39 protein-coding genes (2 of these 39 running past the window's edge) are annotated in these 57,671 nt (G+C 72.1%); 29 read left to right on the top strand and 10 right to left on the bottom strand.

What is annotated here, in order from left to right:
* From WME75_RS38995 to WME75_RS38985, 3 genes are all read left to right on the top strand, one after another.
* A protein-coding gene (locus tag WME75_RS38995) for a 3-hydroxyacyl-CoA dehydrogenase/enoyl-CoA hydratase family protein (RefSeq protein WP_437481676.1) crosses the window boundary here: on the top strand, positions 1–2,094 show its 3' portion. The gene continues 279 nt to the left of window position 1, outside the view; the window shows 2,094 of its 2,373 coding nt (coding positions 280–2,373); its start codon lies off the left edge, out of view; it ends in the stop codon at positions 2,092–2,094.
* Positions 2,095–2,103: 9 nt separating this feature from the next.
* Complete coding sequence (locus WME75_RS38990; protein WP_437481675.1) at positions 2,104–3,285, top strand: thiolase family protein; 1,182 nt, start codon at positions 2,104–2,106, stop codon at positions 3,283–3,285.
* Positions 3,286–3,406: 121 nt separating this feature from the next.
* On the top strand, positions 3,407–3,664 hold the full coding sequence (locus WME75_RS38985) for a BolA/IbaG family iron-sulfur metabolism protein (protein ID WP_437481674.1): 258 nt from the start codon (positions 3,407–3,409) through the stop codon (positions 3,662–3,664).
* 167 nt (positions 3,665–3,831) lie between these two features.
* Here WME75_RS38985 and WME75_RS38980 read toward each other — a convergent pair whose 3' ends face one another.
* The gene (locus WME75_RS38980; RefSeq protein ID WP_437481673.1) at positions 3,832–4,629 is read right to left on the bottom strand and encodes a DUF4215 domain-containing protein; all 798 of its coding nucleotides are present in this window, start codon (positions 4,627–4,629) and stop codon (positions 3,832–3,834) included.
* A gap of 406 nt (positions 4,630–5,035) precedes the next feature.
* Between WME75_RS38980 and WME75_RS38975 the strand changes: the two genes are divergently transcribed.
* From WME75_RS38975 to WME75_RS38955, 5 genes are all read left to right on the top strand, one after another.
* Positions 5,036–7,105: an OmpA family protein gene (locus tag WME75_RS38975; RefSeq protein WP_437481672.1), complete on the top strand. Its 2,070-nt coding sequence runs from the start codon at positions 5,036–5,038 to the stop codon at positions 7,103–7,105.
* A gap of 90 nt (positions 7,106–7,195) precedes the next feature.
* A complete protein-coding gene (locus tag WME75_RS38970) occupies positions 7,196–7,702 on the top strand; it encodes a hypothetical protein (RefSeq protein ID WP_437481671.1) in 507 nt (168 codons plus the stop codon).
* A gap of 78 nt (positions 7,703–7,780) precedes the next feature.
* Positions 7,781–9,616, top strand: a complete 1,836-nt coding sequence (locus WME75_RS38965; RefSeq protein WP_437481670.1) for an acyl-CoA mutase large subunit family protein — start codon at positions 7,781–7,783, stop codon at positions 9,614–9,616.
* Between the two features lie 287 nt (positions 9,617–9,903).
* A complete protein-coding gene (locus WME75_RS38960) occupies positions 9,904–11,622 on the top strand; it encodes an ABC transporter substrate-binding protein (RefSeq protein ID WP_437481669.1) in 1,719 nt (572 codons plus the stop codon).
* A 120-nt stretch (positions 11,623–11,742) separates the two neighbouring features.
* Positions 11,743–12,393, top strand: a complete 651-nt coding sequence (locus tag WME75_RS38955) for a hypothetical protein (RefSeq protein ID WP_437481668.1) — start codon at positions 11,743–11,745, stop codon at positions 12,391–12,393.
* A gap of 15 nt (positions 12,394–12,408) precedes the next feature.
* On the opposite strand, the gene WME75_RS38950 is transcribed toward WME75_RS38955, so the two are convergent.
* The 3 genes from WME75_RS38950 to WME75_RS38940 form a co-directional block, all read right to left on the bottom strand.
* Positions 12,409–13,059, bottom strand: a complete 651-nt coding sequence (locus WME75_RS38950; protein WP_437481667.1) for a PE-PGRS family protein — start codon at positions 13,057–13,059, stop codon at positions 12,409–12,411.
* 179 nt (positions 13,060–13,238) lie between these two features.
* Positions 13,239–14,468 carry an AAA family ATPase gene (locus tag WME75_RS38945; protein ID WP_437481666.1) on the bottom strand — a complete coding sequence of 410 codons (1,230 nt, stop codon included), beginning with the start codon at positions 14,466–14,468 and terminating at the stop codon, positions 13,239–13,241.
* 66 nt (positions 14,469–14,534) lie between these two features.
* Entirely contained in the window at positions 14,535–15,455 is a 921-nt protein-coding gene (locus WME75_RS38940; protein ID WP_437481665.1) for an FKBP-type peptidyl-prolyl cis-trans isomerase, read from the bottom strand.
* A gap of 157 nt (positions 15,456–15,612) precedes the next feature.
* Here WME75_RS38940 and ppdK point away from each other — a divergent pair, with 157 nt between their 5' ends.
* From ppdK to WME75_RS38920, 4 genes are all read left to right on the top strand, one after another.
* On the top strand, positions 15,613–18,378 hold the full coding sequence (ppdK, locus tag WME75_RS38935; protein ID WP_437481664.1) for a pyruvate, phosphate dikinase: 2,766 nt from the start codon (positions 15,613–15,615) through the stop codon (positions 18,376–18,378).
* Positions 18,379–18,575: 197 nt separating this feature from the next.
* A complete protein-coding gene (locus WME75_RS38930; protein ID WP_437481663.1) occupies positions 18,576–20,114 on the top strand; it encodes a hypothetical protein in 1,539 nt (512 codons plus the stop codon).
* A 112-nt stretch (positions 20,115–20,226) separates the two neighbouring features.
* Complete coding sequence (locus WME75_RS38925; RefSeq protein ID WP_437481662.1) at positions 20,227–20,976, top strand: PspA/IM30 family protein; 750 nt, start codon at positions 20,227–20,229, stop codon at positions 20,974–20,976.
* 177 nt (positions 20,977–21,153) lie between these two features.
* Complete coding sequence (locus tag WME75_RS38920; RefSeq protein ID WP_437481661.1) at positions 21,154–21,867, top strand: hypothetical protein; 714 nt, start codon at positions 21,154–21,156, stop codon at positions 21,865–21,867.
* Between the two features lie 115 nt (positions 21,868–21,982).
* Here the strand turns inward: WME75_RS38920 and WME75_RS38915 are convergent, their stop codons facing one another.
* The 3 genes from WME75_RS38915 to WME75_RS38905 all read right to left on the bottom strand — a co-directional run bounded on the left by WME75_RS38915 (position 21,983) and on the right by WME75_RS38905 (position 26,149).
* Positions 21,983–22,480 carry a hypothetical protein gene (locus tag WME75_RS38915; protein ID WP_437481660.1) on the bottom strand — a complete coding sequence of 166 codons (498 nt, stop codon included), beginning with the start codon at positions 22,478–22,480 and terminating at the stop codon, positions 21,983–21,985.
* 160 nt (positions 22,481–22,640) lie between these two features.
* A complete protein-coding gene (locus tag WME75_RS38910; protein WP_437481659.1) occupies positions 22,641–24,680 on the bottom strand; it encodes a membrane dipeptidase in 2,040 nt (679 codons plus the stop codon).
* Positions 24,681–24,820: 140 nt separating this feature from the next.
* Complete coding sequence (locus WME75_RS38905) at positions 24,821–26,149, bottom strand: ATP-binding protein (protein WP_437481658.1); 1,329 nt, start codon at positions 26,147–26,149, stop codon at positions 24,821–24,823.
* Positions 26,150–26,173: 24 nt separating this feature from the next.
* Here WME75_RS38905 and WME75_RS38900 point away from each other — a divergent pair, with 24 nt between their 5' ends.
* The 7 genes from WME75_RS38900 (at position 26,174) to WME75_RS38870 (ending at position 32,917) form a co-directional block, all read left to right on the top strand.
* Positions 26,174–26,719: a response regulator gene (locus tag WME75_RS38900; RefSeq protein WP_437481657.1), complete on the top strand. Its 546-nt coding sequence runs from the start codon at positions 26,174–26,176 to the stop codon at positions 26,717–26,719.
* 207 nt (positions 26,720–26,926) lie between these two features.
* A complete protein-coding gene (locus tag WME75_RS38895) occupies positions 26,927–28,093 on the top strand; it encodes an MFS transporter (protein ID WP_437481656.1) in 1,167 nt (388 codons plus the stop codon).
* Complete coding sequence (locus WME75_RS38890; RefSeq protein WP_437481655.1) at positions 28,090–30,405, top strand: molybdopterin oxidoreductase family protein; 2,316 nt, start codon at positions 28,090–28,092, stop codon at positions 30,403–30,405. The genes WME75_RS38895 and WME75_RS38890 overlap by 4 nt, the downstream gene beginning before the upstream one ends.
* Positions 30,406–30,423: 18 nt before the next feature.
* Entirely contained in the window at positions 30,424–31,059 is a 636-nt protein-coding gene (locus WME75_RS38885) for a 4Fe-4S dicluster domain-containing protein (protein WP_437481654.1), read from the top strand.
* 8 nt (positions 31,060–31,067) lie between these two features.
* A complete protein-coding gene (locus WME75_RS38880; protein WP_437481653.1) occupies positions 31,068–31,622 on the top strand; it encodes a Rieske 2Fe-2S domain-containing protein in 555 nt (184 codons plus the stop codon).
* Positions 31,619–31,843: a DUF6755 family protein gene (locus tag WME75_RS38875; protein ID WP_437481652.1), complete on the top strand. Its 225-nt coding sequence runs from the start codon at positions 31,619–31,621 to the stop codon at positions 31,841–31,843. The genes WME75_RS38880 and WME75_RS38875 overlap by 4 nt, the downstream gene beginning before the upstream one ends.
* Positions 31,844–32,917: a tellurite resistance/C4-dicarboxylate transporter family protein gene (locus tag WME75_RS38870; protein WP_437481651.1), complete on the top strand. Its 1,074-nt coding sequence runs from the start codon at positions 31,844–31,846 to the stop codon at positions 32,915–32,917. It abuts the gene before it with no gap.
* 42 nt (positions 32,918–32,959) lie between these two features.
* On the opposite strand, the gene WME75_RS38865 is transcribed toward WME75_RS38870, so the two are convergent.
* On the bottom strand, positions 32,960–35,392 hold the full coding sequence (locus WME75_RS38865) for a hypothetical protein (protein WP_437481650.1): 2,433 nt from the start codon (positions 35,390–35,392) through the stop codon (positions 32,960–32,962).
* 489 nt (positions 35,393–35,881) lie between these two features.
* On the opposite strand from WME75_RS38865, the gene WME75_RS38860 reads away from it, so the two are divergent.
* The 7 genes from WME75_RS38860 to WME75_RS38830 all read left to right on the top strand — a co-directional run bounded on the left by WME75_RS38860 (position 35,882) and on the right by WME75_RS38830 (position 47,076).
* The gene (locus WME75_RS38860; protein ID WP_437481649.1) at positions 35,882–37,693 is read left to right on the top strand and encodes a S53 family peptidase; all 1,812 of its coding nucleotides are present in this window, start codon (positions 35,882–35,884) and stop codon (positions 37,691–37,693) included.
* Between the two features lie 79 nt (positions 37,694–37,772).
* A complete protein-coding gene (locus WME75_RS38855; RefSeq protein WP_437481648.1) occupies positions 37,773–41,141 on the top strand; it encodes a poly-gamma-glutamate biosynthesis protein PgsC/CapC in 3,369 nt (1,122 codons plus the stop codon).
* The gene (locus WME75_RS38850) at positions 41,138–43,933 is read left to right on the top strand and encodes a hypothetical protein (RefSeq protein WP_437481647.1); all 2,796 of its coding nucleotides are present in this window, start codon (positions 41,138–41,140) and stop codon (positions 43,931–43,933) included. The genes WME75_RS38855 and WME75_RS38850 overlap by 4 nt, the downstream gene beginning before the upstream one ends.
* A gap of 107 nt (positions 43,934–44,040) precedes the next feature.
* Positions 44,041–44,343 carry a hypothetical protein gene (locus tag WME75_RS38845; RefSeq protein WP_437481646.1) on the top strand — a complete coding sequence of 101 codons (303 nt, stop codon included), beginning with the start codon at positions 44,041–44,043 and terminating at the stop codon, positions 44,341–44,343.
* Positions 44,327–44,737 (top strand): PIN domain-containing protein, encoded by a 411-nt coding sequence (locus tag WME75_RS38840; protein ID WP_437481645.1) that lies wholly within the window; start codon positions 44,327–44,329, stop codon positions 44,735–44,737. Before WME75_RS38845 ends, WME75_RS38840 begins: the two co-directional genes overlap by 17 nt.
* Before the next feature lie 297 nt (positions 44,738–45,034).
* Positions 45,035–46,129, top strand: a complete 1,095-nt coding sequence (locus tag WME75_RS38835) for a PEGA domain-containing protein (protein ID WP_437481644.1) — start codon at positions 45,035–45,037, stop codon at positions 46,127–46,129.
* Positions 46,130–46,152: 23 nt separating this feature from the next.
* A complete protein-coding gene (locus tag WME75_RS38830) occupies positions 46,153–47,076 on the top strand; it encodes a formylglycine-generating enzyme family protein (protein WP_437481643.1) in 924 nt (307 codons plus the stop codon).
* A gap of 1,131 nt (positions 47,077–48,207) precedes the next feature.
* Here the strand turns inward: WME75_RS38830 and WME75_RS38825 are convergent.
* Together WME75_RS38825 and WME75_RS38820 are read right to left on the bottom strand one after the other, a co-directional pair.
* On the bottom strand, positions 48,208–49,221 hold the full coding sequence (locus tag WME75_RS38825) for a formylglycine-generating enzyme family protein (RefSeq protein ID WP_437481642.1): 1,014 nt from the start codon (positions 49,219–49,221) through the stop codon (positions 48,208–48,210).
* Between the two features lie 129 nt (positions 49,222–49,350).
* Entirely contained in the window at positions 49,351–49,878 is a 528-nt protein-coding gene (locus WME75_RS38820) for a hypothetical protein (protein WP_437481641.1), read from the bottom strand.
* 796 nt (positions 49,879–50,674) lie between these two features.
* On the opposite strand from WME75_RS38820, the gene WME75_RS38815 reads away from it, so the two are divergent.
* The 3 genes from WME75_RS38815 to WME75_RS38805 form a co-directional block, all read left to right on the top strand.
* Positions 50,675–51,586: a hypothetical protein gene (locus WME75_RS38815; protein WP_437481640.1), complete on the top strand. Its 912-nt coding sequence runs from the start codon at positions 50,675–50,677 to the stop codon at positions 51,584–51,586.
* 164 nt (positions 51,587–51,750) lie between these two features.
* Entirely contained in the window at positions 51,751–57,216 is a 5,466-nt protein-coding gene (locus WME75_RS38810) for a hypothetical protein (protein WP_437481639.1), read from the top strand.
* 256 nt (positions 57,217–57,472) lie between these two features.
* A protein-coding gene (locus WME75_RS38805) for a hypothetical protein (protein ID WP_437481638.1) crosses the window boundary here: on the top strand, positions 57,473–57,671 show its beginning. 713 nt of this gene lie beyond the right edge of the window; 199 of the gene's 912 nt are visible here — the first part of the coding sequence; it begins with the start codon at positions 57,473–57,475; its stop codon lies off the right edge, out of view.

Genomic DNA, 57,671 nt, shown 5'->3' with positions numbered 1-57,671 from the left:
CAATGCGACCTCGTTATCGAGGCGATCATCGAGAAGATGGAGCCGAAGCGCGCCCTCTTCGCCCGCCTGGAACAGGTCATGCGGCCGGACGCGATCGCGGCGTCCAACACCTCCGGGCTGCGCATCGAGGAGATGATGCAGGGGCGCTCCGCGGACTTCCGCAAGCGATTCCTCGTCATGCACTTCTTCAACCCGGTCCGGTACATGAAGCTCCTCGAGCTCGTCACCGGACCCGACACCGACCCGGCCGTCGTCGCCCGCGTGCGGAAGCTCGGCGAGGACGTGCTCGGCAAGGGCATCGTCTTCGGCAAGGACACCCCGAACTTCGTCGGCAATCGCATCGGCACCCACGCGATGCTCACCGCCATCCACCTCATGATCGAGGAGGGCCTCGCGCCCGAAGACGTCGACGCCATCACCGGCGTCGCCATGGCGCACCCGAAGAGCGCGAGCTTCAGGACAGGCGATATCGTCGGGCTCGACACCTTCGCCCACGTCGCCGAGAACTGTTACACGGCGCTCGAGCGCGACGAGGACCGCGAGGTCTTCAAGGTGCCCGCCTACATCCGCAGCATGATCGAGGCGAAGCTCCTCGGCGACAAGACCAAGGGCGGCTTCTACCGCAAGACAAAGGAAGGGCTCGAGACGCTCGACCCGGCGAAGCTCCAGTACCGCCCCCACGGCGGCGACGAGGCGATCAAGAAGGCCACGCGGTCGTGCGAGAAGATCGAGGACCCCGCCGCGCGCGTGAAGAAGCTCGCCAGCGACCCGGGCAAGGCAGGGCAGTTCGCGTGGAAGGTGCTCTCCCGCTCGCTCGCGTACACGGCGCGGCGCGTGGGCGAGATCGCCGACAGCATCGTGTCCATCGATGACGCCATGCGCTGGGGGTACAACTGGGAGCTCGGGCCGTTCCAGACCTGGGACGCGCTCGGCTTCGCCGAGACCGTCGAGCGCATGCAGAAGGACGGCATCCAGCTGCCCGAGTCGATCCTCCGCATGAAGCAGAGCGGCGCGACCTCGTTCTACCGCGCCGACGGGGCGGTGTTCGATCTGCTCAAGGGAGAGTACGTCGCCCGCCCGATCGATCCGCGGAACGTCACGCTCGCCGGCGCGCGCCGCGGCGTGAAGGCCGTGCTCGCCAACGACGGCGCCGAGGCGTGGGACCTCGGCGATGGGGTGCTCGGCGTCACCTTCAAGACCAAGGCGAACAGCCTCGATCCGGACTCGATCGGGATGCTCTCGCTCGCCGCCGAGAAGGCCGAGCAGGACTTCCGCGCGCTCGTCGTCTTCAACCAGGGCGAGCACTTCTGCGTCGGCGCCAACCTGTTCCTCGTGGCGATGGCCGCGGGCAACAAGGACTGGGACGCGATCCGCAGGATGGTGAAGGCGTACCAGGACGCGACGCAGCGGCTGAAGTACGCGAGCGTCCCGGTCGTGGCCGCGCCCTACGGGATGACCCTGGGCGGCGGGCTCGAGCTCTGCTTCGCCTGCGACGCGGTGCAGGCCGCGGCCGAGACGTACGCGGGGCTCGTGGAGGTCGGCGTCGGGCTGATCCCGGGCGGCGCAGGGACGCTCAACATGCTCTGGCGCGCGTTCGAGGGGATCCCGGAGGGCGTGCCGGTGAACTCGTACGACCTCGTGACCCAGGTCTTCAAGAACATCGCCCTCGCCAGGGTCGCGACGAGCGCGGACGAGGCGAAGGCGCTCGGCTTCTTCCGCAAGACGGACGGCGTCTCGTTCGACCGGGCGCGCCAGCTCCACGAGGTGAAGGCGCGCGCCGTCGGGATCGCCGAGGCCGGGTACCACATGCCCGTGCCGCGCGCCTACAAGCTCCCGGGCGAGAGCGGGATCGCGACGCTGCAGATGATGATCGACACGCTCGTCGCCGGCGGCCACGCCAGCGAGCACGACGCGAAGATCGCGCGCAAGCTCGCCGAGGTGCTCTGCGGCGGCGCGGGCGGCGCGGCGCGCGAGGTGACCGAGGACGAGATCCTCGAGCTCGAGCGCGAAGCGTTCGTCAGCCTGTGCGGTGAGCCGAAGAGCGCTGAGCGGATGCAGTACATGCTGATGAACAACAAGCCCCTCCGGAACTAGGTGAACGCCATGGTCGACGTCGTAATTGCAGAGGCCGTCCGCTCGGCCGTTGGCCGGGCCCACAAAGGGTCGCTCGCGCAGAAGCGCCCCGACGAGCTCGCCGGCGAGGTCGTCGCCGCGCTGCTGAAGCGCGTCCCCCAGGTGAAGCCGGAGGACATCGAGGACCTCGTCCTCGGCTGCGCGATGCCGGAAGGCGAGCAGGGGCTCAACGTCGCGCGCGTCGTGTCGCTCCTCGGCGGGATGTCGCAGGACGCCTCCGCGATCACCATCAATCGCTTCTGCTCGAGCGGGCTCCAGGCGATCGCGAACGCGGCGGGCAGCATCGCGATGGGGTCGCTCGACATCGCCGTCGCCGGCGGCGTCGAGTCGATGACGATGGTGCCGATGACCGGCAACAAGCTGAGCGCGTCGCCGGAGGCGATGGAGCGCTGTCCGACGGTGTACACGCCGATGGGCATCACCGCGGAGAACGTGGCGAACAAGTTCCAGGTGAGCCGCGCCGACCAGGACGCGTTCGCGCTGAAGAGCCACCAAAAGGCGGCGGCGGCGCGCGCGGCCGGGCGCTTCGAGGACGAGATCGTCACCGTGAAGGGCGTGCGCTACGAGAGCGGCCAGCGCGTGACGTTCGACTTCCGCACCGACGAGCTGATCCGCAAGGAGACCACGGTGGAGGCGCTCGCGGGGCTGAAGCCGGCCTTCGCGGCGAAGGGGAGCGTCACCCCGGGCAACAGCTCGCCGCTGTCGGACGGCGCCGCCGCGGCGCTCGTGATGAGCAAGGCGAAGGCGGACGCGCTCGGCGTGAAGCCGCTCGGGTACTTCCGGGCGTTCGTGACCGTGGGCGTCGACCCCGCCATCATGGGGATCGGCCCGGTGCCCGCGGTGCGGAAGCTGCTCGCGAGGACCGGGCTGAAGATGGCCGACATCGACCTGTTCGAGGTCAACGAGGCGTTCGCGTCGCAGGCCGTCTACGTGCAGCGGACGCTCGAGATCCCCGAGGAGAAGCTCAACGTGAACGGCGGCGCGATCGCGCTCGGCCACCCGCTCGGGTGCACCGGCGCGAAGCTCACCGCGACCGCCCTCCACGAGCTCCGCCGGCGCGGCGGCCGCTACGCCATCGTCACGATGTGCATCGGCGGCGGCATGGGCGCGGCCGGCCTGATCGAGCTGGCCAGGGCGACCGCGAGCGCCTGATCCCGGCGCGCTGACCCCGCCCCGCTCCCTCCCGTCCACGGCCCGCCCCGCGCGTCCCCTCCACGACCCGAGCGCCGCGCTCCGGCTTTCCCGCGGCGGGGCGATGGCCTATACATCGCCCATGCCGAGCCACCTGACGACCTTTGAAGGGTCGATCCCCGAAGCCCTGAAGCGAGCCATCGAAGCGAAGATCGAGGGCTCCACCGCCGAGGTGACCGGCGGCGGAGGGCACTTCAACCTCGTCGTGACCGCCCCGGTGTTCGCCGGCAAGAGCATGCTGGAGAGCCAGCGGCTGGTCTACGGCGCGATCTCCCACCTCATGGCCGGCGACATGGCGCCGGTCCACGCGATCGACAGCCTGAAGACCCGTACTCCCTAGAGCACCGATCCGCTTGAAACGCCCGAGAATGAAGAGATTTGAACCACAGAGGCACAGAGGACACAGAGGAACAACAAAAAAACTCTGTGCCCTCTGTGCCTCTGTGGTTCATTTTCTCGGGGCTTCAACCTGTCCGGTGTCCTGGAGCCCCGCTCGGCCGGCGTAGATCAGCGGCGGCGCGCTGACGCGGCCGTCCACGAGCGCTCCACCTCGCAGGTGCTGCTGCAGCCGTCGCCGTCGGCGAGGTTGCCGTCGTCGCACTCCTCCCGCACCGTCTGGATGGAGTCGCCGCACACGGAGACGCAGGCGCTGGGCTCGCCGCTGCAGAGGTAACCGTACGTGACCTCGCAATCCGGGCTGCAGCCGTCCGCCGCGGCCGTGTTGCCGTCGTCGCACCCCTCGTTGCCGATGAGCAGGCCGTCGCCGCAGGCCGGGCCGCAAGCGCTCGGCTCGCCGGCACATTCGTAGCCCGCCTCGATCACGCAGACCGGGCTGCAGCCGTCCTCGCTCGTGACGTCGCCGTCGTCGCAGATCTCGGCGCCGCGCAGGAGGCCGTCGCCGCACATCGTCGAACAGATGCTCGGAGCGCCGGAGCAGGTGTAACCGGGCTCGAGGGCGCAGTCCTCGTCGCAGCCGTCCTCCGCCGCGGAGTTGCCGTCGTCGCAGCCCTCGGCGCCGGCCACCGCGCCGTCGCCGCACACGCCGCCGTCACCACCGCCGCCACCGCCACCGCCGTCACCACCGCCACCGCCGCCGCCACCGCCTGCGCTCGCGGTCCCGCCGGTGCCCGCCGTCGCCGTGCTCGACACGGAGCCCGACCCGCCGGCGCCCGACCCGGCTCCGCCGGCGCCCGACCCGGCCCCGCCGGCCCCACCGCTGATGTCGTTCGGGGCTTCCTCCCCGCATGAAAGGAGCGCCACGGCCGCGAGCGCCGCGACCGACCCAGTCCACCTCGTTAGCAGCATCTGTCCCTCCAGCAGCGAGGTCCGCGAGCGACGGTGGCCTCCCCCCGACTCCGCACCGAGCACCCGTCGCCGCAACCCCTCACCGAATACCCGTCTGCGATCGCCAGGACAATTCTAGCGCTACTGACGCGCTCGGCTCGCGCCGCGCAGGGTTCGCGCGGGCGAGGGCGGGCGTTCCCCGGCAAATCGCAGGCGCTCCGGCGACGGGGGCGACGCTCGGCGCCCGTCGCCGGGGCGCCGAGGGCGGGGGCGCCCCCGCGCCGGAGGGGCCCCGCGCCCGCCAGCGGCCGATGCCCGGGATCGCCGTCTGTTTGACACCGGAATTCGCGCGGTGGTACGTGGCGCGGAGCGCCAAGCTCCAGGTGCGCTTGCCCCACCGCGACCTCACCAGCCCGAGGACCCTGCCATGACGCCTCGCTCTCCGTTGCTCCCCGCCGAACCGCGCCCGGGCGCCCCCGACACGCCCGACGATCGGCGCGCGCTGCCCGCCCGCGGTCGGCCCGACCGGGACCGCCGCCCGGGCGCCGCGCTGCTCTCGCTCGCCCTCGGCGCCGCGATGACCGCCGCCGGCGCGGGCGACGCCGCGGCCCAGACGCGCGCGGGCGGCACCAACGGCGACGGCATGGACCTGCACCTGTTCCGGCCGGCGGTCGACTCCAAAGGGCTCTTCTCGGTCAACGGGGCGGACGTCCTCGGCGCCAACGATATCAGCCTGGGGCTCGTGCTCGATTACGGGCACAACATCCTGCCGATCACCGACAACGGCACAGAAACGAAGGTGATGCTCAATCACGCGTTTCAGGGCACGTTCCAGTTCAATTACGGTATCGGCAACTTGCTTGTCGTCGGGCTCTCCGCCCCGGTGGTGCTCAACGCGGCCGACCCGATCGACGACATCGGCCCGGGCCCCGGCCAGAACTACGACGACGACTCGCTCGACGCCCAGTCGCTCGGCAACCTGGCGGTCCACGCGAAGGTGCGCCTGCTCCGCCCCGATCAGGACGTGATCGGGCTCGCGCTGATCGGTCAGATCGGCGTCGGCGTCGGCGGGACAGAGGACTTCGCCTCGGATCCGGGGTTCTTCTTCTGGCCGCAGCTCGTGCTGGAGAAGCGGTTCGGCATCACCAACCCGTTCCGGATCGCGGCGAACGTCGGCTACCGCGGCCATACGGGGGAGAACCCCGCGTTCGGCCTGCGCTCGGACGGCACGACCTTCCAGCTGAAGCACGGGGACCTCGAGTACTCGGACCTGCTCACCGGCGGGTTCGGGATGAGCTACCGCGTCCTCACGCCGCTCGACCTCGTGGCCGAGACCTACCTGACCCAGCAGGTCGGCGGCGGCGAGAGCAGCAAGCAGAAGCTGTCGGCCGAGGCGGTCGGGGGCATCAAGCTCTTCATCGAGCGGAACAGCTTCCTCATGCTCGGCGCCGGGGTCGGGTACACGCCCGGCTTCCAGGCGGCGGAGCAGCGCGCGACAATCGGGTTCGTCTTCGAGCCGTCCATCGGCGACCGCGACGGCGACGGCATCAAGGACGATCAGGACGACTGCCCCGACGAGCCGGAGGACTACGACGGCTTCCAGGACACAAAGGCCGACTCGCCCCCGGGGAAGTACGGTTGCCCGGATCCGGACAACGACGAGGACGGCATCCTCGACGTCGACGACCGCTGCCCGAACAACCCGGAGGATCGCGACGGCGACGAGGACGACGACGGCTGCCCGGAGGGGAGCGACGGCGATCGCGACGGCGACGGCATCCTCGACTCGCGCGACAAGTGCCCGGATGAGCCGGAGGACCGCGACGGCTTCCAGGACAAGGACGGCTGCCCCGACCCCGACAACGACAAGGACGGCATCCCGGACAAGTCCGACCAGTGCCCGAACGATCCGGAGGACAAGGACGACTTCGAGGACGAGGACGGCTGCCCCGACCCCGACAACGACAGGGACGGCATCCCGGACGTGGCCGACAAGTGCCCGAACGAGCCCGAGACGTTCAACGGCCTCGAGGACGAGGACGGCTGCCCGGACAAGGGCAGCGTCGTGATCGAGGAGAACAACATCGTCATCCTCGAGAAGATCCAGTTCGCGACCGGCAGCGCCGAGATCCTCCCGGAGTCGTTCGGCATCGTGCAGGCGGTCGCCGAGACGCTCAAGCACCACCCGGAGTTCTCGCTCATCGAGGTGCAGGGGCACGCCGACGAGCGCTCGGCCGACGCGTACAACCTCAAGCTGACCCAGGCCCGCGCGGACGCGGTCGCCGCGGCGCTCGTGCAGCGCGGCGTCAACAAGAACGCGGTGCGCTCGATGGGCTACGGCGAGTACTGCCCGCTCGATCCGGCCCACAACGCGCCGGCCTGGGAGAAGAACCGGCGCGTCGAGTTCAAGGTCGTGCGGACCGACAAGGGGCCGACCAACGTGGAGCTCGGCTGCGACACGGCCCGGGCCAAGGGCGTCGTCCCGCCGCCGCCCTGAGCGGAGCGCGGCCGCGCGCGGCGGGGGCGCCAGCCGCGCGGCACGCGGCCGATCTGGACAGGACAGGTCGGCCCGGGGGAGAGTGACCCCATGAACGCCCGCGCCACGCTCTCCGCCGCCGCGACGCTCGCGGCGGCGGCGCTCGCCGCCCCGGCGAGCGGCTGCATCGACACCGACGCCGCCGTGTTCGTCGATCCGTCCATCGCCGCGCCCGAGGCGACCGTCTCGTCGAGCGCGCTCGGGACCGGCCTTCAGGCGAGCTTCGCGCTGAAGCTCCACCTGGGCCCGCGGGCCAGCGGGCCCAGCCGCGTCGCGGTGCGCACGTTCGAGATCGTGAGCGCCGATCAAACGACGGCGATCGTGGCGCCGCTCCCCGTCGAGACCGCGACGGCGCTGCCGGTCGAGGTCGCTCCGGACAGCGACGTCACCGTGGCGTTCACCGTGGATACGAGCGCCGGGGGCGCGACGCTCCCGGGCGGCGCCGCGGCGGCGCTCTGCGCCGCGGAGGGGATCCGGATCACGGGCGCGATCGAGGACTCGCTGGAGGACGGGGCGACGCCGGTCGTCTCCGAGGTGTTCCACGCGCGCTGCCCGTGACGCGCCGCGCGCCGCCTGCGCCGGCGATCTCGGCGTTCACCGGCGCCATCCCGCGCGCGCCGCGCTAAAATGCGGGCCATGGCGCACCGAGAGCCCACCCCCCCTCCGGAGACCGAAGCGGATCGCGCGCTCGGGTCGTCGGGCCACGCGGACGAGCGCCGCGCCGACGAGCGCCGCGCCGACGAGCGCCGCGCCGACGCGCCCCGGACCACGAACGGCGGAGGCGGCGAGGGGCTCGGGCTCGACGAGGACGGGCTCGCGGCGCTCCGGCGCGCGGTGGCCGCGTGGCGCGAGGGCCCGGTCGCCGAGGCGTCGGCGCGCTTCCCGCCGCGCACCGAGAGCTTCACCACCTGGAGCGGCGTCGACGTGCCCGACCTCGCGACGCCGGCCGACGCGCCGGTCGACCACGCGGCCGACCTCGGGCTGCCCGGGGAGTACCCGTTCACGCGGGGCGTCCAGCCGACGATGTACCGCGGCAGGCTCTGGACGATGCGGATGTTCGCCGGCTTCGGCACGCCGGAGCAGACGAACGCGCGGTTCAAATACCTGCTCGCCGAGGGGCAGACGGGCCTGTCGACCGCCTTCGATTTCCCGACGCTCATGGGCTACGACTCCGACTCTCCTCGGTCGCTCGGCGAGGTGGGGATGTGCGGTGTCGCGGTCGACACGCTCCGCGACATGGAGGCGCTCTTCGACGGCATCCCGCTCGACCAGGTGACGACGTCGATGACCATCAACGGCCCCGCCGTCGTGCTGCTCGCGTTCTATATCGCGCTCGCCGACAAGCGCGGGATCCCGCGCAAGCGGATCGGCGGCACCGTGCAGAACGATTGCCTGAAGGAGTTCATCGCCCAGCACGCCTGGCTCGTCCCGCCGCGCCCGGCGATGCGCATCGTGACCGACATGATCGAGTTCTGCGCGCGCGAGGTGCCGCGGTGGAACTCGGTGTCGATCAGCGGATACCACATCCGGGAGGCCGGCTCGACCGCCGCCCAGGAGCTCGCGTTCACGCTCGCGGACGGGCTCGCCTACGTCGAGAGCTGCGTCGAGCGCGGCCTCGACGTCGACTCGTTCGCGCCGCGCCTGTCGTTCTTCTTCGATGTCCACAACGACTTCTTCGAGGAGATCGCGAAGCTCCGCGCCGCGCGCCGCATGTGGGCGCGGTTCCTCAAGGAGCGCTACGGGGCGAAGCGGGCCGAGAGCATGAAGCTGCGCACGCACGCGCAGACGGCCGGCGTCTCGCTGACCGCCCAGCAGCCCTACAACAACGTGGTCCGCGTCTCGCTCCAGGCGCTCGCCGCCGTGCTCGGCGGCACCCAGTCGCTCCACACGAACTCGCTCGACGAGACCTACGCGCTCCCGACCGAGGAGAGCGTGACCATCGCCCTCCGGACGCAGCAGATCATCGCCCACGAGAGCGGGGTCGCGAACACCATCGATCCGCTCGGGGGGAGCTACTACGTCGAGTGGCTCACCGATCGCCTGGAGCAGGAGGCGCTCGCGTACATCCAGCGGATCGACGAGATGGGCGGGATGGTGCCCGCCATCGAGAAGGGATATCCGCAGCGCGAGATCGCCGCCTCGGCCTACCGGTTCCAGCGAGAGCTGGAGTCGAACGAGCGGATCATGGTGGGCGTCAACCGCTATGCCGGCGCCGCCGAGAAGACGATCCCCCTCCTCCGCATCGACGAGGAGGTGCAGCGGGTGCAATGCCGGAACCTGGACCGGGTCAAGGCCCAGCGCGACAAGGACCAGGTGCGAAGCGCGCTGGCCGAGGTGCGAAGCAGCGCGCGCGGTCGCGATAACCTCATGCCCCCCATCATCGCGGCGGCCAGCGTGTACGCGACCGAGCAGGAGATCTGCGACGTGCTGCGCGACGTCATGGGAACGTACAGCGACCCGGCGGAATTCTGAGCTCCCTAGAGCGCTCGGAGCCCCGCCCGCCCCGGCGTGCGCATCCGATCAGGTCCCGACCTCACGATGGCCCATGGAGCCCCGCTCCTCGTCAGGTTGACACTTCTCTACCTCGGCCGGTAGAGTGCGCCGGCGTCAGGGTGCCGCAGTCGCGGCTCATCCGTGGCGCCGCCGAACGGTCTGCTGTTGTCGCTGCGCTGCGGCGCTGCGTGCTGTCGGTCGAGTGAGAGGATCGTCGCGGGCGACCGAGGTCGCCGCGAGGGAGCAAGCTTATGAAGAGTCGATCCATGTCGCGCCGCATTTTTGCCCTTTCGGCGCTCGTCCTATCCGTCGGCGCCACGGCGGCCTGCGACAACAAGGGTTCCGAGACCGCCGGCAAGGACTCGGCGGGGGCGACGTCGGCCACCCCGGGTGCCGGGGCCCAGGGCGGGGCGAAGGGCGGGGCGAAGTTCGTCACCATCTCCAGGGAGCAGCAGGCGTCCTGGGTACGCAACTTCAACCCCCTGCTCGGCGAGGGGGCCACGCGCTTCCCCACCGTCGCGGGCATCTACGAGCCCATGATCGTGTACAACACGATGAAGGGCGAGTTCGTGCCCTGGCTCGCCACGAAGTACGAGTGGAGCGACGCGAACAAGAAGCTCACCTTCACGGCCCGCAGCGACGTCAAGTGGTCTGACGGACAACCCTTCTCGGCGAAGGACGTCGCCTTCACGTTCGGGCTCCTCAAGAAGTTCCCGGCGCTCGATCAGACGGGCGTGTGGAAGTTCGTCGAGTCGGTGGAGGCCAAGGACGCCACCATCGAGTTCATCTTCAAGGAGGCCTTCGTCCCCGGGCTCCACTACATCGGCCACCAGCCGATCGTGCCGGAGCACAAGTGGAAGGACGTCGCCGACCCGGTCACGTTCACGAACGAGAACCCCGTCGCGACGGGCCCCTTCACCGAGGTGAAGACGTTCCAGAACCAGATCTACGAGCTCGGCAAGAACCCGAACTACTGGCAGAAGGGCAAGCCGGCGGTCGAGGGGCTGCGCTTCCCGGCGTACCCGGGCAACGACCAGGCGAACCTGGCGCTCATCAACGGCGAGGTCGACTGGGCCGGCAACTTCGTGCCCGACATCGACAAGACCTACGTCGCCAAGGACCCGGAGAACAACCACTACTGGTTCCCGCTCGTCGGCGGCACCGTGACGCTCTACCCGAACGCCACGAAGAAGCCGTTCAACGACATCAAGCTGCGCAAGGCCATCAGCATGGCCATCGACCGGGCGCAGATCGCCAAGATCGCGGTCAACGGCTACACGGTCGGCGCGGACGGCACCGGGCTCGACGACGCCTACGGGCGCTGGCGCAACGAGAAGGCCGCCGCGGCCGGCGACTGGACGACCTTCGACGTGGCCAAGGCGAACGCGCTCCTCGACGAGGCCGGCTACGCCAAGGGCTCGGACGGGATCCGCGCGAAGGACGGCAAGCCGCTGAAGTTCGACATCAACGTCGTGACCGGCTGGTCCGACTGGGTGCGCGCGGTCCAGATCACCACGCAGAGCCTGAAGGCCGTCGGCATCGAGGCCACGCTGAAGACGTACGACTTCAGCGCGTTCTTCGAGGCGCTCCAGAAGGGCACGTTCGACATGTCGATGGGCTGGACCAACACCGAGCCCACGCCGTTCAACTACTACCGCGATCTCATGGGCCCGGAGTTCGTGAAGCCCGTCGGCGAGGTCTCGAACCGCAACTGGCACCGCTTCGCCGCCAAGGAGGCGGAGCCGCTGTTCAAGAAGTTCGCGGCCGCGACGGATCCGGCGGAGCAGAAGAGCATCGTCGACGAGCTGCAGATGATCTACGCGCAGCAGGTGCCGGTGATCCCGCTGTTCAAGAACCCGTCCTGGGGCGAGTACAGCACGAAGCGCTTCGTCGGGTGGCCCAGCAAGGAGAACCCGTACGCCAAGCTGTCGCCGAACAACTCGCCGGATTACCTCCTCGTCCTGACCGAGATCAAGCCGAAGTGACGTTCCCTGTGCAGCGCGCCGGACACCCGGCGCGCTGCGCGCGTCTCCCGGCCTAGCTCTTCCCCTCCGTCTCAGCACAAACCTTGGCCGCAGCCGGCGCCGGTGCGAAGATCGCACCGCATGCTCCCTTCGGCCGTCCAGATCGCACGGTTTGCTGCGCTCCTCTCCGGAGCCGTCCTCGCCGCCTGCGGCGGCAACCAGCACGCAGGCGCCGCGGCGTTCTGGGAAGGCGATACAATCGACCCCGCCAGGCCGGCGGACCCTGAAGCCGCGAAGCTGAAGGCGTCGCGCCGGGCGCTCGGCGCGCCCGACGATTTCGACGGCGTCCCCTCCACGCCGCAGGAGCGGGGTCCCTCGTCGTGGGTCGGCGTGCGGCACGACCTCGCGCTCGCGCCCGCCGCGTCGCGGACCGAGCGGTGCAGCTGCCTGGCCGTGGAGGTGGGGGGGGCGCGCGATGCCAGGTTCCAGTGGGCGGCCGGCGCCCCGGAGACCGCGGCCGACAACACGCTCGCCGTCGCGCTGAGCGCGCGCGGGGTGCCCTGTCCGGGCGGCCCCGCCGACGAGGAGAGCCGGCGGCCCTCGATCTCGGCGGTCGATCAGGAGGGGAACGACATCATCATCGAGGTCGAGGAGCTGCCGCCCGGGCGGCCGCTCGCGACCGGCGCCGTGATCCCGAGGCCCGCTTCGGGCGGGGCGGTCTACGTGAAGGGGCGGAGCGCGAAGCTCCCTTACGCGCGCGCCGCCGGCGGCGCGCGCTGCAAGGTGTACTGAGCCCGGCGGCGGAGCTCAGGTGCCGGGAGCGCCGGCGCAGATCCAGTCGTTGATCTTCTTGATGCTCGCCTCCGGCAGGCTCGGGTCCGGGGGCGGGGGCATGCGCTTGCCGTCCGCGCAGAGGTCGACGTTGCGCAGCTTGTTGATGATGTAGCTCTCGCTCGGCTTGCCCGGCACGACGAGCACCCGGTCGGCGCAGGTCGAGCTGTCGCCGTCGACGAGCCTGCCATGGGACCCGTTCCCGCGGAGATCGAGGCCGCCGGCCGGCGGGCCGGCGTTGCCGTGGCACCCCGCGCAGGTCGTGGTCAGGATCGCCTGCACGTCGGCGAAGGTCGCGGTGTCCGCGCCGCACGCCGGATCGCCGGGAGCGGAGCCGCCCTCGCCGGTGGAGCCGCCCTCGCCGGTGGAGCCGCCCTCGCCGGTGGAGCCGCCCTCGCCGGTGGAGCCGCCTTCGCCCGTGGAGCCGCCCTCGCCGGTGGAGCCGCCCTCGCCCGTGGAGGCGCTGCTGGACGAGCTTGTCGCGCCGCCGCCCTCGCCCGTGGAGGCGCTGCTGCTTGCCGTGCTCGTGGTGCCGCCGCCCTCGCCGCCGTCATCGGAGCAGGCAGCCGCCGATAGCCCGACGGTCAGGCAGAGGGCCAGTTGAAGTGTAGTTTTGTGGAAAAGCATGGAAGACCTCATCAGTCACTGGACGTGCGCGGCGCTCGCCGCGCCATGGACTGGCCAGTAGCCTAGAGGGCCCTGTGGGTGTTCACAACGCATTTCGCGAGAAAGGCAGATGTTCACGCCTCGCGAAATGGCGGCACTGCAATGCAATGGCAGCGCTGTACCGCGCTGTTCGTCGCGCGCTATCCCGCGAGCGCCTTCGAGGAGAGCAGCTCTCCCGGATCGCGCTCTGCCATGTCCTCGAAACGCGGGAGGTCGGCGAGCCGGTGCGCGGTCGTGGCGCACGTCTCGGGGTCGCGGTCGAACGCGATCGCGCGGCCGAGGCCCTGCTTCGACACGCCCCTGAGCAGCGCGGGCGAGTGCGTCGTCGCCACGATCTGGCAGACGGAGGGCCGCGCCGCCCCCTCCAGGAGCTGCGCGAGCAGGCCGGCGCGATCGGGGTGCATGCCGGCGTCGGGGTCCTCCACGAGGAGGAGCGAGCCCTCCGGCGCGGTGAGCACGCCGGCGATCTTGCCGAGCGCGCGCAGCGCGCCGTCCGGGAGGCTCGGCGCCGGGACGCGGGTGCCGTCCTTCTCGACGAGCACCATCATCACGTCGCCGAGGCCCGTCTCCGCAAATTCGATATCGCCGATCTCGGGCGCGAAGATCGAGCTCACCCAGCCGAGCACGTCGGCCTTGTGATCGGCCTCCTGGCAGAGCCAGCGGAGCACGGCGGAGAGGTTCTGCCCCCCGGCGCCGAGGTTCTCGATCTCGTGCGGCACGTAGCCCCGCATCCGCGAAGGATCGATGTCGAGCGACAGCGTGCTCCGCATCGCGACCTGGAGCGCGTTGCAGAGCGCGATGGCGTCCGAGAGGCTCACGTCGTCGCCGCGCCCGCGGTGGTGCTCGACCTGGCCGAGCAGGCTGCGCCGCCCGGGGTTGCGATCCATCGAGGCGAGCCTCATCGAGCGGCCCTTCTTCGACGCCGCCTTCATCGCGCCGCCCGTGGAGAACCCCTCGAGGCCCCTCAGCGCCGACGCGGGCGTGTCGAAGAGCAGGCCCCCCGCCGACTTCGCCTCGAGCGACTCGTGCTCGACGATCACGTCAGGCTCGACCTGACACGTGAGCTTGTGTGTGAGCTCCTCCTTCCCTATCGTCCATCGGCTCTCGATGGTGAACGATTTGGCGCCCCTGTACGTGGCCCCCTGCGTGCCGCCGCGCAGGCCCGGCCAGATCTCGCGCCTGCCGTCGACGCGGCCGCGGAAGATGTCGCACAAGGGGAGATCCAGCCCTACGCCCTGCAAGAAGCGCAGGGCGTCGAGGAAGTTGCTCTTGCCCGAGCCGTTGGCCCCGAGCAGCAGCGTGAAGGGGGACAGCTCCACCGTTTGATCGGCGAAACTCTTGAAGTTCTTGAGTCGAATGGATGTCAGCATGCCTGGCCGCCCGCAGCTCTCCATGTAGCCAGGCAGTCGGCCGGATGTAAAGCGCCGGCCGACCGATCAACGAAAGTCGATGAGCTCGATGTCGAACACGAGCATGCCGGAGGGCGCGCCGGGGCGCGCCGGCTTCTCGCCGTACGCGAGCTCGGCAGGGATCCAGAAGCGCGTCTTCTCGCCTTTCACCATCAACTGTACGCCCTCGGTCCACCCCTTGATCACGCCGCCCAGCGGGAAGGTGACCGGCTCCTCGCGGACGATGGAGCTGTCGAACATCTTCCCGTCGGTCGTCCAGCCCGTGTAGTGCACGGTGACGCGGCTCGTCGGCTTGGGGTGCTCGGTGCCCGTGCCCTTCTGCTGGACCTGGTAGGCGAGCCCGGAGGCGGTCTTCTTCGCGGTCTTCGGCGCCGCCTTCACGTCCTTCGGCACGGGCGGAGGCTGCGGCGCGGGCGAGAAATCGAGCAGCTCGACGTCGAACACGAGCATTCCGGACGGGGCGCCCGGGCGCGTGGGCCGGTCGCCGTAGGCGAGGCTCCCCGGGATCCAGAGGCGGCGCTTCTCCCCCTTGCTCATGAGCTGGAGCGCCTCCGTCCACCCTTTGATCACGCCGCCCACCCCGAAGCTCGCCGGCTCGCCGCGCAGGACGGAGCTGTCGAACATCTTCCCGTCCGTGGTCCACCCCGTGTAGTGGACCTTCACCTTGTCGTCGGGGCCGGGATGCGCCTTGTCCGTGCCCGGCGTCAGCACCTTGAACGCGAGGCCCGAGGCCGTCTTCTGCGCGTCCGCGGGCGGCGCGGCGACGTCCGGCGGCGCGGGCAGGCCGGCGGGCTCAGGGGGCGCCTGCTGCTCGGCGGTGGGCGTCGGCGGCGCGGCAGGTACGGCCGACGCCGGGGCGTCGGCGATCGCCTGTGGGGCCGGCTTCTGATCGCAGGCGGCGAGGGGGACGGCAAGCATCGCAACAAGGACGAGGGTTCCGCGCTTCATGCGCCGCTTCATAGCTCGTCCGCCGTCGAGGGCCGGTATTTTTGTGAGGTGCGCACCGATTCCGTCGGTTGCGGACTCAGCGTCGCCGCCGGCCGTCCGTGAGCGGCGTTCGAGGGATCTCGACCCGACTACGCGGACGGTCTAGCGTGCGCACGCCATGCGGAAATCGATCTACTTTTTCGGCGGGGGGCAGGCGGACGGGGACGCACAGCAGAAGGAGCTGCTCGGTGGCAAGGGGGCGGGGCTCGCGGAGATGACCCGACTCGGCATCCCGGTGCCGCCCGGCTTCACGGTCACCACCGAAGTCTGCAACGCGTATTACGCCGCGGGCAGGGCGCTCCCCGCCGGCGTCGAGGACGAGATCAAGGCGTCGATCGGCCGGCTGGAGTCGCTGCTCGGCGCGAGGCTCGGGAGCGCCGAGGCGCCGCTGCTCGTGTCGGTCCGCTCGGGCGCGCGCGCGTCGATGCCGGGAATGATGGATACCATCCTGAACCTCGGCCTGAACGACGAGATCGCGCGCGGGCTCGCGCGGCGCACGGGCAGCGAGCGATTCGCGCTGGACGCCTACCGGCGGTTCATCCTGGCGTATGCCGATATCGTGCTCGGCGTGCCCCGCGACCGCTTCGAGGAGGCGCTCGGCCGCGCGCGCAAGCAGGCCGCCGCGCGGCTCGGCGTCGACGCGACGCGCCTGAACGCCGCCGAGCTCGAGCGCAAGGTGCCCGACTCGCTGCTCGATCCGGAGTCGCTCGCGGCGCTCATCCAGCGGCAGAAGGACATTGTCCTCGGGGCGACGGGGCGGCCATTCCCCGACGATCCGTACGCGCAGCTCTGGGGCGCGATCCGCGCCGTATTCGATAGCTGGAAGAACCACCGGGCCGAGGTGTACCGCAAGATGCACGATATCCCGGAAGCCTGGGGGACGGCGTGCAACGTCCAGGCCATGGTGTTTGGCAACCTGGGCGATGACTCCGGCACGGGCGTCGCGTTCACGCGCGATCCGTCGACCGGGGAGCGGCGCTTCTACGGCGAGTGGCTCCCCAACGCGCAGGGCGAGGACGTCGTGGCGGGGGTGCGCACGCCGCACCCGCTGTCGAGGTCCGGATCGGGCGGCGCAAACGAAGAGGACGATTGCTCGCTCGAGGCGAAGATGCCCGAGGCGTATGCGGAGCTCGTCGAGGTGCAGGGCAAGCTGGAGCAGCACTTCCGCGACATGCAGGACCTGGAGTTCACGATCCAGCAGAAGAAGCTCTTTCTGCTCCAGTGCCGCACCGGAAAGCGCACGGGCCGGGCGGCCGTGCGCATCGCGGTCGAGATGGCCAAGGAGGGCCTGATCAGCGAGCGCGAGGCGATCTTGCGGGTGGACCCGGGCTCGATCGATCAGCTGCTCCATCCGAGCATCGACGGGAGCGCGCCGAAGAGGCTGCTGGCGCGCGGCCTGCCGGCGAGCCCGGGGGCGGCGACAGGGCAGGTGGTGTTCAGCGCGGACGAGGCGGAGCGGCGCGCCGGCCAGGGCAAGGCGGTGATCCTCGTGCGGTCCGAGACGTCGCCGGAGGACATCCACGGCATGAAGGCGGCGCGCGGCATCCTGACGGCCCGCGGCGGCATGACGAGCCACGCGGCCGTCGTGGCGCGGGGGATGGGCAAGAGCTGCGTGGCCGGCTGCTCGGCCATCAGCGTGAGCCAGGGCCAGATGGCGGTGACGATCTACGACGATCACGGGCACCCGACCGACACGATCACGGTGAAGGCCGGGGACGTGATCACGCTCGACGGCGGCACTGGCACGGTCTACCTCGGGGCGGTGCCGACCGTCCCGGCGGCGCTGAGCGGCGAGTTCGAGGAGCTCATGGTCTGGGCCGACGCGGTCCGGCGCCTGCGCGTGCGGTCGAACGCCGACACGCCCCACGACGCGAGGACGGCGCGCAACTTCGGCGCGGAGGGCATCGGGCTCTGCCGCACCGAGCACATGTTCTTCGACGAGGAGCGCATCCAGGCGGTGCGCGAGATGATCCTCGCCGACGGCGAGGCGGGGCGGCGGCGCGCCCTCGCGAAGCTGCTCCCGTTTCAGCGCAGCGATTTCGTGGGTGTTTTCCGCGAGATGGCCGGTCTGCCCGTGACGATTCGCCTGCTCGATCCGCCCCTGCACGAGTTCTTGCCGCAGGACGAGGCGCAGCTCCAGCAGCTCTCGAGGGCGATGGGCGTCCCGGTGAAGGAGCTCCAGCGCAAGAACGAGGAGCTGGCCGAGTACAACCCGATGCTCGGCCACCGCGGCTGCCGGCTGGCGATCACGTCGCCCGAGATCTACGAGATGCAGGCGCGCGCCATCCTCGAGGCGGCGTGCGAGGTCGCGGCGGCGGGCATCGAGGTCGAGCCCGAGATCATGATCCCGCTCAGCATGACCCGGCGCGAGCTCGCCATCACGCGCGCGCTCGTCGAGGGGGTCGCGGAGAAGGTGTTCGCCGAGAAGGGCCGGAGGGTCGATGTCCGGTTCGGGACGATGATCGAGCTCCCGCGCGCCGCGATCGTGGCCGGCGAGCTGGCCGAGGAGGCGGAGTTCTTCAGCTTCGGCACGAACGATCTCACGCAGACGGCGCTCGGGATCTCGCGCGACGACGCGGGCCGGTTCCTCGGGGCGTACGTCGAGGCCGGCATCTTCACGAAGGATCCGTTCCAGTCGCTGGACGTGGCCGGCGTCGGGGCGCTCGTGGAGATGGGTCGGGATCGGGGGCGCGCGGCGCGGCCCGGGCTGACGCTCGGTATCTGCGGCGAGCACGGCGGCGACCCGAGCTCGATTGCGTTCTTCGAGCGGGCCGGGCTCGATTACGTGTCCTGCTCGCCGTTCCGCGTCCCGGTCGCCCGCCTCGCGGCCGCGCAGGCGGCGCTCGCGGCCGGGTCGTCGAGGGGTCCGCGCGCGACGGACTGACCATCACCTCTCCAGGACATACGCCCGCTGAGCGGCGCGACATCCGTTCTCACGAGCGTGCTTTGCGCGTTCGCGAGCGTACTTTGGTGTCGCGCCGGTTCTGCTAATACACGCTCCTCGCTGTTCATCGCCGGTGTCCGGCTTGGCGCACCTGCCCGCTCAAGCTGCTCCGCCGCGCGCTGGCGACTGGAGGTCTCATGCGTCATCTCGGCGTCTCCTCTGCGCTCCTCGCTGTTCTGGGGGCCGTGGCCTCGGGTGCGTTCGTCGCGGTCGGCTGCCATGCTTCGGGTTCGCGCCACGATCCCGGCGCGTTCGTCGCGGCCGCCGGCGGCGGCGGAGGAGAAGGAGGCGACGGCGGCGCCGCCGCCGGCGACAGCGGGGGCGCTCCTCCGGAGCCCGGCTTCGGCGGGGCGATCTACGCCGGCGAGGACGCCGGGGTCGTCGATGGAGCCGTGAACCCGTGCGGGACCGAGTGCGGGCCGGAGGAGCTCTGCGATCTCAACCACCTCGGCCTCGACGATGACTGCGACGGTCAGGTCGACGAGACGTGCTCCTGCGTCGCGGGGCAAGCGCACGCGTGCTTCATGGGCGATCCGTCGTACCGCGCCGTGGAGGGGTGCTTCTCGGGGACCGAGCTGTGCACCGAGGTCGGCGTGTGGGGGCCGTGCCTCGGCGGCCGCCACGCGACCGAGGCCTGCTTCAACGAGAGCCCCGCGGGCTGCCACGCGCTGCAGGCGCCGCCGTTCGCCGACGTGGACCTGAAGGAGGGGACAGGCACGTTCAGCGCGGACGCGGAGCCCGGCTCGGAGACGTGGACCGTCGTTTGCCCGGCGGGCATCGAGCCGTGTCCCGCGGTGTCTGGAGCGGACCCGGCGGACGACTACAAGCCGCTCCAGTCGGGGGAGTACAAGGTCGTTTACTCGAAGCGCCTCGCGGACGGCACGACCAGCTCCTGCGAGTATGCCCTTTACGTCGGCGCGCCCGGCCTGCGGGTCGAGCTCGAGTGGGAGCACGACCTCGGCGGCGACGGGGTGGATCTCGATCTGCACCTGCACCAGCCGAACGATACGCAGCCGTGGCGGGTCGGCGGCTCGCCGAGCGATTGCGGCTACAACAACTGCACGGTGGAGATGCTGGAGTCGGATCCGGAGATCCGCTGGTTCAGCGACACGGCGTCGCCGCCGGAGCCGGTGAGCTGGTTTCTGGACCCGGTGGAGGCCAGGAACACCTGCTATTCCGCCCCTCGCGGCGCCGGGCAGGCGTGGCGCGCCCTCGGCCGGGGGTGCCACAACCCGCGGCTCGACATCGACAACATCACGTGCGATCCCGGCGTCACGGACCCGAACAGCGGCGATTTCTGCGCGCCCGAGAACATCAACGTCGATTTCCCGCCGCTCGGCCAGTGGACGCGGATCGGCGTCCATTATTACTCGAGCCACGGCCGGGATTACGCGGTTCACCCGCGGGTCAAGATCTTCTGCCACGGCGCCCTCGGGGCAGATCTCGGCCCGACGGGGTTCTACGATCCGGAGGCGCCGGTCACGTTCTCGTCGAGCGACGGGAGCGCGCGGTACTGGCTCGTCGCCGACGTGGCGTTCGTCGATGGGGGCGAGTGCGGGGAGGACACCTGCGTGGTGAGGCCGCTGTACGAGGACGAGGCGGTGAAGCTCCCGCTGCTGACGACGCGGTCGTTCGTGGAGTCGAGCGTCGGTCCGGGGTACCCGCCCCCGCCCTGAGCGCGGGGCCCCTGGCGCGGGGCGGCGGGCGCGCGCGGAGGGGGCGGCCTGCGGGCCGGCGCGGGGGCGCCGGCAGCGCGGCGCGCGGGCGCTTTACAGGGAAGGCGGGGCGGTGCACGCTACCGGCATGGGCATCTTCGACCGCATGGGAAAGGTCATCTCGAGCAACGTCAACGCGCTCCTCGACAAGGCGGAAGATCCGAAAAAGTCGCTGGATCTCATCGTCGAGGAGATGAAGGACCAGGTCCGCGCGGCGCGGAAGGAGCTGGTCGACGCGGTAGCGGCCGAGAAGGTGCTGCGCAAGAAGGTCGATGAGCTCGACGCCGAGGCGGAGAAGTGGGAGAAGCGCGCCGAGCTCGCGCTGAAGGCGAACGACGAGAAGCTCGCGCGCGAGGCGCTCGTCCAGAAGAAGCGGGTCGTGGGCGAGCGCGACCGGGCCGAGGCGATGCGCGCGGAGCAGCGGTCCGCGGTCATCTCGATGAAGGCCGAGCTCGAGCGCATGGAGGCGAAGCAGGAGGAGTTCCAGGCGCGGAAGGGCACGCTCGCGGCGCAGATCCAGCAGAGCCGCGCCGGCGGCGGCGCCGAGGGGCTCGGGTCGCGGAGCGGACAGAGCGCCTTCTCCGAGTTCCGGCGCATGGAGGAGCAGGTCGAGGGGCAGGTGGCGCAGGTCGCGGCGTCGCGCGAGGTGGAGGAGGCGATCTCCGGCGGCGGGCTGTCGGCGGCCGAGCTGGAGGCGAAGTTCGCCCATCTCGAGCACGGCCGCGGCAGCGCGGGCAGCGCCGGCGGCGCGGACAGGCCCGGCGGCGCGGCGGTCGATGATGAGCTCGCCGCGCTGAAGAAGAAGATCCGGATCGGGTCCTGAGGGGCTGAGGGGGAGAGCGGCCGCACCACGGACCGGCGGGGGCTGCCTGCTCACGCCGAGGCGCGCGGGCGCGGGCGACAGCGCCGAGGGGCGCGTCGGGGGCCGTCCGGGTCGCTTCGTTCTGCGTGCCTGGGGCTCATGTTACGCTCCCACGCATCGCAGAGAGCTGAGGTGCGAATGAAGTGGACATCGATTGTCTTTGCTGGATGCTTGCTGGTTGCCTGCGGGGAAGATGAGCCCAACCCGGGCAGCGGCGGCGCGGGCGGCCATGCCGAGGGCGGCGGCGGCGATGCCGCCGAGGGCGGCGGCGGCGCGGGCGGCCATGCCGAGGGCGGCGGCGGCCATGCCGAGGGCGGCGGCGGCGCGGGCGGCCATGCCGAAGGCGGCGGCGGCGCGGGCGGCCATGCCGAAGGCGGCGGCGGCGCGGGCGGCCATGCCGAGGGCGGCGGCGGCGCAGGCGGCCATGCCGAGGGCGGGGGCGGCGCGGGCGGCCATGCCGAGGGCGGCGGCGGCGGCGCGGGCGGCGGCGGCCTCGCCTCGGTGGAGCTCGCGATTGCAGCGGACGAATACGCCACGGCGGGCTGCGCGACGTTCGTCGCCGGGGCCTGGGGCGTGGGGGAAACCGACTTCAGCGACGGCGAGCCCACGAACGACGAGTGCGCCCTGGTGCCCGTGATGGCGGACGGGGAGCCCTTCTGGATCGCGTCGCGCGAGTTCGAGGGCGACATCCATCTCGAGGGGCTGGAGCACAGCTTCTCGACCGCCGCGGCGTTGATATCCGAGACAAGCTACTCGCTCGTCCTCCTCAACTTCACCTTCGAGGAGATCTTCTCCGGCAGCCTCACCGTGACGTACCTGACGGACGATACCGTCACCCTCTCCATCGAGTAGAGCTCGTCCTTTGAGGAGCGGGAGGCGGGAGCGGAACGGGAGGCGGGAGCGGTGAGCGACGAGGTCTCCCCGTGCTCACCGCGACCGTCGAGAGCCGCGAGAGCTACGAACGATGCTACTCGTACGCCCACAGGACGAGGAACTTCGTCGTGTTGCTCCCCGGATTGAACGCGTCACCCTCGTGGATGCTCGCCGTGAACTTGATCGCTCGGTTGTTGTTGATCAGCGACGCGCTGTGCCCGATAGAGCCATTGTGGCCATCGATCTGGACGGAGACCGTGCCGGGGATGATCTTTCTCCCATCGCCGAGCTGCTTGTAGCAGCCCCGCGTACCGGGCCAACCGCTGTTGCAGGTCACCGGCACGACAGCGATGCTGAACTCCTGCTCCGCCTCTCCCACGGGCTCATCGCCCTCCTGCGCGATCTCTCCCAGGGCCTCATCGCCCTCCTGCGCGATGCAGCCCGTGAGCGCCATGGAAGCGGAGAGGGCGAGAGCTCCGCCCGCTCTCATGAGAAGCTGCATGCCTCGCCCCTTCCCGCTCGACCGGGCGACGGTGATGCCGTCCTGGCCTTCGAGGAGCATGCCGCCGTCGTTCTTGATGTCGTGTGTCATGTGCTGTCTCCGTTCATGTTGACTGCGTTTTGTGAGTCGCGAAGGCGATGACGAGGGCGATGTGGCTCGAGACGGGTCGTCGCGAGCTCATGGCCTCTGTCCCTTCGAGTTCTGACGAGACGCCCCGCGGCGAGCGGGGGGCGCGCCGGGCGTGGGCGAATCAGGGGACGGAGCGGCCGACCGTCTCGGCCTTCGCCCACATCTGCGCGACGCCCTCGGCTCCGTCGTAGAGCCCGTGGATGAGCTGCTGCCCACCCGGAAGCGCCTCGACGTGCTTGAGGAAATCCGGGAAGAGCCCGATGTGGGCGACCCCCTCCTCGTTGTAATCCCACGAGCGGCTCCCCATCCGGGCCCGGGGGAAGCTTGCATAGTCGACGCACGCGTCCGCGGCCGGATCGGCACATCGGTAGACGATCTCCATGGCCTGCGTACAGAACGTGCGCGTCGCGGCCTGGACACCGGCTCGGCTGTATTCGGCGGGCGTCGGCGCCTTGTAAGAGCAGGATGGCCTGCCTTCGCAAGCCTCTGCGACGAGGCCCGTGAGGTTGCCGCTGGTCTGGATGTCGAGGCAGCCGATCCGCGCGGAGCGCACGTCGATCTCGCCGCCTGTGCACCGGAGCTGGGCGGGCGGGTGCCCCCAGGCGTCGCCAGGCACCCTCACCACCTGGTTCCGGGGCGCCTGGCACTCGGGAGAGCGCGGCATGACGACCATCCCGTTGACGTCCGAGCCGAGGGTGATCTGGAGCGGCTTGCCACCCGACGTGATCGCCGCCACGGCGGCAGCGTCCCGCAGGAAGCTCCGTGCGCTGGAGCCGCCGAAGCCGACGCCCGCGAGCCCGCCGCGCGCGGCAATCTCCCTGTACTGGGCGTCCGTGCGGCCATTCTCGTTGCCGCTCGATCCGCGGAGCCCGTTGTGACCCGAGACGAGCGGATACGCGCCGCCGGGCGTCGAGCGGGTGAACGCCAGCACGTCGCCCACCATCCTCTGGGACATGTGATCGATGTCGATGATCATCCCGAGCTTCATCATCTCGTGGATGGCGGCGCGGCCCAGGGGCAAGAGCCCCAGCCGGTTCTTGTGACCTTCACCCGCCTGGCAGCCCGGGAGCGGGATGTGGCCGCCGGCGTCGCCCAGCTTCATCAACTTGAAGAGATCGTTCCCCGACTGGATCTGCTTCGTGATGCCCTCTCCGCGCGAGCACTCGAGGTCCCACCACTTCCCCGTCTGGAAGCGGTTGGCGCGCGCCACCTCGTCCTCGTAGGCGGCGGCGCCGCCGAAGAGGCTGTCCGTGAGGTGGACCGGGAACATGTAGCGCACGCCGAGGCCATGCAGGCGCCTGATCTCGGCGCGGATCTGGGCCTCCGTGGGCGCGGCGCTGTTCCACACGAAGTTGCCGATGTCGTCCAGCTCGACACCGACGATCACCGCGAGCTTGTTCTGCTCGACGATGCGCCGGAGGTCGCGGGCCGAACGCGCGATCTCCATCCACTGGCTGTGCTTGCCGACGAAGCGGACGAGCTCCCGGATCTGGAGATCGCCCGACTCCCTGTCATCGATGGGTGGGTTCGCCTCGATGCCGTGCGCGAGCGTGCGGCTGTTGACGGCCAGCGCGACCATCACCCGGAGCCCACCCTCCTTCGCGCGCTGGATCCAGTCGACCCACATCTGCTGGTGCAGGATGTCGTTATGCGCAGGGAAGTGCGCGAACGTCGGATAGCCCACGGGACGCTCGACCTCGAACGAGCGGATGCCGTGGGAACTCGCCAGCTCCCCGAGCACGATCTGGCGGACGTGATTCCCGCACTTGTTCGTGAAGAGATCGAGCCCTCGGTGCGTGCTGTAGCTGGTCCCCAGCGCCTCCGCGACGCTGGCGGCGCGCCGCATCGAGGCGTTGCAGGTGGCGCCCGATAGGCCCTGTCCGGCGGGATCGTAGATGGTGCCCGGCGCCATGAGCACGTCGACGTCGGGGGCGCCGTGGAGCACGTGCCCGCCGAAGCCGAGGTGCGCCATCGGGTGGGTGTGGAGATCGGCGAACCCGCGCAGCGGCCGGCCGGAGGCGTTCAGCGCGGGATCGAAGATCGGCGAACGTCGCGCCTGCGCGCTCGCCGGACCGGAGGCCGCGAGCGTCAGCGCGACCGCGGCGAGCGCGATCCAGGTCTTGTCCAGCGCAGGAGCTGTCATCGAGGTGGTCCTCTTCATGGCGAATGATCCTTCAGCGGTTCGCGAGCGCCGGAGCTCGTGCGAGTACCCACTTCGGTGCTGAGGGGGTACCGCATGGCCGGAGACACCATAAGGGCAAATCTTCTTGCCCCCGCTCCGCTCGCCGCCGCGCTCCGCCGTTACACGGGCGCTTCGAGCAGCTCGAGGGTGACCTTCGCGCCGCCCTCCAGGAGGTTGCCGCGCAGGACGAGCCCACCGCTCGATTCCACCATGCCGGTCACGAAGCCGAGCCCCTGTCCGGAGCCACCGGGCTTCGGGCTCGGCGTGTCCAGGAAGCCCGGGCCGTCGTCCTTCACCTCGATGGCGACCCGTCCGCCGCCCAGCGGGCGCGCGTCGAGCGTCACCCTCGAGGCCCCGCGCTCGCCGGTCCCCTCGCACGCGTTGACAAGGAGGTTCAGGAGCACCCGCTCCAGCACGTCGTGCCCCCCCGCGAACAGGACCGCGGTGCGCTCCGCGCCCTCCGTGACATCGACCCTCACCGCCTTGTAACGCCACCGGACGACCCGGAGGGCGCCGCGCGCCGCCTCGCCGACCTCGGCGGGGGTCGTCGCGCGCAGCGCGTCGAGCTCGCGCACCGTCCGCTCGCGGATGTGCCCCATGGCCGAGGCGACCTCCTCGATGCTCTCGCGGAGCTGCGCGAGCTTCCGCAGCATGCGCGCGGCGCTCGCGGACTCGACCCGGAAGAGCTCGCGCTGCAGGAGCTCCGTGTCGATGAGGGCGGCAGAGAGCGAGGTCTTCACGTCGTGGTGTTCGTGCAGCACGACGCTCAGGTTCCGCTGCGCACGCTCGGCGCGCAGCGTGGAGCTCGCCCCGAGCTCGACGACGCGGAGCGTGCGCAGCGTGACGAGGAAGGCCGCGCAGGCGGCCGTCAGGAGCAGCATCAAGAACAGCGAGGCCATTGCCCAGAAATTGTCGCGGCCGCCGTTCAGCACGCGGTCGATTACGAGGAGCACGACCGCGGAGAGCACATTCGCCGCCGCCGCGAGGAGGACCGCCCGGCGGACGAGCCGGAACGCGCTCGAGGACACCGTGATGAGGAGCGCGGTCATGTCGGGGATCTGCAATATTCCCGGGTAACCCTCCCACGGCCAGATCACGTTCGGCAGGAGCGCCACGAAGCACAGGAGCGCGTCGACGCCGACCGAGACGAGGAGCAGGCGGGGGGAGGCATCGACTCGCCGGCTCCTCCGCCACAGGTACATGGAGGCGGCGACCGCGCCGAGGAGCAGCGGAACCTCGATGAGGGCGCGATGGTAGAAGCCTGGCAACGTCAGGCCGCCGACGGCGATGAACCGCGCGAGGAGGGCCGCGCAGAAGACACTCCGTGCGATCGAGGCGGTGCGCTCGCCCCGCAGCGCCTCGCGCGTGATGAGGGCGTCGAGCTGATCGCCGGTCAGCAGCGCCGGGAGGCTGGCCTGCTCCGCCGCTTTCAGACTAGGCGCCCCCATCGAGTGGAGCCATGCTACCACACAATGCTACGCTGGCTTGTCGTGGAGGACGACGCGAGGCTCAGACGCGCGCTGGGCGAGGCCCTCGAGGTGCGCGGCGTCGAGGTCCTCGCCTGCGCGTCGGTGGCCGAGGCGTATCGCGCGCTCGCGGACGGGGCGTTTCAAGGGATCATCGCCGACGTGACGCTCCCCGACGGGAGCGCCGTCGACGTCGTGGAGCGGGCAATGGCCTGTGCTGTCGCGCCGGCCATCGTGGCCATCAGCGGATCGGCGAGCCCGGCGGTATCGTTCCGTCTCGCCCAGATGGGCGTGCGCTCGTTTCTGGCCAAGCCGCTGCGCCTCGAGGAGCTCGATCGCGCGATCGACGACGCGCTGGCCCGTCCGCCCGATCTCCGCCCGCAGGTGCGCGCAGCCGTGGGGCGGACCTCGATCCAGGATGTCGAGGAGCAGGTCCGCACCATCATGGTCGACGAGGCGCTCGCGCGCGCCGGAGGGAGCCGGCGGAAGGCGGCGCAGCTCCTGAACATCTCGCGCCAGCTGCTCCAGCACATCCTCCGGCGGCGGTCGTAGGCGGTCGTAGGCGGTCGTAGACGGAAACCCGCGCCACGAAAATACGGCGAGGTTCGACGCGTGCCTGTGCTACAGCGCGAGAGCGCCGCACGAGAACGCTGGATGGATCGGCGCAAAAATGACGCGATCCACGCTTCAGCTCGACGCTCGTCCGTCAGCTCACGCAATTCCGCGCAAATTCACGCAATTCGAGAGGGACATCAGGCGATGACTCGAACACGAACCACGACCCGCGAAGTCGCACGTTCGGTGACGTGGGGCCTCGTCGCCACGATCGTGCTCGGGGCCCTCATCCTGGTGGGCTCTCGCAACCTCGCCCACTTCGATGCGGCGCTCGTGGCGTACACATTCTCGATCCTCTTCGCGACCTTCGGCCTCACGTACCGCTACGTGATGTGGCTATCGCGTCCACCGACCGCGCTCTACTGGCGGCGCGGCTGGCAAGCGTTCCTCCGGCGCGGCTTCCGGCTGCGCAACGCCCGCTCCTGGCTGTCCCGCTTCAGCCTGGATGTCCTCATGAACCGCTTCATCGTGCGGCGCGGAGCGCTGCGCGGCTTGACGCACCTGCTCATCATGTGGGGCTGCACCCTCGCCGTGGCGATCACGTTTCCGCTCGTCTTCGGCTGGCTCCACTTTCGCCCGGTGCCCTCCGATCCGGCGCTCTACGAAGCGGTGGTCTTCGGATTCGCTGCGTTCCAGTTCCCCCACGGCTCGGCGCTGGGGTTCTTCCTGTTCCACGGCCTCGTGTGGGCGTCGTTCCTCGTGATCGCGGGGGTCATGCTGGCCATGCGGCGCCGGATGCGGGAGCAGGGCGCGGGCGCGCTGCAGCGGTTCGCCGAGGATCTCATGCCGCTCCTCCTGCTGTTCGCCGTGAGCGTCACGGGGCTCATGCTGACGGCGAGCTATACGTGGATGAAAGGGTACGGGTTCACGTTCATCTCCATCCTGCACGCCGTCACCGTGATCATGACGTTCGTCTGGCTGCCGTTCGGCAAGTTCTTCCATATCTTCCAGCGCCCGGCCCAGCTGGGCGTCGGCTTCTACAAGGACATGGGGCGCGCCGAGGAGAAGGCGCACTGCCGGCGCTGTGGACACGCCTTCACCTCGCGGATGCACGTGCTCGATCTGATCCAGGTGGAGCGAGAGCTGGGATACCGCTACGAGATCCCTGGCAGCGACGCCGAGCACTACCAATGGATCTGCCCGCCCTGCCGGCGCGCGTCGTTCGCGCTGGCGCAGGGGCTGTCGTGGCATGGCCGCCGCGGCGGCGCGCCGCTGCCGAGCGAGGGGCCTCTCCCCATGCCGGTGTATGCCAATCCTGGGCTCGGCGAAGGCCCTCTGGACACGGAAGACGCGGAGAATTTTCACCCATGAACGGATCGAAGGACACCTCCGGAAGCGCTGCGGCGCGGCCCGCCTTGCCGACGCCGGAGCTGGATCTCGGCGTGATCCGCGAGTTCGGACCTCACCGCGCCTATGCGAGCGACCTCCGCGTCGACAGCGGCGTCGAACCCGACAAGCTCGTGAAGACGCATTGCTGCTTTTGCGGTCAGCAGTGCGGAATGCAGCTCAAGGTCAAGGACAACACGATCGTCGGGATCGAGCCGTGGTACGAGTTCCCCTTCAACCGCGGCATGCTCTGCCCGAAGGGGGTCAAGCGCTACCTGCAACAGGCGCACCCCGATCGCCTGCTCTCCGCCTACGAGAAGGACCCGGCAGCGCCCTCGGGCTTCCGGAGGCTCGCTTATGAAGACGGGATCCGCCGGGTCGCGGACGCCATCGAGCGGATTCAGCGGGAGCACGGCCGGGACGCGTTCGCCCTCCTGTCGGGCGCCAGCCTGACGACCGAAAAGACGTACTTGATGGGCAAGTTCGCCCACATGTGCTTGCGGACGGCCAACATCGACTACAACGGCCGGCTGTGCATGGTCAGCGCGGCGGCGGGCAACAAGAAGGCGTTCGGCGTCGACCGCGCGGCGAACCCCTGGAGCGACATCCTGGGCAGCGAGGTGATCGTCGTCGCCGGCGCCAACGTGGCAGAGTGCGCGCCGATCACCACGGACTACCTCTGGCAGGCGCGCGAGCACGGGGCGAAGATCATCGTCGTCGATCCGCGCATCACGCCGATCGCCCGGACGTGCGACCTGTTCCTCCCCGTCAAACCGGGGCGCGACGCCGCCCTGTTCAACGGCATCTTGCAGCTGATGATCGAGAACGACTGGCTCGATCACGACTTCATCCGGCAGCACACCGTGGGCTTCGACGCGGTGGCCGAGCTGGTGCGCGAATGGACGCCGCGGAGGACCGCGGAGGTCACCGGGATCGCGGAGAAGACGATCCGGCAGGCCGCCGAGTGGTGGGGCACGGCGAAGACGAGCTTCTTGCTGCACGCCCGTGGGATCGAGCACCACAGCCACGGCGTGCAGAACGTCCTCAGCACGATCAACATCGTCCTGGCTTCGGGGCGCATCGGGCGGCCGGGCTCCGGCTACGCCACCATCACGGGTCAGGCCAACGGGCAGGGCGGCCGCGAGCACGGGCAGAAGTGCGATCAGCTGCCGGGCGGCCGCGATCTCGGCAATCCCGAGCATCGGGCGTACGTGGCGAGCGTCTGGGGCATGAGCCCCGACGACCTCCCGCGGCCCGGCGTCGATGCATACGAGATCATGCGCAAGGCCCACGCCGGAGAGATCCGCGGCCTGCTCTCCATCTGCTTCAACCCGGTCGTGTCGCTCCCGGACAACAACTTCGTCCGCGCAGCGCTCGAGAAGCTCGATTTTTTCGTCGCGATCGACTTCTTCATGAGCGAGACGGCGCGCTACGCGGACATCGTGCTTCCGGGATCGCTCCAGGAGGAGGACGAAGGGACGGTGACGCAGGTGGAGGGGCGCATCGTTCGCATCCACAAGGCGGTCGATTGTCCCGGGGAGGCGCGGCAGGACTGGCGGATCATCCAGGACATCGCGAAGGCCCTCGGCCGGGAGCGCGGGCTCACCTTCGAGAGCCCGCGGGAGATGTTCGATGAGCTCCGGATCGCCTCGAAGGGCGGCGTCTGCGACTACTCCGGCGTGACGTACGAGCGGATCGAGGAGAACTTCGGCGTCTTCTGGCCGTGCCGGAGCGAGACGCCGGAGGGAGCGCCCGACCCCGGCCCCCAGGGGACCGTGCGGCTGTTCGAGCCCGGTTCGTGGAACCCCGTGGCCAAGGGGAGCGGTCCGTTCTACTTCCCCGACGGGAAGGCTCGCTTCAACCCCACGCCCTACGTCGGGCCCGCCGAGGACGTCGACGACGCGTACCCGGTCATCCTCACGACCGGGCGGGTCGTCAGCCAGTTCCTGTCCGGCAACCAGACGCGCCGCATCGGGCCGCTCGTCGATCATTGCCCGGAGCCGCGTGTGGAGATCCACCCGCGGCTCGCCGGGCAGCTCGGGATCGCCGAGGGGGACTGGACCCAGGTCGAGAGTCGTCGAGGGAGCGTCACGTTGCGCGCGTCCGTCGTCAAGACCATCCGGCCGGACACCGTCTTCGTCCCCTACCACTGGGGCGGCCGGAAGAGCGCCAACCAGCTCACGATCTCGGCGCAGGATCCGATCTCGAAGATCCCCGAATACAAGGTTTGCGCCGTCCGGGTGAGCAAGGCCGACGCTCCTCCGAACCACGCCATGATCCTCGAACCCCAGCAGTGAGCGGAGGCTCCTCGTACGATGCCCGTCCCCGAGACGCACGAATTCTTCGTCGACCCCAGCCGCTGCATCGGCTGTCAGTCGTGCATCCAGGCCTGCACCGAGTGTGACACGCACAAGGGGCAATCGATGATCCAGCTCGACTACGTGGATCGAGCGCGCTCGACGCAGACGCTGCCGGTCATCTGCATGCACTGCGACTCGCCCACCTGCGCCGAGGTCTGCCCCGCCGACGCCATCAAGCGCACCGAGGACGGCGTCGTCCAGACGGCGCGAAAGCCGCGCTGCATCGCCTGCAACAACTGCGTGCTCGCGTGTCCGTTCGGTGTCCCGAAGATGAACACCCGGATGAACCTGATGATGAAATGCGACATGTGCTACGACCGCACGTCGATCGGGCTCAAGCCGATGTGCGCCTCGGTGTGTCCGAGCCAGGCGCTCGCCTTCGGCACGCGCGAGGAGATGGCCAGGCTCCGCCCGCGCGCCAGGCCGGTGAACACGTTTCGCTTCGGGGCCCAGACGATCCGGACCAAGGTGAACGTCATGGTCCCGGCGGATTCGGCGCAGGAGATCATCGACGTGACCGCGGCGATGTACGAGCCCACCATCGGCCATGACGTGCTCGACGACGTGTTCGCGGGCGAAGGGGGAGCATGAGCCAGCCCATGACCGGCGATCGAGGCCCTCTCGAGCCGCGCTCGGTGCCGCCGGACCGAGCCCCGGACACCGAGCAGCCGCGCTGGCGGCGCGATTTTCCGATCGACTGGGCGGAGGACGACTATGTCTCGCGCCGCGATCTGATCAAATACGTCGTGTTGACGAGCGGCGCCTTCGCCGTCGGACACCTCTGGCTCGTCTACAAGAGCCTGTTCGGCCGGCGCGAGGCGAGGGCGCCGGCGCTCCCGGTGGCCGCCGTCAGCGAGCTCCCCGTGGGTGGGGCCAAGACGTTCACCTATCCCGAGGGCAGCACGCCGCGGCTCCTGGTGAAGACGGGGCCGCGCGCCTTCGTGGCCTACGATCAGCAGTGCACGCACCTCCAGTGCCCGGTCATCCCCGCGGTCGAGCAAGGCAAGCTCCACTGCCCCTGCCATAACGGCTGGTTCGACCTGCACACAGGGGCTCCGCTCGCCGGTCCGCCGCAGCGACGGCTCCCCCGCGTGCTGCTCGAGGTGCGCGACGAGACCGTCTATGCGACCGGCGTCGAGGACTCGGCGACATGAAGCCGAGGAGCCGCATCGCCCGCGCCCAGCGCATGACGATCATCAACGGGATGCTCGTCTTCGTGATCTTGATCGTCGTGCTTCAGCTCTGGCTCTTCACGGCGACGGTGAACGCGACGCTGGGCGGCGACACGACGGTCGCGCTCCCCGCGGCGCTCGTGAGCCTTTTGTGCCTGGGTCTCAACATAGGGCTCCTCCGGTACCTGGTCCGGTTCGAATAGATGGACGGCTCAGGCAGGACGACGCTGACCCGCCGGATCGCGCGCGGAATCGAGGACCTGTATCCCGGCTATTTCGCGCTCGTCATGGCGACGGGCATCGTCTCGATCGCGTCCGAGCTCGTCGGTCTATCATGGATCGCCCGCGCCCTGCTCCGGGTCAACCTCGCGATCTACGCGCTCCTGAGCCTGCTCCTGCTCGTGCGCCTCGCCGTCTACCCCGGGCGCGTGCTGGGCGATCTCCGCGATCACGGACGCGGTCCTGGGTTCTTCACGCTCGTCGCCGGGACCTGCGTGCTCGGAACGCAGCTCCTCGTCGTCGGCGGTGAGCCCTCCGCCGCGCGCGTGCTCTGGTTCGCGGGCATCGCGCTGTGGGGGGTCGTCATGTACAGCTTCCTCACCGCGGTCATCGTGCGCGAGCAGAAACCCTCGCTCGAAGAGGGCATCAACGGCGCCTGGCTCATCGCGACCGTCGCCACGCAGGGGGTCTCCGTCCTCGGTTCGCTCCTCGCTCCCGGCATGACGGCGCCCGCCCCGGTGCTGTTCTTCGCGCTGTGCATGTTCCTGCTCGGCGCCCTGCTCTACCTCACGATCATCACGCTGATCTTTTACCGCTTCACCTTCCTTCCGATGACGATGGAGCGGTTGACGCCGCCCTACTGGATCAACATGGGGGCGGTGGCCATCACGACCCTCGCGGGCTCGACGCTGCTGCTCGCTCGGGAGGCGTCGCCGCTGATCGCGAGGATCGAGGCGTTCCTGACAGGCTTCACGCTCTTCTTCTGGGTCGCCGCGACCTGGTGGATCCCGCTCCTGGTCATCCTGGGGATCTGGCGCCACGCCGTCCGCCGGTTTCCCTTTCGTTACGATCCCCAGTACTGGGGAATGGTGTTCCCGCTGGGGATGTACACCGTCTGTACGATTCGATTGGCGCGAGCCGCCGATCTGGATTTCTTGCTGATCATCCCCCGCTACTCGAGCTACGTGGCGCTCCTTTCGTGGATCGTTGTCTTCGTCGCGATGATCCTCTCGCTGCTGGCCTCGGGCAAGGCACAGGCCGGAGCGCCATCCGCCTGAGGACCGCAGGCGCGGGCGGCCGAGGACGACCGGAGCCCGCTCCTACTTCGGGCCCGCTCTCCCGATCGCGATGACGTTCTGCGCCGCCGGCTTGCCGCCCTCGTGCGCGGTCCCGCCGACGCGCGGGTGCGCCCTGAGGAGCGTCACCGTGAGCGTGATCCCCCAGCCGTCGTTCGTCTTGAGCTCCGCCTGCCCGTGGCTGTCCTCCACGGCCAGGATGAGCCGGCCGAGCGGCTCGAGCCCGGCCGGCGCGGCGCCGGGCGCCGTGAGCACGCGCTGGAGCGCCGACTCCGGCAGCCCCAGGCCGAAGCCGACGTCCAAAATCGACAGCTGCACGCCCTGCGGCGCCTCGCGCACCGACACCACCGGGCCGTGCCCAGGGAGCCCGCGGCCCGCGACGTCGGTCAGGAACGCCTCGAGCACCTGCGCGAGCTCGCCGCGGTGCCCGAGGGCGTGCGTCGCGCCGCGGATCGGCTCGAGCCGCACCGCCCGGCCCGTGGCGCGGGCGGCGCTCGCGACGGCCTCGGCCACGACGTCGCCGAGCTGGAAGGCGCAGAGCGGATCTGTCGCGTCGCGCGCCGCGAGCGGCCGCACGTTCCCCGAGCCAGGGGCCGGCTGCTTCACCGGGATCAGCGCGGCGACGTAGCCCGCGATCCACGTGGAGCCGTCCGACTCGCGGCGGAGCGGGCGCACCGAGAGCACATACGGCTCGGGCGCGCTGACGCTGAGCTCGATGCCCTCGTCGCTCGCCATCACGCTGGAGAGCGACACCGCGGCGCTGCCGGCCGACGTGGCGCCGAGGACGTCGCCGAGCGTGAGCGAGCCGGGCGGGAGCGCCGCGCTCGCGCTCTCCGCGGGGACCACGACGTCGCGCGCGCGCAGCCACTTCGCGAACGCCGGCGCGACGAAGCGGACGTCGCCGAAGGCGTCGGCGTACAGGAGCCCCACCGGCGCGCTGCGCAGCATCGACCCGAAGAGCTGGAGGTCGTCGAGCGCGACGCGCGCGCCCTCGACGAGATCGTCCTCCGGCGCGTGGCCGGCGCGGTCGTCGCCCGCGCCGCCCGCGTCGGCCTCCGCGGTGCGCGCGAGGCGCTTCCTGCGCAGGAGCAGCGCGAGCTCGCGGCCGACGTGCTCGGCCCGCTCCGGCTCGCGCGAGAACGTCTGCTCCGCGACCGGGCCGCAGAAGAACACGTAGCCCTCGATCTCGCCGAACGCGATGAGCGGGACCACGACCGCCGGCATGTCCTGCTTCGTCAGGAAGCGGCGCGCCAGGCGGATCGCCGGCACGCCCTGCTCGCTGCTGTACGGCGGGCGGCGGACGTCGTGGCGGCGCTCCGCGACGAGGCTCTCGCCGCCGCGAGGGTCGCTCCGATCGTTCCAGAACCTGAGGTGCCAGCTGCCCGCGGGCAGCTCGGCGATGAGCACGAGATCGGCCGGGTGCGCCTGCTCGGCGAGGCGCGCCACGCGCGGCCAGAACTCCTCGTCCCGCAGCGTGTGGACCCCCTGCATGCGGAACAGCGCGGCGCGCTGGATGAGCTCCGCGGCGCGATCGACCGAGCGCTGGACGGCGAGCCCGCGGAGGATCATCACGCCCGCGAACGCGACCGCGAGGCCGAACAGGGTGCTCGGCAGCGGGAGGAGGCTCGCCTCCGCCCGCGCGGCGAGCACGCTCTGGCCCGCGGCGAGCGCGAACGTGGCGAGGAACAGCGCGGTCGTCGCGACGAGGCTCCCGTGGCGGCGGCGCGCGAGCCACACGAGCCCGCCGGCGAGCAGGACGAAGAGCGCCGGCACCCAGGCCGGGGCCGAGGCGCGCCGGCCGCCGTCGAGCAGCCCGCCGAGGACCGCGGCGATGCCCTTCGCCGGCGGCAGCGCCGACGTCGCGACCGCCTGGGGCGCGACGCCCCCCGCGCCGACCCCGACGACCGCGACGCGGCCCTCGAGCGCGGCCGCCGGGACCTGGCCGTCCGCGAGATCGCGCAGGCTGACCGCCGGGACGCTCTGCGGCGCCTTCTTGAGCACCCAGGGCGCCGCCGAGACGCCGAGCGCGCCGAGCTCCGCCGCGCGCGCCTCGGCGGCCAGCGGGAAGAAGCCGACGACCTCGCCCGCGCTCAGGCGCAAGAGCGCCGGCGGCATCCGGACGACGGGCGCCGCCCCCGCGGCGCGGCCCGCGGCGTCGCCGCCGCCGCAGAACGCGTCCGCCGGGGGGACCAGCAGCGCCCCGCGCGCGCGCCCGCGCTCGAGCAGCCCGGGGAGCGATCGCTCGCAGAGCCCGTCGCGCAGCGCCTCGGGCGAGGCCGTGACGAGCAGCACCTGCGCGGAGGGCGCGGCGTCGGCGAGCGCGGACGCGGTGAGGCCGCGCGCCACGTAGTCGAACCGCTCGAGCGGCGCCACGGCCGCGATCAGCGCGCCCGCGGCGATCGAGAGCACATCGGGCCGGAGCCAGCCGAAGCGCGCCGCGTCCCCCTGCGAGGTCATCGGTCGCGGGATGCGAAAGGGCTTGGGGATCCGCGGACGGTAAGTCTTCGCCATAGTCGCTGAAGAACGCAGCGCGCCAGGGGGCGCGGGACGCCCGGGCAGGCCGAGCGTCGCATCGTGGTTGCACCGATACAATTGTCTAGCGAGGTCCGCTGCGCCAAAACCATCTGCTGTTCGAGGAGCTCGAGAAGGAGGCCCCCTACAGCGCGCCCTCCGAGCGAGCCGCCGCGCCGCGCTCCGAGCGAGCCGCCGCGTCGCGCTCCGACCGAGCCGCAGCGCCCCGGCGCCGCGGCGGATCTGTTCGAGACAAGGTGCGATGTGGTGCTCCGCACCCTCCGCCGAGGCGCGTTGTGTTGCGGGCGGCGTCCGTGTGATGCGACGTCAGCGCACGCGGACGATTGGGCTGGATCGGCCTGTCGGAAGGGGTTTGAATCCCTCCTGGTTATGCGCCGCAATTCATCTGTTCTCCGGGCCGCTCCTGTCCTCGGGTTGTTCGTTCTCGCCAACAGCGTGGCCTTCTCGGCCTCGAGCTGTGGCTGCGAATCGGATCCACAGCTCGCAAATCCATCGGGCGGCGGGGGCGCGGGCGGCGAGGGCGGCGCGGGCGGCGCGGGCGGCGCGACAGGGAGCGGCGGGGCCGTGTCCGGGAGCGGCGGGGCCGTGTCCGGGAGCGGCGGCGGGGGCGCGACGGCGGACGGCGGCGGCGGGGCCGGCGGGGTCGCGCTGCCGGAGGAGCTGCCCGACTTCACCGAGGAAGAGATCGAGCCCGCCGAGGCCGTGGACGGGATCCCGAGCCCGCTGCCGGGCGTGTACGACGACAAGGGCACGGCCGGCGGCGACGAGGTGGTCCGCGCGCTGATGGGCTTCCCGATCCGCAACGCGGGGCTCCTCGACCTGGCGATCGAGGAGATCTACGACCCGGCGAGCCCGCGGTTCCGCCAGTACCTCACCCCCGACGCGTGGATCGCGGCACACGCGCCGCGGGAGCTCGACGTGCACCTCGTGAAGCTCTGGCTCGAGGAGCAAGGGCTCACGGTGAACTTCACGGCCACGAACCGGCTGCTGATCCAGTTCACCGGCACGGTGGCCCAGTTCAACGAGGCCTTCAAGACGGAGCTCCGGGTCTTCGAGCGGGAGAACCCGCAGGCGGGCAATCCCCCGTTCGACGTCTACGGCAGCCTCGGAAAGCTCACCGTGCCGACGTGGGTGTCCGACCGCACGACCGGCATCATCACGGCGGATCTCGCGGCGAGCACCAACCCGCTCTCGCCCGAGGGCGGCAGCATCGAGCCGGATCCGCCGGCCGACGTCGATCGGGGGATGACCCCCGCGCAGATCGCGGGCGCGTACGACCTCGACGACCTCTACGAGCTCGGGTTCACGGGCCAGGGCGTGAAGCTCGGGGTCACGGTCGGCGCCACCTTCAAGTACAGGGACCTCCAGTCGTTCTGGCGCGCGCTCGGCGTGCAGCGGGCGAACCCGGAGGTCGTCGTGACGATGGAGCCCGTCGCGACGCGCTACCTGGAGTCGACGCTCGACGTGGCGTGGTCGGGGAGCCTCGCGCCGGGCGCGGAGCTCGTGGTGTATCAGGGGCCCGACGCGCGCAACACGTCGATGGTCTACACGTTCAACGAGGCGATCGCCCGCGGCGAGGTGTCGGTCATCACGGACTCGTTCGCCCACCGCGAGGACTCCGAGCCGCCGGCCGTGCGGCTCCAGTACCACCACGCGGCGCGGATGGCGGCGGCGCTCGGGATCACGGTCGTCGCGGCGACCGGCGACTCGGCGCAGACCGACACGCCGTCGGCGAGCCCGTACGTGACCGGGGTCGGCGGGACGTCGCTCTGGCTCACCCGGAACGGCGAGGTCGAGAGCGAGGTCGTCTGGTCCGGCTCCGGCTCCGGCCCGACGCTCTCGTTCCCGATCCCGTCCTGGCAGGTCGGGGTCGTGGAGGGCTCCGACGGCAAGCGCGCGGTCGCCGACGTGGCGATGCACGCCGCGCTCTCGCCGGCCCCGTACTGGGTCTACTACCTCGGCGAGTGGAAGCGCTACGGCGGGACGTCGTTCTCGGCGCCCGCGTTCGCGGGGATCATCGCCGTGGTGAACAGCTACCGCGAGGCGCAGGGCCTGCCGCGCGTCGGGTTCCTCAACTCGATCCTCTACACGACCCCCGACGTGCAGGCGACGTTCCGCGACATCGTGAGCGGCGAGACGGAGTTCTTTGCCGCGGGGCCCGGCTGGGATTACCCGACGGGCTGGGGCGCGCCGAGCGCGATCGGCCTCGCCACCACGCTGCCGTAGCGGCGCCGCTCGCCGGACCCGGGCGGCGCCGCGCGCCGGCCCGATCCGACCGCACGCCGCCGTCCCGCCGCCCCGCCGCATGCTCGAGAACCTGCCGCTCTTCCCACCGAACGGGCTCGATCGAAGCCTCCACGCAGCGGTCCTGATCGGGCTCGTCTTCGGGACGCTCTTCACCGAGACGCTCGGCTGGACGTACGCGGGGCTTGTCGTGCCCGGCTACCTCGCGACGGTGTTCTTCGCGGCGCCGGTCACCGCGGTGTTCATCATCGCGGAGTCGATCGTGACGTACCTGTTCGTCGCGCTGATCGGCCGCTGGATCACCCGGACGGGCGCCTGGTCCACGGCGTTCGGGCGCGAGCGGTTCTACCTTTTCATCGTCGGCGCGGTGATCGTGCGGCTCTTCGTCGAGGGCTTCGTCGTGCCCGAGGTCTCGGCGCGCTACGACTTCGTGCACTCGCGGGAGCTCTACAGCATCGGGCTCGTGCTCGTGCCGCTCATCGCGAACGCCTTCTGGAACAGCGGCCTCCTGCGCGCGGCGCCGCGGCTCGCGGTCGTCACGGCGCTGACGGCGCTCGTGCTCGGCGTGCTGCTCCGGACGACGAACCTCTCGGTCTCGCGCTTCCAGGTCCTCAACGAGAGCCTGTCGCTCGAGTTCCTCGAGCTGCCGAAGGCCCACATCATCCTGGTCATCGGCGCGCTGCTCGGCGCCCGCAACAACGTCCGCTACGGGTGGGACTACAACGGCATCCTCGTGCCCGGCCTGCTCGCCGTGGCCTGGTACGAGCCGACGAAGCTGCTCACGACGACGATCGAGGCGCTGGTCGTCTACTACCTCTCGCGCTGGATCATCTCGGTCCGCCCCTTCTCCCGGATGCTGCTCGTGGGGCCGAGGCGCATGATCTTCGTGTACGTGCTCGGCTTCGTCCTGAAGATGGCGCTCGGCTTCGCCATGGTGCGGTTCGCGCCGGGGCTGCAGATGATCGACTACTTCGGCTTCGGCTACCTGCTCCCGAGCCTGCTCGCCGTGAAGATGTGGAACAAGGAGCACGTCGGCATCGTGATCATGCCGACGCTCCAGGTGTCGCTCACGGCGTTCCTCGTCGGCAACGGGGTCGGCTACGCGCTCGTCGCGCTCGGCTGGGGCAGCGCGCCGCCGCCGCCCGCGGCCGAGGCCCGTCCGCCGCCGCGCATCGAGAGCGCCGCGCTGGCGCTCGTGCTCTCGGACACGGCGCCGCGGCCCGGCCCGCGCCCGAGGGCGGCCGCGATCGCTGCCGACATCGAGTCGCGGCGGATCGCCCACCGGCTCGCGCGCAATGTGCTGCTCGACGGCCGGCCGGCGGACGAGGTCCTCGGCGTGGCGGAGCGCGCGCGGCTCTCGGTGGTGCGCGAGGGCGACGGCGATCGGCCGTGGTACGTCCTGAGCGCCCGGTTCGACGATCCCGAGGACACGCCGAGCGCGCCGCGGGCGGCGATCCGCAAGCGCGCCGGCCGGAGCGCGGGGCCTTCGCCCGAGTGGCTCGTGCTGGCGGCGCCCACCGAGGTCGGCTCGGCGCTGCCGGCGGTGGCGCTCCGGGTCGCGGAGCTGCTCGACGCCGCGGGGGTCGTGCTGCTGTCGCGCCACGGCGCGATCCGGCGGCACGACGAGGCGTTCGCGGCCGCGATGATCGAGGCTCTGGAGAACCCCCAGGTGCTGATCGTCGAGCCGGGCGGCGGCGACGGGCCGGAGCTCAGCGTGGTGGGCACGCCGGCGGGGCTGCCGGTGGTGTCGATCGGCGAGGGGCTCGGCGCCGAGACGGCGATGAGGTTCCGACCGGCGGCCGAGCAGCCAACGCTCCTCGCCGACGCGCCGCGCCTCCGGGTGCCGCGCCACGTGGCGGAGGCGGTCGGCGCGCGCCTGCTCGGCGCGCCGGAGGTCGTGCGCTGGAGCGGGACGCTCGAGGAGGAGCTCGCGAAGCGGATGGTGTCGCTGACGGAGGTCCAGCCGGGCCGGTTCCGCCCGCCGTCGATCGAGGAGCTGCGGCTGTTCGACAGCGTCGTGGCGCCGCGGCTGATCGCGGCGGCGACGCGCCCCGGCGGCGCCGCCAGCGCGACGCCGCCGACCGCGTGGGAGCGGGCGATCCTCGGGCGCCTCGGCTTCCGCGAGATCCGCATCGGCGGGAGCGACGCCGCGCCTGCGGCGTGGGGCATCGCCGAGCCTGGGCCGGCCGAGGGCGGCCCGGAGCGCCGCGGCAACCCGGCGTGGCTCGTGCTGGCGAATCCGGCCACGCTGCCGCCGCGCGCGGGCCCAGCGGCGGGCCCGGCGTCCTCGATCGGCGGCGTCCTGCCGGTGTCGCCGTCGCCGGGGGCGGTGAGGTCGCCGCTCACGGGCGCGATGCTCGTGGAGGTGCCCGCGCCGCGGTGGCAGATCGGGGTGTTCGGCGCGGGGCTCGCGCTCGCCGACGCGCTCTCGGCGCAGTCGCTCCTGCTCGCGGGGGCGGTGCCCACGGCGGAGCCGAACGGCGCCGCCGACGTGCGGCGCGCCGAGGGGCTGCGCAGCTTCTTCCAGCGGGCGCACGAGGTCTGGATCGGGGACGGCGGCAACGCGCTGTCGGTCCAGGCGATCGAGGCGGATCGGACCTACGAGCGGGACGCGGTGATCTCGTTCGGGTACGAGGTCGTGCGGCCGGAGCACGTGCCCACGTTCGCGGGGCCGCTGCTGGAGACGCTGGGCGATCTGGAGCTGCGCGTGGGGATCTTCGACGGCACGCGCGAGCAGGTGCCGTTCAGCGGCGCGACGGACATGGCGATGGCCTACGCGAAGCGGTTCGCCGAGGGGCGGTTCGCGATCGTGTACCTGGGCAGCGCGATCCGGCGCTTCTTCGAGCTGCGGCGCTTCGCCGCGCCGGGGCAGGGGGAGACGCGCCTCGAGGCGCGGCTCACGCGGCTCGGCGTGGCGCCCGCGCCGCTCGACGTGGCCGGGCGCGCGCAGGCGCTCGCGACGTGCGCGGGGAGCGCGGGCGCGGGCGCGAGCGGGGACGAAGCGTGCCCGACCCGGGGCGTGACGGCGGGGTGCGATCTCTTCGCTGCGATGGAGGTTTTCCGTCGCTACACGACCGAGCGGAACCCGTATTACCTGAGGGAGCACTTCTCGGCGCAGGTCAAGGGGCGGTGTCATGTGGAGATCGGGCGCGACGTGATCACGGGGCGCCCGTGGGTCATCGCGGCCCGGCCGGGGGAGGCGCAGCTCCTGCCGATCGACGGCGCGCTCGTCGCGATCCCGGGCGTTGCGGTCCCCGGCGGCGTGCGGCTGCGGCGCGCGGTCACCATCGGCACGAGCGCGCTCAGGGTCGAGGCGGCCGGGGCGGGCTCGCCGGGCGCGGCGGCCTCGGGCTCGCCTGCGTCCGGGTCTGCGGCGCCTGCGTCCGGGTCGGCGGCGCCGGGTGCGGCCCCGCAGGAGGCGACCCCGTGACCGCCCCGGCGAAGCGCCGCGAGCCGGCGAGCCACGACGCGCCCGCCCCGCCGCGCCCCGCGCGGCCGCCGCTGCGGGCGCGCTCGGCGACGGGGGGCTTCCGCGCGCGGGTGGGCGCGCCGCGCAAGGCGCTGAACCCGCGCTGGCTCATCGCGATGGCGCTGCTCGGGGTGACGGCGTTCGCGCTCTCGCTCCTGCCGGGCGCGCCGCCGCTGGGGAGCTCGCTTCCGGCCGAGGACGAGATCCTCGCCTACCACATCGAGCCGGAGCGGGACCTCGCGATCAAGATCCCGGCCGAGATCGACGCGGTGGAGGTGACGACCTGGGCGGCCGTGGAGGCCGACGTCTGCGACTCCGCGAGGCGCTATCCCTACGGCTTCGTCGCGGCGTTCGTGAACGAGCGGGGCAAGGAGGTCGCGCGGCACGTCTACGACCTGGAGAGCCGCGTCAGCTGCGATCCGGATCGTCCGCTCGGCGAGGGCGAGTACGCGGCGCGGCTCGACCGCGGCGGGGGCGCGGTGGCGGATCCGCGCTCGACGCTGCTCATCACGCACGACGTGCTCCCGCAGGGCGGGCAGGTGCGGCTCCGGGCGAAGCCCGCGGTGGGGAGCGACGGCAAGCCGATCGAGCTCACGATCCTGTCGCGGCTGGAGGGGCGCTACCAGCGCAGCGAGACGTCGCGCGCGCTCTACGAGCAGAGCCTCGACGCCGAGGAGCGGCGGCAGCTGGGGCGCCGGGTGTCGGCGCTCGGCTTCGCCGACCTGCCGGAGCCGGCGCGGAAGGAGCTGCTCCGGGGCTGGGCGCGTCGGCTCGAGGCCGGGGGCCGCGAGGGCATCGACTACGAGATGTCGCGGCTGCTCTTGCGGCGGTTCCGGATGCCGTTCCCGCGGGCGGAGGGCCGTGGCGCGTCCGAGTTCGTGGTCGGCGAGCGCCACGCGGCGGCGCTGAACTTCCGCGGCCCGCTGTCGCTCGACATCGAGGGCCCGCCGGGCCGCACGGTGCGCGTCGCGGACGGCGCGAGCGCGCCCGCGAGCGTCGCGCTCGGCCCGCTCGGGCGGGCGACGGTGCGGCTGTCGCGCGAGGACATCCGGACGGTGGTGATCGACGGGGTCGGCCCGGATTTCGGCGTGCGGTTCGGCGCGCCGGAGGCGCAGGCGATGCAGCAGATCGGCGAGATCGTGCATCCGGCGATGCCCGCGCCCGCGGGCGGCCCCGGGGCGGCGCCGGAGCCGGCGGCGGACGCTCCCGGGGCGGCGCCGGAGCCGGCGGCGGGCGCTCCCGGGGCGGCGCCGGAGCCGGCGGCGGACGCTCCCGGCGCGGCGCCGGGGCCTGCCGCGGACGCTCCCGGCGTCGCGCAGGCCGCGCCGGTGCGGCTCCAGACGCCGCCCGACGTGCGCCTCGTGCGCTACCTGGCGCTGGATCCGAGCGATCCGGTCATCGCGCGGATGGCGCCCGGGCAGGAGCTCCTCGGGCTGCTGATCCGGACCGAGGTCGAGACGACCGGCGGCGCGAACCAGGGTGACGCGACGGTTGTGGCGCGGTGGGGGCCGGGCCCGACCGAGCGCGCCGAGCTCAAGGTGACGCTCCCGCGATCGCGCTTCGAGTGGTGGAACGACGGGCTCGACGCGTCCGAGCCGCGGCTCGCGATCCTGCGGCCGCCGGAGGGGGTGGAGCGGATCGAGATCACGGGGGACGCGAGGACGCGCGTGCGGCTGCGCACGATCGAGCCGGGCGTGAACGAGACGCTGTACCGGCTGCCCTACCGGGTCACGCTGGCCGAGGACGAGACGTGGCGCTACGCGCCGTTCGACGTGAGCACGTGGACCGACGTGCGCGCGGCCAACCTCGACGATCTGGAGCGGAAGGAGCGCTTCTCGGATCTTCGCGAGCAGGTGCGGATCGAGCGGTCGGGGGAGGGCGCGAGGTCGGACGCGGATCGCCCGGAGCGGACCCTCACCCCCGAGCATGCGCCGGTGCGGCGGCGGCTGCTGATGCCGGCGTGGCAGTCGGCGGGGGAGCCGTCGCCGGGCGACGCGTGGACGCCGCTGCTCGTGGCGAAGGACGTGCGCGTGGACGGGGAGGGGGCGCGGGCTGGCCGGCTGTCGGTCATCTACCGGGCCGCGCGCGCGTCGCTGGGCAAGGAGGTCGCGGTGCGCGTGGACGGCGAGGTGGCGCTGAAGGAGCCGATCGTGGCGCTGTCGGGCGCGCTGCGCGTGGCGGCGCCGGCGGGCACGCGCCGGGTCGAGATCGAGGGGCTCGGTGACGCGGGGGCGGCGTACACGGACGCGCCGCCGGCGAACGGCGGGGCGATCGTGCGCCGGCGCGACGTGTTCGAGCTGACGCGCGCCCGGCCGATGACGTACCGGTTCAAGCAGGGGGCGGGCGAGACGCTGCACCTCGTGCTGTTCGTCGTGACGCCCGGGGAGAACGCGGACTACCGCATCCGCTACCGGTTCGAGGGGGCGAAGCCCGCGTCGCGGGAGGCGGCGTTCTTCCGGCGGGTGACGATCCCGGACGGCGTGCTGGCGGGCCGGGGCGGCGATCTGACGCGCGCGACGCTGTGGGAGGCGGCGACGGACCGGCGCGGCACGGACGGGGTGGGGCGCGGGGTGATCCGGCTGGGCGACGATCTCGCGCCGGGAGAGCGCGTGGTGCGGCTGTCGCTGCTCGGGCCGCAGGCGGGCGACGCGGGCGAGCCGGCGAAGGCGGTGTGGGTCGGGGCGGTGCTGGTCGGGCAGCGGGCGCCGGGCCGGGACAACGGGCCGCGGCTGTGGGTGGAGGACGATCCGTGAGGCGGGCTCGGGTGGAGCGGGGGGCTTCCGGGCGCAGGGCAGCGCGGTAGGGTAGGCTTCCCGTGGCCCGGAGCAGGAGCCGAGGGCAACGCAAACGAGGGGCCGACATGAACGTTGACGACGTGTACGAGCAGCACGTGCGCGGACTGCCGTTGGCCGACCGCCTGCGGCTGGCCGAGCGCATCGTGGCTCAAGCGGCGGTGGAGGCGCAGGGGAGCAGCCACGCGATCGATGTGAGCGCAGGGGGTGAGGCGCTCGGTACGCTTGGTAGCAGGCTGCGCGCCATCCGGGCGCGGATCGAGCGCTCGGGGGAGCCGCTGCTCGACGAGGCCGGCGTCCGCCAGGAGCTGGCCGAGCGCCGGGGCGGCATCGCGGCGCTGGAGCTGGGAGGCGATGCGCACCTTCGTTGATGCGGGGGTCCTGATCGTCGCGGCGCGAGGTACTGGCAAGCATGCAGAGCGCGCGCTCTCGGTCCTCGACGATCCAAGGCGAGAGTTCGTCGCCAGTGCATTGTTGAAGCTGGAGGTGCTGCCGAAGCCGCTCTACTTCCGCCGCACGGAAGAGGTCGCATTCTACGAGACTTTCTTCTCCGCGGTCTGCGCCTGGGCACCGCTTTCCGCCGAGCTTTCGGCGCAGGCGTTCGCTCTGGCCTCGCAGCATGGCCTGGCTGGGATGGACGCGTTGCACGTCGCCGCGGCGCTCGCGCTCGGCGCGGAAGAGATGGTCACGACCGAGCGCGAAACCAGCCCGTTGTTCCGCGCGCACGGCCTGGTGGTCACCGGTATCTTCGCAGATCGGTCCTGACCGTCGGCGGGTCATCTGGAGATTCGGCCTCGCCCCGGGCGTTTATCCTGCCGACGCTGCTCGTGGTCGATGTCGAGCGATAGTCCTTCGCGCGTCATTGCCCGCGGCAGCTACAACGCTATTTGATATCGTGGCACAGGGGCCTTCTCGCACCCCGCCGTCCAGCGCGCGTCCGGCCTCGACGCTCTTCGCGTCAAGCGAATCCTCGCTGGATCATTGACAAGTTGGTCATTCGGCGGCGTTTGCTGTAGGGTTTCCCCGCGCGGCCCCGGGGTCGCCGCAGCGGAACGAGCACACATGGCGGAAACGACAACGAGCCCATTCGGGAGAGGCCCCCTCGCGGCGCCGAGCACCCCAATCGCCGACGCCCGCCGTGGTGCGGGTCTCACGCCGGGCAGGAGCGCTGTCGCCGGGCTCGCGTCGGCCGTGGCGGTCATCCTCGGCGGCTCGGCGGCGCGCGCCCAGGAGCCCGCGCGTGACCCGGTGGCCGCCGAGGCGCTCTTCAAGGCCGCGCGCGCGCTGGTTGACAAGGGCGATTATGCGGCGGGGTGCCCGAAGTTCGAGGCGAGCCTCGCGCTCAACCCCTCCGCGAGCACCATGATCAACCTCGCGCGGTGTCACGAGCGCGAAGGCAAGGTCGCGACAGCGTGGCACGACTATCAGCGCGCCCTCGTCCTGAACCGGGAAACGGCGGGGGAGCAGCGGCGGCGGAGCCTCGAGGCGATCGCGCAGAAGGAGATCGCGGCACTCGAGCCGCGCGTGCCGAAGCTCAGCGTCGTGGTCGAAAGCGCGCCCTCCGGCGTGGAGGTGCAGCGCGACGGCACGACGCTCCCGGCGGCCGCGCTGGGCGAGCCGCTGCCGATCGATCCAGGTCCGCACGAGATCCGCGCGAGCGCCCCCGGGCACCAGACGGAGACCCGCGCGATCACGCTCGCGGAGGGCCAGACGGAGACGGTCGCGCTCACGCTGCGGCCGGCGGCCGCGGCCGGCGCCGCGACGGCGCCCGCGAAGGCGAGCGACGCGCCGGGCGGGGGCGTCCCCGCCTGGGCCTGGGTCTCGGGGGCCGCCGGGATCGCCCTGGTCGGCGCGTCGGTCGGGTTCCTGATCGATGATCTGTCCGCGATCAGCGCCTTGCGCGAGAACTGCCGCGAGGTCCCGGGCGGGACGTACTGCAAGCCCGGCTATGACTTCGCGGCCGACAATGCGCGCAAGAACCGCGATCTCGGCCTCTTCGTCGGCCTCGGCGGCGCGGGGCTCGTCGCGATGGGGGTTGCGGTCTACGGGATCGTCCGGTCGGGCGGCGAGAAGGAGCCTGCGCCGGCGCAGGGAGCCGTCGCGCTGCCCTGGATCGCGCCCTCCGGCGCCGGCGCCAGCATCTCCGGGAGCTTCTGATGCGCACAGGGGAGAGCGTGCGAATGCATTTCTTCAGGTCTCTGGCCGCGATCGCGAGCTCGCTCGTCGCCGGGGGCGCGTGTATCCCTGACGTGGAGCCCAACGTGTTCGTGGTGCCGCGCTGCGAACAGGTCGCGCCCAGCTGCGGTCCGGCGGCCGGCGAGAGCTGCTGTGCGGAGAGCGAGGTGGTGGGCGGCCAGTTCAACCGCCTGAACGACGCGCGCTTTCCGGCCACGGTGGCCGATTTTCACCTCGATCGCTTCGAGGTGACGGTGGGGCGGTTCCGGCAGTTCGTCGCGGGGTACCCGGCGACCCGGCCGAAGGCGGGCGCGGGCGCGCACCCGCTCATCGAGGGCAGCGGCTGGGACCCGGCATGGGATGCGGGCTTGCCCGTGGGGAAGGACGAGCTGCGGGCCTCACTGCAATGCGACGAAAATTTCCGGACGTGGACCGACGAGCCCACCGGCAATGAGGCGGCGCCGATCAATTGCGTGAGCTGGTATCTCGCGTTCGCCTTCTGCGCCTGGGACGAGGGCCGGTTGCCCACGGAGGCGGAGTGGAACTACGCTGCCGTCGGGGGGAACCAGCATCGGGTCTATCCGTGGGGAGAAGAGGCCCCGAGCCAGGAGCTGGCCGTGTTCGGCTGCGAGACCACGACGACGGTGTGCCCGATCCCGGGTGTCGGGTCCAAGTCCCCGGCGGGGGACGGGAGATGGGAGCAGTCCGATCTGGCGGGGAGCTTGTTCGAGTGGGTCCTCGACTACCACGCCGATCTGACGGGGACGTGCAGCAACTGCGCGGCCCTGAGCGACGGAGGCTTCGGGAGGGGCTCCCGCGGAGGGGCGTTCTCCCACCCCGAGGAGGCGCTCAGTCCGACGTACCGCATCGGCGAGCTGCCGGAGAGGACGTTGTCCTTTTACGGTGTCCGCTGCGCGCGGGACGAGTAGCGGGCTCACCGCATCTAGCACTCCTGCCGGTACATCGGACAGGGCTAGTAGGCAGCCTGGCGCCCCGTGGGCACGCGGCTGAGATCACTGGCCAGGTGCGCCTGCGGCAAAGTCAAAGCGGGGGCACCGGCAGAGCGAGGACCAGCCAGGTCGTACCCGCCGCCCGTTGCCAGCTCGGAAGGGCGGTTGAACCGGTCCCTCGCGGCCGTTTCCGGTGCCCCGAGGGGGGTCGAACCGGTCCCTCGCGACCGTTTCTGGTGTCCGAGGGCGGTCGAACCGGTCCCTCGCGACCGTTTCTGGTCCCCCGAGGGCGGTCGAACCGGTCCCCGAGACCGTTTCGGGTGCCCCGAGGGCGGTCGCGACGCTCGAGATCCGGGCCAGCGACGAGGGCGAGCTGCTGCTCCGCGTGCGGGGGCGCCGCGCGCTCGTCGACGCGCCGGAGTCGTCGCTGCTCATCACCGACGGCGCGCGCGCCGAGTTCCGGCTCGACCGCGCCGCCTCGGGCGATGCCGGAGGCTCGACCGCGCGGAGGCCCCTCAACAGTCGCCGGAGGCGCCCGCGCAGCGGGCCGGAGCTCAGCGAGGACCTGGACGCGAGCGAGCAGGGCGCGACCTGTCTCACACGACGGCGTCCACGCGGCCACGCTGCCCAGAAATCCGGATTCGGCGCCAACTGACCGAGACGTTATCCGCACGCACAGCGCATATTCTGCGGAGCAGCCAGAATTCAACGCAAAGGCGCAAAGGCGCAAAACGACGGAGCGAAAATGAACGAGAATGAGATGGCTACGATCGCCGTCGACGCTGCGATCGAGGTGCATCGCAGCCGTGGAGGCCCGGGGCTGCTCCGTGGTCAACGGATTGCAGGAATGATTTCCCCCACCTTTCCTTGCCTTTTTGCGTCTTGGCGCCTTTGCGCCTTTGCGTTAAATTCCGGCTTCCCGTTGCGAATGGGTGGGCTCCGCCACCGCTTCAGCGACCAAAGTGCTGGAGTAGACGGCCGAACCAGCGGATGCACCCGGCGCTGCGCCCAGCCGCGTAGCGGGGCTGGACGGCTGGGCACCCTCCGGCGGATTCGCAAGTCGTTGTGCCCTTGCTCGAACCATGCACCCACAGACTCCACGGAGAGGCCCTAAGGGGTTCTTGCGCAGCGCGACCCGATGTTGCCCCGGTGCTCGGGGTAGTAGACGTGGCGGGTGGCTGACCGCAGGGTCGGGGCGAGCTCGTCGTTGCTGCCGCTCCGGAAAGCCCGGTAGGAGCCTGCTGTCACAGCAGCACAGTCATGGCACGGCACCGGGTACTGGACCGGGTCCCAGTCCAACATCCATTCCCACGCGTTCCCGCCCAGGTCGGACTGACCCCACTTCCCGTCGCCTTTGGGCGACGTCGATCCGACGTTCTGTAGGCTGCAGGTGCCGCCGCAATAGACCGCGTAACTGTCATCGATTGTCGTAGAGGTCGCTGGCTTCGACCACGGATAGTACCTGTGCTCGCTGCCCCCGGAGGCGGCGTAGTTCCACTCCGCCTCCGTCGCCGGCCGTCCCCCGTCCCACGCACAGAACGCGAACGCCGTGTACCAGTCCAGGCAGTTGATCGGCTTATTTTCGTTGCTCCCCGCCGTGTCCGTCCAGCTATGATGGACAAAGCAACTCAAGGCGCTCTTCAGGGCAGCCGTGTTCGGGGGCAATTTGGTGTTCCACGCCGAGCTCCAGCCAGAGCCTGGGATCTTTGGATGTGCGCCCGTGCCATCCCCAGGCGGGCTGGCCTGCGTGCCCATGCCTGCGTTCACGAACGCCCGGAACCGACCCACCGTGGTCTCGTACTTGTCGAGGTAGAAGTCGCTCACCGTCGCCGGGTAGCTCCGGTCCAGATAGTCCACGCCGTCGTAGCTCCGAGCGAAAGCTCCGCCGGGGACCAGCGAGCTCTTGCAGCAGTCCTCGTCCCCCGATGGCCCGCAGGTCGCTGGTAGCCCGGTGCAACTTGGCGCCGTTCCAGCCCAGGTGCCCGCGGGGCCGCTGCTTCGGTCCTTCGCGATCGTCTCGCCCGCCGCGGTCCCTTCATCGTCTCCGCAGGTGCAACCTGCCGAGAGCAGCAGCCCGAAGAATGCGATGCCGACGGTGTGGTGAGGACGGGCAAGCGAAATCATAGGTCATCCATTGAAGTGCCTCATCATCAACCCTCTTCGCCACGGGGCTCCGCCAGCGGAGCGCGCGCCCGTACGCATGGCGCGTGCCCGTCGACATCGCAGCTCGGTCTCGCTCAACCCGTGCTCCGATCAGCCCCCGAAGAACGCCTTTGCCTGCTCTCCCAGCACGTTCTCGCCCTTCGGGCTGCTGGCGTGGCAGCCGTCGCTGACCTCGCCCGCGTCATTGTCGAGGATGAACTTCCCGAGGTAGCTCATGTTCTCGTTGAGGGTCGAGTCCTTGGCCAGCTGTTGTGCCTTCATGTCAGTCCAGTCGGCGCCGCCTGCTCCCGCGATGAAGCAATCGTGTCCTGCGTTGTAGACCGGCTGACCCACGATGTAGATGTGCGTGCCCGGGTTGACGTGCTGGCGCGCCGCGTTGACCATGTCACGGAGCTCTGTGTCGGTCGCCTTCTGGGACAGGATGCAGATCTGCACCATGATGGCTTTGACGACGTCTTTCCCTCCAATCGACTCCATCTTCCGGTCGAAGAGCTGCCAGGAAGAGCTGCTGGGGTTTGTCCAGTTCTGGACCACCATGGCACCCGTCTGATAACTGTCCGCGTTCCACATGATCTTGCCGCCAACGCGCTTGTAGCCAGTGCCGATGTTGTTGGCCATCGAGCAGCCAGTGTACGCAACCGAGTTCTCTCCCGTCGGAGGCAGGCCGTCACCCCCACCACCCGTTCCGGTGCTGCTGCTCGTGACCGGAGTGCCCCCCGTCGCTGCTCCGCCCTCGCCTGCGCCACCGGTGCCACCTCCGCCGGTGCCGCCGCTCAGGGCTCCTCCCGAGCTCGCTCCGCTGGTGCTGGTGCTGGCGCCTCCGACGCCTGTTCCACCACTGGTCGAACCTCCGGTCGCGGGACCGCTGGTGCCCGTCGTCCCCCCGGTCGCGGCGCCTCCCGACCCCGAACCGTCGTCCGGGTCACTCTCTGAAGCGCAAGCTCCGAGGCAGAGCGCGGCTATCCCGAGAGCGCAGCGGGCCAGAAATCGATAGGAAAGAACAGGAACATTCATCGTCGTCACCTTCTGTTAGGGGGCGTGGGTCAGGACCGGCGGGGACCCTCGGCTCGCGTCCGACCGTCCTTGTTCTATTGCCGCTGCGACCCGCGCGAATAGACGGCGAGATCGTCGTCGCCCCCCTTGGACAGATCTGTCATCCCCCCTCGTCGACCGCGAGAGGCATCACGATGCCCGCTTCTCCGAGGGGAGCGTCGCTGAAAAGTTCTGTTCGGTCTGACTCGGCGTCTGTGCCAGCTCGCAGCCTCATGGGGCCACCTGGCGGCGTTTTTCGCAGGGTCATGGGGCCACCCCAATCCTCTGCATCGCGCCCCTGCTCGCTGCCCGCCAGCAGCCCGCCGAGCTCGCCGGAGGGCGAAACCGTGACCAGCCCGCCGGGGAGCCCGGAATCCACTGCATGCGACCCAAATATCCCGTGCAAGCTCCAGAGCTCCTCGCCCCTCCGCCCGACCCCGCACCGACCCGAGCCCCCGCGCCGGTCCACCTCGATCCCGCGCCGGCCACGGCGCCTCCGCCTCGCCTGGACTCCGCGGCGCCGGACCTCGCCGCCGGGCGCCCCGACCCGCGCGGGCCGTTCCGCGCCGCTCAGGTCCGGCCAGGCGACCCGTACGAGCTGTCGCACGGACATCCGATCTTCTGCTCGCCCAGCGGCGGACGTGCCTCGAGCGCCCACTTGCTCGGCGGCACGGTCGTCGCCTGGGATCCCGCCGTCCGCGAGGCGGGCATCGACACAGGCTACAGCAACGCGCCCGAGCAGCTGCGCGCGCCGCACGTGGCCGTGGGCAACGTGCCCGAGTCGCCGGGCTGGGTGCCGGGCGCGCCGGCGCTGGCCATCGAGTACGCCGACCTCGGCGAGGACGAGGCGAGCCTCGCGCAGAAGATCCACGACCTCCTGGCCGCCGGGACGCGCTGGGTCTGGGTGGTCCGCCTCGAAGCCCCGCGCCACGTCGAGGTGCACGCGCCCGGCGCGCCGCCGCGGCGCACGCTCCCGGGAGAGCTGCTCCACGCGCCCGGCGTGCTGCAGAACCCGCTGCAGGTCGAGGCGCTCTACGAGCGGGCCGCTGCCCAGCAGGCCACACTCACCAACCTGCTGCAGCGCGAGGGATACGCGAGCCTGGAGTCGCTCCGCGACAGAGGCCTCCGCGAGGGACGCAACGAGGGGCTCCAGCACGCCGTGAGGGACGTGTGCGACGTGCTCGGTATCCCGCTGTCGCCCAGCGACGAGGCGTCGCTCATCGAGCTCGATGGGACGGCGCTCGCAGCGCTGCTGGAGCGGCTGAAGCGCGAACGGCGCTGGCCCCTGCCCTAAGGCCCGGAGAGCTGCCCCTACAGCGACTGCGGCGCGCCCCGCTACCGCGCAGGACGCGCCGCGCGCTCGCCGATCGCGCGCTTGCGCTCGATGCCGGAAATCGGGTAGCCCGATAGCCCACGGCGCACGGGGCGCACGGTGGGCATGGTGCAAGGGTAATCGCCGTGGATCTCGATGCCTTGGCCGCGTCCGCCGCCCGCCGCGCGCTGCTCGGCGCGGCGCTCGCGCTCGCCCTCGGCATGGCCCCGGGCGCACGCGAGGCCGCGGCCGCAGAGCCGCTCGCCTGGGTGGCCCCCGACAGCGCGCGGGTCGTCTCGTGGACCGGCGGCCAGGAGCAGGGCGCGCCTGCTCCGGAAGGGACGCGCGCCGCGCCCGTCGCAGCCGACCCGATCCGGCCGGTCGCGCTCACCACACAGCAGCTGCTCCTCGTGCCCGTGGAGCCCGGCGACCGGCTGGAGGTGCGCGGAGAGGTCGCGGGCATCGGCCTCGGCTCCGGCGTCGGGGACACGCCGGACGTGATCACGTGGATGCCGCTGCCGCCCCTCAAGGGAGGCGCGCGCGACGTCGCGGTGCCGGCCTGGTCGAGCGCGCGCTTCGTCGCCGTGCGGGCGGCCGTCCCGCGTGGCGCGGAGAGCACGCCGGTCGCGGTGCGGGTCGCCGCGCGGGAGAGCGCGCCGCTCGCCTGGTACCGCCTCGACGAGGACGTCGCCGCGTGGCTCGGCGGCCGCGCGCCCGCGCCGGCCTCCGCGCCGGGCGAGGCGGGCGCGCTGCTCCGGTGGATCGAGGCCGCGCGCGCCGCGCTGGCCGCGCCGGGCAGCACGGGTACGGCGTCCGCGCCGGGCGCTGCGGGCGCGCAGGCCGCGCCTGCCCCGGCGCGCCTCGCGCCCGCCGCGGCCGCATGGCTCACCGCGCGCTACCTCGAGGAATCGCTGCTCCTCCGGCCGCTCGTCGAGCCGTACTTCGTCGCGCGGGAGGTCGAGCTGCGCGGAGGCCGCGAAGGTCCCGATCTCCCGGCCGTCGAGCGCGCCACGCCATGGCGCTCGCTCGGGGCCGGGGCGCGGCTCGGGCTCCACGCGCCCGGCGCGGACGTGCTGCGCATCGCCCTCCGGCCGCGCGCCTACGGGGCGACGCGCGTCGTGGTCCGCGCCGGCGGCGCCGTCGTGCGCGAGATCGCCTGGCGCACCGGGCCGCGGCTCGCAGACACAGCGCGCTGGAGAGAGCCGCGGTGGATCCGGGTGCCGCTGCCGGTCGACGCGCGCGCGGCGACCGTCGACGTCATCGAGGGGGAGATCGCCGTCGCCGCCAGCGGGTACCGGCAACGCGCCGGCGTCGCCGAGCTCCTCGCGCCGCAGCGCGACCGCGCCGCGCTGCTCGATCGCGCGGCGCGGCGCGAGCTGGCCGGCGATCGCGCGGCCCACGCCGAGGCGCCGCGGCTCCTCGCCGCCGCAGATCGGGCCGCCGCGCCGGACGCCGCGAAGGCCGCGCGTTATCTCGCCGCGCGGCCGGCCGTGCCGCCGCCGCTCCGGGCGCTCCTCCTCACCGAGGCGGTCCGGTGGGCGCCCTCTCCCGGCGCGGCGTTCGCGCGCGCAGCGCAGGCCTACGCGGCGGCGCAGGGCGTGCCGGCGGCGAGCGCCGTTCCCCTCCAGCGCGCCGCCCTCGCGCGGCTCGCCGCGGCGCACGCCGACCCGGGCGCCGGGGCCGCGCCCTGGTCGGGGGCCGCCGGGGAGGCGGCGCGCGCGAGCACCGGCGCCGGGGCCGCGTCCCGGTCCAGCCCCGCCGGGACGGCCGCGCCGCGCGATCGCGCCGGCGATCGCGCGCACCCGGACGACGTCGCGGCCGTGTCCGCGCTCGGCGCAGCCCTGTCGCCGCCGCTCGATGGCCGCCGGCCGGTGGGCGCGCCGCTCGCCGAGCGCCACGCGCTCGGCCACGGCGACATCGAGAGCGCGGCGCCGCTCGCGCGCACCGCCTGGGCGCGCGAGGCCCCGTGGGACACGCTCGACATCCCCGACGGCGTCGTCGCGTGGAGCTCGATCGCGCCGCCGCGCGACGCGCCGCCGCCCGGGGGAGCCGGCGCATCGCAGGGCGCCGCCGCGGACGCGCTCTGCGAGGTGAACGCGGCGTCCGGGCTCCGCTGGACGCTCCTCGACGCCCCGCGCGCGCAGCTCGACGTCGAGGCGCCGCCGGGCGCCCACGCGCGGGTGCTCCTCCGGAGCGCCGCGAGCGAGGTGGTCCCCGAGTCGTCGGTGCTCATCGACGGCACGACGGCCGCGGTGCACGGCGGCGCCGGGCTCACCTCGGTCGTCGCGGTGGCGCCCGGGGTGCGCACCTTCGAGCGGCCGGCGGACGCGCCGCCGGTGCTCGCGCGCATCCCGCGCAGCGGGCGCGCTCCCTGCCGGTCGCTGCGCGAGATCGTGCAGTGGGCCTGGGTCGACGGCGCCGTGACCTTCGCGCTCCCCGACCCGGAGCGCGCCACGGTGGCGCGCGTCGTCCTCGCGCCGGCCGCCGTGATGGGCGAGGCGGCGCGAGCGCCCGGGGCGCAAGGGCAAGGCGCCACGGGGCGAGCTCCTCAGGCCGCCGGCGCGCCGCCGGCAGCCACGGGTGCGTCGGCCGCAGCCACGGGGGCGCCGGCCGCAGCCACGGGGGCGCCTGCCCCAGGCGCCGGCGCGCCGCCCGCAGCCGGCGGCGCAGCGCGCGTGCTGCGCGTGAGCGCCGGCGCCGTCGTCCACGAGGCCTGGGTGCGCGCGGGCGCCACGGGATCCATCGAGATCCCCGTCCCCGCCGGCGCGGGCGAGCTGCGCGTCGAGAGCGCCGCGCCGGCGCTGCTCCGCGCCGCCGTGCGCCTGCACCCTGCCGCGCCCGCCGCGCCGCGCGTCGTCAGGCCGGTGCGCCCGCCGCCCGGCGCGCCCGTCGACGGCACGCTCGACCAGATCCGGAGCGCCACGCGCGCCCTCCGCGCCGCGCCTGCCCGCGCGGCGCTCCACGCGCAGCGGGCGGAGGCGCTCGACGCGCTCGGCTTTCCGGCGCTCGCCGCGCTCGATCGCGCCGCCGAGGACGACCTCGGGGACGCCGGGCAGCTCCCCGGCGCGCCGGCCGCGGGCGCGCCGCCGTCGACCGTGTTCGCCCTGCCGCCGGGCAGCCCGCCGGCGGTCGCGCTCGGCCTGCCCGCGCGCGTGCCGCCGCTCCCGCTGCCCGACGACCGCGCGCCCCTCGCCACCGCGCGCGCGGCCCGCAGCGCCGGCGACCCGCGGCGCGGCGTCGCGCTGCTCGCCGGCCCCGCGGGCGGCAGCTCGGGCGCGGACGCGCTCCTGCTCGGCCTCCTCGCCGAGCGCTCCGGCGAGGCGCGGATCGCCGCCGACGCCTTCACCCGGATCGGGCTCGCCCACCGCTCCTCCGCCGCGCTTTCCCGCGCCGCGAACCTCGCCACCGACGTGGCGGCCGCCGCCCCGGCGCCCGATCGGCGGCTCACCCTGCGCGCCCTCGCGCTCGCCGAGCTCGCCGTGCAGGTGGCCGCCCGCGAGGCTGGCGCGGGCCAGGGGGCTGCGCCCGCCGCCCCGGCCGCCGCGCCTCCCGCCGGCTCGGCGCCGGCCGCGACGTCGCCGCCGCTCCAGCTCCCGCCGGCCGCCCTCGCGCGGCTGGCGCCGGTGACCGGCTGGAACGTGCCGCCGCGCGCCGACGCCACGGCCGGCACCGCTACGCTCGAGATCCGGGCCAGGGCCGAGGGCGATCTGCCGCTCCGCGTGCGGGTGCGCCGCGCGCTCATCGATGCGCCGGAGGCGTCGCTCCTTATCACCGACGGCGCGCGCGCCGAGTTCCGGCTCGATCGCGCCGCCCCGGGCGCGATCGTGCTCGACGGCGTCTGCCGGGCGCTCGACCACGACGAGACCCCCTGCGCGTTCTCGATCACGCTCGACGGCGCGCCGGTGGCGTGCTCCGCGGCGTCCGCGCCGGCGGCGGCGTCCGCGCCGATGACCGGCCGCTGCGTCGTGCAGGTGCCCAGGGGCAGCCACCGCATCGAGGCGCGGCCTCCGGCGGATCAGAGCGTCCTCGGCTGGATCCGCGCGACGGCGGCCGGAGCAGCGCAGCCCTACTCGGGCCGCGTCCTCTCGACCTGGAACGACATCGACCCGGCCCGCCCCCTGGAGCTCGCGTTCGTCGGCCCGACCGTGGTGCGCATCCGCGCCCGCGCCGCCTACGAGTGCGCCGCCACGCCCCGCGCGCGCGCCGCGCTCGCGGACGGCGGCGATCCGGCCTGCCACCCCGAGGTCACCGCCGCCACGCCCGCCGGCCAGCTGCGCTTCTCGGTGACACCGCTCGACGTCGCGGCCGACAGCGGCCCCCCCGGCGCGGCCCCCTCCGGCGCGGCCCCCCCCGGCGCGCTGGAGGAGGGGACGATCGCCCTCGACGCCTCCGAGGACCGCGAGGCGCGCCGTCTGGGCGTCACGCGCGAGCCGTTCTTCTGGCTCGGCGGCGAGGTCGAGTCCCGCGTCGCCGTCCTCCCCGAGGGCCCGCACGTGCTGCGTGTCGCCTCGCCCGGGGGCAGGGCGCTCCTCCGCGTCGAGCTCGCCGTCGCCACCGGCGCGCCCCGCCCGCGCGTGCCGCCGCCCGCGCCGCCGTCGCCCGCGCCCCTCGCGCCCGCCGGCGAGCCGCTCCGGCCGGCGCCCCCGGTGGGAGAGGACCCGGACGTGGGGCCGCTCTCCGTCGGCGCCTACGCGCGCCTCGTCGACAGCGAGCTCACGGAGGAAGATCTCCGCCTGCCGCTCCGCTTCCTCGAGCTCGGCGTCGACGTGCACCGCGAGCTCATCGAGCGGCGCGCCTGGGTCGCGGCCGCGGGGTTCGGGCGCCTGCGCGACGGGCCGGAGAGCTTCGGCGCCGAGGCCCGCTTCGACCTCGGCTCGAGCGGCTGGGTCCCCGGCGTCGCGCTGAGCGGCCGCCTCGTCCTCCAGCCGGGCGCCGGGGGCGCGCTGGGGGGCAGGGCGAGCGCGAGCGCGTTCTGGTCGATTCCGCTGGGCGAGCTCACGCTCTCGCCCTGGGCAGGCTTCACGCTGCTCGCGGTCGACGAGTCGCTCCGGGGCCTCCCGGGCGCCGACAAGGACATCTTCACCCCGTACGCCGCCGAGCACCGGACCCAGGCCTCGCTGGGCGCGCGCCTGCGGCACCGGCCGTTCGTCGACGCGCTCGTCACGGCGGGCACGTCGCTGCGGCTGAGCCCGGTGCCGTCGACGCTCGACCGCATCGACGCGACGCTCGATCTCGACCTGCTCCCCGGCCGCGGGCTGTTCCCGTGGATCCAGCTCGGCTGGCTCGCGAGCTACCGGCCCGTGAACGAGACGCGCGACGAGGCGTTCCTGCGCGACGCGTTCACCGCGGGGCTCACGTTCTGGAGCTGGATCTCGCGCGGACACCGCGTGTCGCTGGGCGCGGAAGGGACGTTCCTGTTCGACCTCCCGAGCCCCGCAGAGACGTCCCCCCGCCTCTCGGCGCTGCTCTTCGCCCGCTACGACTACACCGCCGGCCGCGGCCTCCGCGACTTCCCGCCGCACGCGACCCCGTTCCGCGACCGGCAGGAGGAGGGGAGCGGGAGCATCGAGCGGGAGCGGCCCGCGGTCGAGCCCTCGTGGGAAGACCCGTAAGACATGTCGTGAAGTAGGCCAGGCGTGCAGTCCACGTCGTGGTCTTGCGCAGCCCCGGCGGAGACGGCGTCGACCCCTCCCCACGCCCGGGGGGCGTCGGGTTTGTCACTCCCCAGCTGTCCGGCGCCACGATACTCTCGGCGAGCTACGAGGTTTCTCGTCGGAACGTATGACAGTCGAGCTGATTCAGGCCATCGTTCGCCAGACCACTGTCCTCATCGCTCAGCTGGCGACCTCGGGGGGCTGGCGTGCCCCCTTGGCCCAGCTCGCGGACCAGGTGTTCCAGGACCTGGCGACCGAGCTCGAGCGACAGGGAGTCAGCCGCAAGGTGGGCGCCGACATGTTCGGTATGGGGCTCCGGAGCTATCAGCGGCGGGTCCGGCGGATCACGGAGAGCTCGGTCGAGCGCGGCCGCTCGCTCTGGGAGGCCGTGCTGGACCACATCCGCCGCCGGG

Source organism: Sorangium sp. So ce1014 (assembly GCF_051521505.1).
Classification (GTDB): Bacteria; Myxococcota_A; Polyangia; order Polyangiales; family Polyangiaceae; genus Sorangium.
This window is presented reverse-complemented; position numbering and strand designations above follow the sequence as displayed.

What these genes read in the sequence shown, in the direction of transcription:
- WME75_RS38915 (WP_437481660.1), bottom strand. Translation starts at nt 22,480, where the DNA reads ATGACACACGACATCAAGAACGACGGCGGCATGCTCCTCGAAGGCCAG.
- WME75_RS38875 (WP_437481652.1), top strand. Translation starts at nt 31,619, where the DNA reads ATGAAGCCGAGGAGCCGCATCGCCCGCGCCCAGCGCATGACGATCATC.
- WME75_RS38830 (WP_437481643.1), top strand. Translation starts at nt 46,153, where the DNA reads ATGCATTTCTTCAGGTCTCTGGCCGCGATCGCGAGCTCGCTCGTCGCC.
- WME75_RS38970 (WP_437481671.1), top strand. Translation starts at nt 7,196, where the DNA reads ATGAACGCCCGCGCCACGCTCTCCGCCGCCGCGACGCTCGCGGCGGCG.
- WME75_RS38885 (WP_437481654.1), top strand. Translation starts at nt 30,424, where the DNA reads ATGCCCGTCCCCGAGACGCACGAATTCTTCGTCGACCCCAGCCGCTGC.
- WME75_RS38880 (WP_437481653.1), top strand. Translation starts at nt 31,068, where the DNA reads ATGACCGGCGATCGAGGCCCTCTCGAGCCGCGCTCGGTGCCGCCGGAC.
- WME75_RS38965 (WP_437481670.1), top strand. Translation starts at nt 7,781, where the DNA reads ATGGCGCACCGAGAGCCCACCCCCCCTCCGGAGACCGAAGCGGATCGC.
- WME75_RS38870 (WP_437481651.1), top strand. Translation starts at nt 31,844, where the DNA reads ATGGACGGCTCAGGCAGGACGACGCTGACCCGCCGGATCGCGCGCGGA.
- WME75_RS38930 (WP_437481663.1), top strand. Translation starts at nt 18,576, where the DNA reads ATGCGTCATCTCGGCGTCTCCTCTGCGCTCCTCGCTGTTCTGGGGGCC.
- WME75_RS38895 (WP_437481656.1), top strand. Translation starts at nt 26,927, where the DNA reads ATGACTCGAACACGAACCACGACCCGCGAAGTCGCACGTTCGGTGACG.
- WME75_RS38910 (WP_437481659.1), bottom strand. Translation starts at nt 24,680, where the DNA reads ATGAAGAGGACCACCTCGATGACAGCTCCTGCGCTGGACAAGACCTGG.
- WME75_RS38950 (WP_437481667.1), bottom strand. Translation starts at nt 13,059, where the DNA reads ATGCTTTTCCACAAAACTACACTTCAACTGGCCCTCTGCCTGACCGTC.
- WME75_RS38820 (WP_437481641.1), bottom strand. Translation starts at nt 49,878, where the DNA reads ATGGCCAACAACATCGGCACTGGCTACAAGCGCGTTGGCGGCAAGATC.
- WME75_RS38920 (WP_437481661.1), top strand. Translation starts at nt 21,154, where the DNA reads ATGAAGTGGACATCGATTGTCTTTGCTGGATGCTTGCTGGTTGCCTGC.
- ppdK (WP_437481664.1), top strand. Translation starts at nt 15,613, where the DNA reads ATGCGGAAATCGATCTACTTTTTCGGCGGGGGGCAGGCGGACGGGGAC.
- WME75_RS38865 (WP_437481650.1), bottom strand. Translation starts at nt 35,392, where the DNA reads ATGACCTCGCAGGGGGACGCGGCGCGCTTCGGCTGGCTCCGGCCCGAT.
- WME75_RS38905 (WP_437481658.1), bottom strand. Translation starts at nt 26,149, where the DNA reads ATGGGGGCGCCTAGTCTGAAAGCGGCGGAGCAGGCCAGCCTCCCGGCG.
- WME75_RS38825 (WP_437481642.1), bottom strand. Translation starts at nt 49,221, where the DNA reads ATGATTTCGCTTGCCCGTCCTCACCACACCGTCGGCATCGCATTCTTC.
- WME75_RS38890 (WP_437481655.1), top strand. Translation starts at nt 28,090, where the DNA reads ATGAACGGATCGAAGGACACCTCCGGAAGCGCTGCGGCGCGGCCCGCC.
- WME75_RS38940 (WP_437481665.1), bottom strand. Translation starts at nt 15,455, where the DNA reads ATGAAGCGCGGAACCCTCGTCCTTGTTGCGATGCTTGCCGTCCCCCTC.
- WME75_RS38900 (WP_437481657.1), top strand. Translation starts at nt 26,174, where the DNA reads ATGCTACGCTGGCTTGTCGTGGAGGACGACGCGAGGCTCAGACGCGCG.
- WME75_RS38960 (WP_437481669.1), top strand. Translation starts at nt 9,904, where the DNA reads ATGTCGCGCCGCATTTTTGCCCTTTCGGCGCTCGTCCTATCCGTCGGC.
- WME75_RS38815 (WP_437481640.1), top strand. Translation starts at nt 50,675, where the DNA reads ATGCGACCCAAATATCCCGTGCAAGCTCCAGAGCTCCTCGCCCCTCCG.
- WME75_RS38955 (WP_437481668.1), top strand. Translation starts at nt 11,743, where the DNA reads ATGCTCCCTTCGGCCGTCCAGATCGCACGGTTTGCTGCGCTCCTCTCC.
- WME75_RS38990 (WP_437481675.1), top strand. Translation starts at nt 2,104, where the DNA reads ATGGTCGACGTCGTAATTGCAGAGGCCGTCCGCTCGGCCGTTGGCCGG.
- WME75_RS38835 (WP_437481644.1), top strand. Translation starts at nt 45,035, where the DNA reads ATGGCGGAAACGACAACGAGCCCATTCGGGAGAGGCCCCCTCGCGGCG.
- WME75_RS38845 (WP_437481646.1), top strand. Translation starts at nt 44,041, where the DNA reads ATGAACGTTGACGACGTGTACGAGCAGCACGTGCGCGGACTGCCGTTG.
- WME75_RS38985 (WP_437481674.1), top strand. Translation starts at nt 3,407, where the DNA reads ATGCCGAGCCACCTGACGACCTTTGAAGGGTCGATCCCCGAAGCCCTG.
- WME75_RS38980 (WP_437481673.1), bottom strand. Translation starts at nt 4,629, where the DNA reads ATGCTGCTAACGAGGTGGACTGGGTCGGTCGCGGCGCTCGCGGCCGTG.
- WME75_RS38975 (WP_437481672.1), top strand. Translation starts at nt 5,036, where the DNA reads ATGACGCCTCGCTCTCCGTTGCTCCCCGCCGAACCGCGCCCGGGCGCC.
- WME75_RS38945 (WP_437481666.1), bottom strand. Translation starts at nt 14,468, where the DNA reads ATGCTGACATCCATTCGACTCAAGAACTTCAAGAGTTTCGCCGATCAA.
- WME75_RS38840 (WP_437481645.1), top strand. Translation starts at nt 44,327, where the DNA reads ATGCGCACCTTCGTTGATGCGGGGGTCCTGATCGTCGCGGCGCGAGGT.
- WME75_RS38855 (WP_437481648.1), top strand. Translation starts at nt 37,773, where the DNA reads ATGCTCGAGAACCTGCCGCTCTTCCCACCGAACGGGCTCGATCGAAGC.